The organism is Paenibacillus nitricinens, from assembly GCF_052056485.1.
Taxonomy (GTDB): Bacteria; Bacillota; Bacilli; order Paenibacillales; family Paenibacillaceae; genus Paenibacillus_AQ; species Paenibacillus_AQ nitricinens.
On the sequence record NZ_CP183948.1, the window covers coordinates 288357 to 346027 of the forward strand.

Below are 57671 nucleotides of genomic sequence, written 5' to 3' on the forward strand. Positions count from 1 at the left end.
GTCATACGTAGATTCAGTAAAGACACCATCTAGGGTGTCTTTTTTTTCGTGGATTCAATAGTTTTAGTTCGTAATCATTGAAGCTTGAGTAGCTATTTATGCGTCAAGAAAGGAATTTCAGTGCATACAATCTAAATCTTTAATAGTAGCAAAGGTTTAAATTTACATTGAACTGTTATAGTTCTCATTGATCAATACTTTACTAATAGGGGGAAGGATAAGCGCTATGAATACATTACGTAAGACAATAGTGATTGCATCAGCAATAACGTTGCTAGTAGGAGGGTTGAATACAGGTTTTAGTCAAAATAATTATGCCTACGCAGCAGATGATGCTAAGCCATCCGTCGTGGTCGAAGATTTTGAAGATGGAATCAATGATGTGAAATTTAATCCTAAACGTATGTATAACGCTACGCTGCACTTAGAAGATAACAAGAAGCTTGTAAGAAATGGACAATATTCGGCTAGAATTGATTACGATATGATCGGCATAGTAGATAATCCCTCTCAAATTGAAGTCGGGTATAAAACGGGGAATATCCCAGTAACAGGTTACCCTACTAAAGTAGGCATGTGGGTTTATGCAAACAATGAAGGACATTTGCTGACGACAAAATTTAGAGATATAGGCGGATCTTCTTTCCAAGCAGAATTTTATGATGTAAATCAAGTGGGTATCAACTGGTCCGGCTGGAAATATATCGAGGCAGATGTTCCGCAAGGTAAACCGGGCCCGATTGTTCTTGAATTGTTTTTCCAATTGAAACAATCGGATATGAGCAAGAAAAACAAGGGCTCTATTTGGGTAGATGATATTACCTTTATCTATGATGAGGTTGAAGAGGATAAGGATGTTCCTGCCATTAAACCTATAGCCCCTGTTGAAAATGAAGTATTAAATACTCCACTTGATGAAGTGAAGGTTGAGCTGACCGATAACGGATCAGGCCTGGATCTGAGTACCTTATCTGTTCAGTTAGATGGTACGGATATTACGGATGAAGTGCAATATTCTCCAGATACAAATGTATTAACTTACCCGGGAGAATATGTAGATGGTGGTTATCATGAGCTTGCTATTGAAGTGAAGGACAAGAAAGGTAACCCGGCAGCAAAAACATTCACCTTCACAATAAATGCAGGAGAGCGTTTGTTCATGGCTGCGGACGAAGAAGCAGTAAGTAATGAAATCTATCCTGTTCATATTAATATCAAAGACTACTTGAAAGCAGAACAGGCAAAATTCACCTTAAATTATGATGCAAGCACCCTTCAAGTTGAAAGCATTACTCAGGCGTCTGGAGTTTCCCTAACCTCAGATATTGATAATGAGCACGGTATGGTTCAAGTAGCACTTGATAATGTAATAGCGGCAGCTCATGATGCCGTTACTGTTAACTTCAGAGTGAGCTCTCATGCCGTCTTAGAGCGTGGCGAAGCGTATAAAACCATAACAATGAGCAATGCGAGTCTTACTGCTGGCGGCGTTCAGACGAGTACACCCTTAGCCGCGCCTATTCATTATACAATCGGTTTCCCCTATCAGCTGAAAATGACGGGAGTTGGTTTGGGTACACCTTCTACATTTACAGTGTTAGACCATGGAGGCAAGCCGTATGAAGGTGCGGGTATTATTTTTACTGGATTATTAAAACAAAGCTCAGTCGTGACAGTTAACACTGTTACGTCTAGTGTATATGAGGATGATGATACATCTTCTAATGTAATCATGGTTGCAAATGCTGGTGAACGTTACTATGCTTCAACGGCAGCTAAGAATGGATTTTACGAGGTTATTCTCGCAGACGGACAAACAACAGGTTATATCTCGGAAGCTGATGTTAGTAGCCGGTTATTGAACAGCAGCCTAGGCAAAACAGATGCTAAAGGACAGTTAACAACAGATCTCACTACATTGGCACTTGGTACCTATCAAGTTCAAGCTGTCATCGGTGATCAGAACAGTAAGGTTGTCAATTATGAAGTTGTGGAGCAGTATGGTACGAATGAAGCGCAATATATTCAAACCTATGTGACAGAGGATATGTCTTCACAACTAAGTGCTGCCTGGCAAACAAAACCAGATCAAACCTCTACTTATATTCAATACATTGAAGCTGGTGAATGGGAAGCAGGAGTAAGCCCAGACGTTAATATGGTAAGGCAACAGCAAGCCGAGAGTGAGCTGCAGGTGCTTAGCATGAAGGAAAATGGAACGAAAGGCGAAATCCGGTTTCATAATGTCCTGGTTAAGGGCTTGAAAGCAGATACTACTTACAAATATCGTGTAGGCTATGAGGACCATTGGTCAGAATGGAATGAATATTCTACTGTTGATCAGGATAAAAAAACACCGACCTCATTCTTATTCATTACGGATTCCCATACGAATCAATTACAAGGATTAGAAACCTATCAAGCGCTAATGACTAACGCATTGACACAATATCCATCAACACAGTTTATTATGCACGGTGGAGATATGGTTGATGTAGGCGGCGCATTCGAAGAATGGCAAAAGTTCTGGCTAGCATCTTCTATTTATGCAACAAAACTTCCGACTGCACTAGCACTGGGCAACCATGATGTGAAGAGTGAAGGAAAAGATGTGTTCACCAAAGGTGCGAATTTCCCAGAGAACGGACCAGAATCCCAACTGCAATATGCTTACTCTTATGAAGTCGATGATACTCATTTTGTCGTATTGAACTCAGAAGGCGTAGAGGAACAGATGATTGCTCAAGCAGCATGGTTAAAAGAAGATTTGGATCAGAATGATAAAAAGTGGACTGTCGTTATGTTCCATCGTCCAGCTTATCATACAGAGAATGGTCGGGAATCCCTTGTTGAGTATACCCAAACCTACTTTGCACCCATATTAGAAAAGAAAAAAGTCGATTTGGTTCTGGTTGGTCATGATCATGTATATGCACGGACCTATCCAATGAAGGATGGAAAGCCAAATAAAGCTACCAATGAGGGGACTGTATACCTTGATGGTGGTGCTTCAGGCTGGAAATTCTATGATGGCACGCAATATAATTATTTGAATTATATTTTTGATGAAGACGTTCCTGTGTACTCCGCTATTGAAATTACAGAAGATGCGATTCATGTGAAGGCACGTACAATTGCGGGTACATTGATCGATGAGTTTTCTGTCAAGAAAACAACGGAAACTGAGACACCAACACCAACACCAACACCAACACCAACACCAACACCAACACCAACACCAACACCAACACCAACACCAACACCAACACCAACACCGACACCAACACCGACACCGACACCGACACCACCAGTATCGACACCAAATTCAACAGCAACGCTACCAGTATCGCCAACGCCACCAACATCAACACCGAAGCCAACAGTAACGCCAACAGCGCCAACAGCGTCAAAGCTGGTGTTCAACGACAAGGTAAATGTAGAGGCAGTTAAGGCTATCGTGGAAAAAGAGAAGTCTGCTCCCGCTATACACTTTACGGATGTTCAGGCATCTTCGTGGAGTGCCTCCGTAGTGGAGCGTGCAGCTAAGATGGGGATTGTAACGGGTTATAGTGATGGTTCTTACCATCCGAATCAAAAGGTAACTCGCGCCGAGTTCGCCACAATGGTAGCAAAAGCTTTTGGTCTACCGAATTCAAGCGGTTCATTCTTCTCTGATACACAAGGACATTGGGCTTCAAAATCGATTGCAGCATTACAAGCTAAAGGGGTAATCACGGGATATAGTGATGGTTCTTTCCATCCTAATCAAGAAATTTCCCGCGCTGAGATCGTTGCAATGCTTGCTCGTCTGACAAACTATGTTCCTAACGCATCCAATCTATTTTTGGATGTAGCTACGAACTGGGCTTCTGAACAAATTAATGCTTTTGCAACTGCTGGCATAGTAACTGGTAAAGGCAACGAATTGTTCAAACCGAATGATACTGCATCCCGTGCGGAGTCGGTTGCGATGATCATTCGCTTGTTGGATAAATTGCTTGCACAATAAGTGAAATATTTCGGATAGTTAACCGGGTTCGCTTCCACCAATAAGTAGAAGAAGGGGCTGTCCCTGAGTCATTTATGACTTATGGGACAACCCCTTTGCTGCGTCTTATAGCCTAAAGCTCAATAAAGTCACTGCGGAATTTCTCGAAATCAGATTTTCTGCATTCCAGTTCAAGCCTTGTGCCTGTTTCTTCATAGCTAGTCGATTGGACATGGGCATGCTCGTTAAAATAGGAGACCACATTGCCGCGATCAAATGGAATCAGAATTTCACACTGTACATAATCCGTAAAAACATGGCTGCGAATCAGATCTGTAAGTTCAGCTATCCCGCTAATTTGTTTGGCGGAAAGATAGACATTGTCACCCTCAAGGTGAGGGTAAGGTAGGTCCGTTAGGTCAGCTTTGTTGTAGGCATAAACTGTTGGAATTTGGTCCGCACCGAGCGCTTTCAAAGTCTCATCGGTGACAGCCATATGCTGCTGATGCTGGGGATCGGAAATATCGACTACATGAATCAATAAGTCGGCTTCGGTCACCTCTTCGAGCGTGGAGCGGAAGGCTTTGACCAGATGATGGGGAAGCTGGCTGACGAATCCAACGGTATCTGTTAATAAAAAGGTTTTGTGATCCGGTAGCTCAATGCTCCGAACGGATGTCTCCAGCGTAGCGAATAACATATCCTTGGCGAACACTTGCTTATTAGAGCCTGGATGATACGTCTCCACGATTACATTCATTAAGCTGGACTTGCCGGTATTCGTATAGCCGACGAGACAGACGACAGGAACCTCATTCTTATGCCGCTGCTTCCGCTGAATTTGGCGCCTTGCTACTTGCTGTTGAAGCTCAACCTGTAATGCTGAAATCCGTTCTTCAATTCTTCTGCGATCCAGCTCCAGCTTTGTTTCACCAGCGCCTCTGTTCTTCAGCCCAGCACCACCACCTTGTCTGCCGAGAGATTCTCGGAGACCTGTTAATCGGGGGAGCATATATTGCAGCTTAGCTACTTCCACTTGCAGCTGAGCTTCTTTGGTCTTCGCTCGTTCTGCGAAAATATTCAGGATCAGAATCGTCCGGTCAATGACCTGACGGCCTAGAGAGGACTCCAAATTGCGAATCTGTGAAGGAGACAGCTCATCATTAAAAATAACAATAGGAGCATCATGCGCTTCTAAGAGAGCAGATAATTCTTGGATTTTGCCTGTGCCGATATAGTGGGAAGGGTTGATCCGACTTGCCTTCTGACTAAGCTCTCCTACAACTTCTAGGTCACAGGCAGCTGCCAGATTAGTGAGTTCTTCCATCGAATAAGCGAAGTTTGTTTCGTTTTGTAGCTGGACACCGACTATAATAGCTTTTTCTCGTAGTTGTTCCATATATTTATTCATCCTCCAGTAGTAAATAGTAAACGCAAAAAAACACAGGTCATCTGCCTGTGCTTATGGTTCGTTAGAGGACGTCAGAACAAATGTGTAAGGGGAAATCTCCGTTACAACATTAGGGTCTTCCATAGATATATCAAATTAAACAACGGCTGGGGCGTAGGGAAATGATAACTTAATCCCTTACGAGCAGCAGTTGGTTTAAATTATAAGAAAGTATAAGTTTCACGATATACTTTATCCTTATAATTCTCACATAAACGCTACCGTCCTTATAAGGACGCCGAAGGCGTTTTAGTTTGTTGGCTTCTATGGAGTTAAATGGGTAGACCTATCCTGAGTCCTCTGCACATGGGCAGAGCTTTAGCGCTATTCAATTAGCCGCGCAAAGTTCTAACTCGGATAAAATCTATCACACGTAACCCTCCGTTCATAAAAAGTTAAGTCGAGTTTACCACATCCTTTATTTGGTGGCAAATCTGTATTTTATATCTGTTTAGCACTTCTCTATTTTAATATCATCCAAGAATTCTAAAAATTGATTGCATAGCATATAGATATAATTTGATATGAATAGGAGGTGTGAAGACATTGCCTGTCCTCTCTACAAGCACAATCATTAATTTACCTGTCGACGGTACCCGTCCAATAGATCAAGTTGTGATCGAAGTAGTTAACAATGGATCAGCTGGAGCGGCTTGTTATTTAACGGGTTTAGCCAATAGTGCAAGTCCTCAGACAGTCTTTATTGAAGAATTATTTGAGCTGCAATATCGGGAAACGTTAAGTAAGACCTACCCTATTGTAGAGGATTTATTTCAATTTAATTTTGTGTATTCACAGGAGCAATTAAAGATTCAGGTTTTTCTTGTGGATGTGAACGGTGTCTGGACGGCCGTTAATCTGGAAGTGTTTCAAGTAAGCCGTATAACCTCGGAAATACGTGATAACGTATCGGTTACATCGACTGACTTCGCAGCGATCAGCTTTATGAGGAGTCCTGCCTTTACTATTCCACAAGGTCTTGCGGCTGAAATTAGACCGGCTGCTTTAGATATTCTATCCAAAAGACCTGTGCGTTATATGGTCGTTGCAGGTGGAACTCTGGATGGGACATTTGAAAATTTCCCTACACCAACTACGGATATTCCTGTCACGGACACAGCACTGCTTGTCAATTACACCTGCACTACGGTCACGGGTGGAAAGGTGATTATGCAAGGTACAGGATCAGGGATCTCTGGTGCGTATGCGAATTTGGCCGTTAACTTGCTTAACGAGCGGCTCTCTTACGAGCTTCAGGATGAGCCGGTTACTTTGGTAGTTAACTCACTCTCAGGTGATGATGATCTCGCCGTCACTTTTAAGATGTCCGAGCAATGGTGAGCGTTCTACACTTAGATACCGCGATAGGGATACCCAAGGAACGAAAATCATATTGTAAAAAGTTTACTTATGATATAAGTTATAGGAAGTTGAATCGCAATAAACGGGTGCTTGATGAAGTCAGGCTGAGATAGCGGCCTTATGCCGCTGACCGTCAATCTGATCTGGGTAATGCCAGCGTAGAGACGTTATTGTCGAGCATCCTTTTTTTGATGCCATGCGCAAGCCTACCCATTAATGGGTAGGCTTTTTAAAATTACTCACATCATGCGAGCAACGAATCCAAGAACCTAGAAGGGAAGTTGTTGAAGCATGGAACAAGCTAAGCAAGGACAAAGGCAAGGACAACAAGACAAAGGGACGAGGTCACGGGGATTGAAGCTGACTGATATTCTGGTAACCATCGTGATCGCGGTCGTATTCGGTATTATCTATAAAATCTGGGGACCGATGTACGACGTGGTCAAACCGCTGGGTACCCATGCGGAGCAAACGATATACGGCATGTGGTTCATTGCCGGGACGTTCGCGTTTCTCATCATCCGCAAGCCGGGAGTGGCGCTTCTGGCTGAGATTGCGGCGGCTTCCGTTAGTGCGCTATTGGGCAGTGAATGGGGGCTTTCGACCTTGTATTACGGCGCGTTGCAGGGATTGGGCGCGGAGTTAGTCTTCGCGATTTTCCTCTATCGCAACGCGAACGTCTGGGTCACGTCGCTGGCCGCGCTCGCGGCGGCGGCGGGTTCGTTGGTGCTGGATTTCGGCTACGGTTACATTGAATCGTTGTCCGCTTGGAACTATACGCTGCTGATCGGACTGAGGGGACTCGGAAGTATCGTCATCGCCGGTATCTTCGCCTTCGGACTGTCCAAAGCGCTTGAGCTCACAGGCGTAACCAAAGTGTTGAGACCGGCGTCCAAGGCGGACTATGACGCATTGACACGACTATGACGGCTGGAGTCTCCATAGCTGCGAGAGTTAAGAACCTAAAGCTTAAGTTTGCCGGAGAGGACTCCTTGTTGTTCAAGGGCATTTCCCTTTCTTTCCACCAGGGGGAGAAGACGCTGCTGCTCGGCCCGAGCGGATGCGGGAAGTCGACGCTGCTGCAGGTGTTGAGCGGTTTGATTCCCGGTTCGATCGAAGTTCCGATGATCGCTGAAGAGACATTTGTTCCCGAGCGATGGGGATACGTATTCCAAGATCCGGATACGCAGTTCTGTATGCCATATGTGGACGAGGAGATGGCTTTCGTTCTCGAGAACATGCGCGTCCCCCGCGAAGAAATGGCAGGTCTGATCCGCCTTTATCTCGCTCAAGTCGGCTTGAATATTCCTGATATCCATATCGCAATCCAATCGTTATCGCAAGGGATGAAACAGCGATTAGCCATAGCTTCCGTTCTGGCTATGGAGCCAGAAGTGATTTTCCTGGACGAACCGACAGCGCTGTTGGATAGCGAGGGTACGGAGCTGGTATGGTCTGCGATCAGAAGCCTGTCCGGAGGCATTACCTTGATCGTCATTGAACATAAGATCGAAGGCGTAATCGACTTTTTCGATCGGATCGTCGTGTTATCCCGTGAAGGAGTAATTATCGCTGACGGATCGCCGACGGAAATCTTTTCAGCTAAAAGGAGAGAGCTACAAGAATACGGAATTTGGTATCCGGGCGTCTGGGAGGACTATATCGAGAATAAATCCCGGAGGTCAGACTGCATTACTCGTTATTCAAACGCAAACGATCGGGAAGATGTCTATCTGGAAATGGACAGGTTTCGTGGGAAACGAGGGAACAGGGCGGTCATCGAAGTAGGGAGGGCAATCGTCACCCCTGGTCAATGGATCGGGATCATCGGCCATAACGGAGCGGGTAAGAGCTCCTTGCTGCTCTCGATCATGCGACTGATTAAGACCGAAGGGATATGCAAGATAGCAGGCCGGGAAGCGGAGCATGTTGCGCAAGCGGCCGAGCATATCGCATTCGTTTTTCAAAACCCCGAATTTCAATTTGTAACACATTCGGTACGGGAAGAGATCGAGTATTCGTTGTTGCTGGATGGCGTTCATTGCGAAATTCGGCGTGCGACGGCGTATAAGCTAATGGAAGAACTTTATTTAGAGGACGTTGCGTCGCGGCATCCGTATCAGCTGTCGATGGGGCAGAAGAGACGATTAAGCGTCGCGACGGCGATCGTAAAAGGGCAACACATATTGCTGCTAGACGAGCCGACCTTTGGGCTGGACGCACGGAATACGTTCTCTTTGCTCGAGAAGCTTGAGCGGCTGCTTTCGGCGGGAGCCTCGATTATTATGGTCACGCATGATGCGCGGATCGTAGAAAATTTCTGCACAGCGTCATGGAGAATCGAAGACGGGAGACTTACTGATGTTATTGACCTTTCCCCACCGGGAAACCTGGCTACACCGCGTCAATCCTACGCTTAAGATCGTTCTGTTCTCTCTCTGGTTCGCGGCAATTATTCTCATCCACGACTTTAACGTCATGGTGAACGTAGCCATCGGCTCGATGCTGCTGCTTCCGTGGTCCGGGCACCCATTACGCAGATTGCTGTTATACACCTCCCCTTTCTTGCTGATGTTCGTGTCTACATCTACGGGGATGATGTTCTTCGGCAAGGGAGAGACGGAGTGGGTCCGATGGGGATTAGTGAACATTACGGAAGAAAGCTTCTACAGAGGGCTGCATCTGGGGTTCAGGGCACTGAGCATGGCGTCGGTCGGGCTTCTGTTCGGTCTGACGACGAGGCCGGTAAACCTCTTCTACTCCTTAATGCAGCAGGGGAGATTACCGGCTAAGTATGCTTACAGCTTCTTGGCCGCGATGCGGCTGGTGCCTATTCTCGCAGAAGAATTCCAGACCTTGCACCACGCATTGAAAGTCAGGGGAATACGCAAACGAGGGAGGATATTTAACTTCTACCAGCTGTTGCAACGATACGCGATCCCTTTGCTTGCCCAAAGCATACGACGCGCCCATAGAATCGCGGTGGCTATGGAGGCGAAGCGGTTTTCTGGGCAGGCCAAGAGAACTTATTATTATGTTATTGGCTTTACGTACCGCGACGTCCTATTCACCGCATATGCGGTCGGCGTATTCTGGTTGGCATTCCTGGCCGGAATCGAATGGCCTTACGCGGACATTACCGATGTTCGTTAAGCCGTAAAGGATGACATGCACAGATTCGTTGGTGGTTAGAGAATGATTCTGATCTTATGCCATCGTTCAGTAACAAAAAAAGCAGAAACTCGGATATAAAGAGTTTCTGCCTTTTTATTGGATTAAACAAATCTTTCGCTACACTATCCAGCATCTTCTTGAGTATCTAAAAGCGGCAGGATTAGTCTGTTAAGCCTCGCCGCAATGTAAATAGGTCTGTCAAAGCCTCAGTAGACAGCTCGGTAATCCAGCCTTCGGAGCTGGAGATGACATTATCGCTTAGCTGCTGCTTACTCTCCAGCATCTCATCAATTTTTTCTTCGAGCGTCCCGAGGGCGATGAATTTATGCACCTGTACATCACGCGTCTGGCCCATCCGATAGGCGCGGTCCGTCGCCTGGTTCTCAACGGCCGGATTCCACCAGCGATCGAAGTGGAATACGTGGTTGGCTGCGGTTAGATTCAGACCGACACCTCCAGCTTTAAGTGAAAGGATGAACACATTCGGCTGATCAGTCGGTGGTGCATCTGGAAGACTGGATCCTTCGTCCACAGAAGGTATAGGCGTCTGGAATCGCTCAATCATTCGGTCACGCGCCTGTTTGGAGGTGCTGCCGTTCAAATAAAGGACGGGCTCTCCCAGCTCCTGCTGTAGAACAGCCTGAAGCATTTTTCCCATCCCGACATATTGCGTAAAAATGAGACAGCGCTCATCCTCTGCACGAAGTTCCTTCACCATATCCAGCAGTCTTTCAAGTTTAGAGGAACGGTTAATGAGTGGACTGGTATCCAGTTTATTGTCCGAATCGGTTTCAGGGAGGGCCTCCTTGGTCACAAGCATCGGGTGATCACATAGCTGCTTAAGTCCGGTCAAAGCTCCAAGAATGGCGCCCTTACGCTCAATACCTTCCAACTTCTGCATACGTTCGAGCAGTCCGTTTACGGTCTGGTCATAGAGCGCAGCTTGTTCAGCTGTGAGATGAACGTAGGTCTTCATCTCATTTTTATCTGGAAGATCGAGCTGGATGTTAGGATCCTTCTTCTTACGGCGTAGCATGAACGGCTTCACGAGATTTTGTAGGTCCGCTGTACGTTTCTCGTCACGTTCCTTCTCAATGGCATTACTGAATCGATCGTTAAAGGCTTTGGCACTACCCAGATAACCTGGGGTTATAAAATCATAAATGGACCACAGCTCAGATAATCTGTTCTCTATAGGTGTTCCTGTCAGCGCAATCCGGTGTAAAGCCGGGAAGCTACGTACAGCTACCGACTGCTTCGTTTGAGCATTCTTGATATTCTGTGCTTCGTCCAGGCAAATTGCCGCCCAAGTGAATTCCTTCAGCAACTCCTGATCAAGCGCTGCAGTCGCATAAGAGGTGAGTACCACGTCAGCTTGCGAAGCAGCGCCATAGAAGAAGCCTGCGTCCAAACGGCGGCTTCCGTAGTGCAGCATCACATTCAAAGAAGGCGCGAAGCGCTGCAATTCCTTCTGCCAGTTGCCCAACACGGAGGTAGGGCAGATGATCAGAGCAGGCCAACCCGGTGGGTCGGTCTGGCGGCGGGATGAGCTAGGATCGGTATTTTCTTTGATATGAAGTAAATATGCGATGAGTTGGACGGTTTTACCAAGCCCCATATCATCGGCTAGACAAGCCCCCAAACCAAATTGACGCAGGAAAGTCAGCCAAGCATATCCCTCATGCTGATAGGTGCGTAGCTCTGCCTGGAGTCCTGCGGGTACTGGGGGCTTCGGCCACTGTGAGCGCTGGCCGAGCTGACCAATGAGGCTGATTAAATGCTCGTTTAGTTCTACCTCGAGCCGCAGGCGCGCCGCATCCTCTTGAAGCTGCTCTTCTGTAGCCTCAGCATCTGCATCCTCACTCGCTTGTAGCAAATGAAGCTGAAGCACATCTTGGAAAGACAAGCCTTGCGACTTGTCCATACCTGCCATGGCTCTTTGAATTTGCGCCAGCAGTGCGGGATCGAGCGAGACCCATTTGCCCTTGAAGCGGACGAGCCGTTCTCCTCTTGCGACCAGCTCGGCAAATTCAGCTTCGGTGAGGTCGACGTCGCCGATGGAGATTCGCCAATCGAAATCGATGATCGAATCCAGACCGAAGAGCGACTCGCCGCCGCTGCGTTTGTCCTCGCCGGAGCTGATCTTGGCGCGCAGGCGCGGTTTTTTCCGGCTGGCGGCTTCCCACCACGCCGGCAGCAGCACTTGCCAGCCTGCTTCCAGCAGCCGCTGGCTCTCGGCGGTTAAGAACCGCCAAGCGATGGCATCGCTGAGCGGTTCAGCCAGCACGTCGCCGCCCGCCGCGAAGCGCTCGGGCGGCAGACTGCCGCGGAGGCGCTCCAGCCATCCCGCGGCGCGTTCATGCACGTGGGCCGACCATGCTGTCGGCCACAAGCCGTGCGGCTCGCCATCATCGGCGAGCCTGATGGGAACAAGCGCGGATTCATCGCGCTTGTCCTGAAGGATCAGCTGCAGCCGCCAAGGGGATTCATCCCCTTCCGGATCCAGCAGCTGAAGTGCAGGCCGGAAAGGCGCGGTATCCGCCTTCCAGCCAATGGCGATAAGCCATGCAGCGGTATCCATGCCCGCTGCAAGGGCCCCGCTTCTATCGAATAGAAGCGGGAATTCGCTCCGGAGGTCGCCTGCCTCGGCCTCCGTGCTGTAAAACCTCTGCGATACGGCGGCGGAGAACGCCGCGCGTAATCCGCGGCTAAACTCGCTGCCGTCATTTAGCGCCTCAAGGGCCCCTTTGGCAGTGTCATTCTCCACTGCCACCTGCGCAAAAGCGTCCTCATCCCAGGTCCATTGCAACCTCCCGGCGCGATAAGCGGAGATATCGGGAATATACTGTTTATTCTCCAGACATATAGCCAGAAGTGGGGCCAGTTCAGTGAGATGGGCGGCATCGCCCTCCCAGTTCCATTCGATATGCGCCAGCAGCTTCTGCTCTGCAAAGAAAGGGAGGACCTGCTCCGCAGGTAGAATCACTAGCTCCATACCTTCGCCAGTTGGTTGAACCGTTAACTCCGTACCATAAAAAGATGCCTCATGCCAGGCGAATAACCGCTGCTTAAGCTGCAAGCCGGGCACGAGATCTTCTCTTTCATTCATTCCATATATTAAAGCATCGCCATACTGGCTTAATGCAAGCCGGATGGTCAGCGTGCGCAAATGCATGTTCATGGTATTAGCTTTCCTTTCCGAAGCTCCTCTTGCAACGCACGGAGTCTGCTATGCTTTGTGGTGAAGGCAATGAGGAACTCTTCCCACCGTTCTTCTTGTTTCATTTTTTTATACAGCTTGGATAATCGCTTCAATAGTTTCACAGCCGCTTTGTAGCTATGTCTATTCTTATCCAGCACAAATCTTTCGACGGCCTGGTGGTAGAAGGGAAGCAGAACTCCGGGTGCGTTTTTCTCCATAGGCTGGAGGTCTGTAACACGAAATTCGGAAGGCAGCTTACCGATGGACAGTTGATAATCCATCCATGTCTGCCATTTTTCATAGGTAATTAACTTTTCTTCGTATACTTCTCCAGAGATAGGTAACATGGCGGCTAATGTATTCCACATCTGAGGCTCAGCTTCAGGAAGATGGCGAACGGCCTCTTCCCATCTGTTCGAATAGGTATTCAGATTATAGAGTCTGCTGCTCAGCAGTGGACCGGTCTGAACAAGCCAGCCCACCAATCGTGACCATTCCCCTGCATCCAGAAGCGGGGAGGTGAAGCTCATCAGCTCATCAGGATGGAGACCTGGGCGCTCGGCAGCTGTATTCAATAATTCCCAAGCCTTCGGGTCATCCTTCAGATAAAAATACATGCGGCTCTGGGCTAACAGCCAAGCATGGCGTGACAGGGAAGCTCCTAACTCACTCTCTGCCTGCTGAAGCTGTTTGATTTCATCAAGGTAAAGCTTAGTTCCACCTGTATTCGGATAAATCCAGTTTCTCCACAGCAGGTCATAGCATAGTGAAAAAGAGGGCTGATCCCGCAAGCGATCGCGCGACTCCGTCAACATCTCGCGCCGCAAGTAGGTGAGGGTCTCGACAATATGCGGCCACAGATCATATTCCTGCTCCTGCTCGGAAGACAGCGGGAGTGTGCTTTTTAACAGACGTGTAATTGCTTCCTGTAGCTCTGATACCGCTACTTGCGTGTAATACCCGAGTGATGAGGTGAAGGCGACCTGACCGGGTAGATTAGCGGAAGGCTTAGCCAGCTTTTCTAGAAGAAAAAGATGGGCATGCAGAGTAAATAGCTTGTCCTTTTCCGGTGATAACTTCGGCTTAAATTTAGTAATGGAGGATAATGCTCGATCCACATATTCAGGATTCCGAGTGGTATGTGCCAGAGGCGTGATGCAGGATGCAAAATACTCGCGCCACTCCGTGATGCCTCCGTCAGCGATGCGGCTGGCATGTTCTTTTAGCTGCTGCTGGTGCTTTCCATCGGCTCCGGCAGGTGAACTACTTGATGTTTTTGGAAGAAAAGCTTCGGCCTTGGCGTTAGCTAGAACTTGTACAGACCTATTCTGTTGTTCAGCATAATGGAGCAGCACGGCTGCCATATGCTTACAATGACCTGAAACAGGGCAGTTACAATGACATCGAGTGAAGCTGTCCAGATCAATCGTAACGCGGTAATCCTCTCTACCCTCAACAAGGGCGCTGATCTTAGATGGCTCCATCATAGTGAACGAACGAATACGGCTTTGCTTATAATATTGGAACCCTCGTTTGAGGGTGAGGTCATCGAAATAATAGGCGACATTCTGGATGAGTTTAGTCCACTGCGTATCATCCATAGTATAAGTTGGTTGCATACAATTGGTCTCCTGTAAGAAAAATGGTCGTTATTTGACTTTCATTATATCATTTCTTTTTGAGTAGGATGTTTTGGGGTTGTAATGAATGCGAATTTGCGGGCTTGTATGGAATGTGGGGCCTAAACATATACTAATCGTGCTGTATTGTGAAGTATAGATCGAACAAAGGTCAAAAATGGTCAAATAAATAAAAAGAACTGATTTAGTCGTCTTAAATCAGCTAATTTACCTGAATTTGAGCAATAATCGCCTTAAATCGGTTTTGTTATTCCTCTGATAGGGGACTATAATAAGGTCATAGGTCAAATAAAGTCAAAGTCAATGAGAGGAGAATGGATAATGTTTGATTTGGTTCCTTTTGGTAAACGTAGAGAGGATGCTTTTGGTATGCTGGCTAAGTCTTTAAATGATGTTTTTAATGATGATTTTTTTGCGCCGATCAAGAGCTCCACGATGTCCTTCAGAACGGATATTCGCGAGAGTGAGCAGGCTTACCTGATTGAAGCTGAACTTCCTGGCTTTAAAAAAGAAGAAATCGACATTGATTATGCCAGTCCTTACTTGACGATTAAAGCGGTGCGGAAGGAAGAGAATGCGGAGGAGAACAAGGAGCATCAAATTGTACGTAGAGAACGTCGATATGGTGAATATGTTCGCAGATTCTATGTTCAGGATATTGCAGTGGAAGAGATTCGCGCGTCTTTAAAAGACGGATTACTGAAGCTGGAGGTTCCAAAACAGCAAAAACCGCAAGGGAAACGCATTGAGATTCAAGATGGAGATTCTAGCGCTTCGCAGTATGAATAAGCATAATTTAGACGGAATTAGTTTCCGTTCAGCATCTTAGAGATAGGCAGCGAGCTTTTAATATAAGGTTATGTATAGAAGGCGCATTGTAGTGGAGGATTCCGGCTATGGTGCGTCTTTTCTCGGAATCATACGATGAGTTGTATTTAATAAAGCGTTGAAAGGAGGAATCCGAGTGGCTAACAACAGCTATTATGATGCTTTGGGCGTGAGCAAAACAGCAACTAAACAGGAAATTAAAAAGGCTTATCAAAAGCTGGCCAAGAAGTGGCATCCCGATGTGAACAAAGCCCCTGAGGCAGAGGCGAAATTCAAAGAAGCAGCTGAAGCCTATGAAGTGCTGAGCAATGAGGAGAAACGCAAGCTTTACGATGAGGAGCTGCTTTATGGGGCTCAGCGTGGCAGAGGTGGTGGAGGTGCGTCGAGCGGAGCCTCTTCGTGGGATTCAAACTTTGGTGGAAGCTGGGGCGGCGGAACTTATTCTGCAGGAGGTTCTGGTATTTCGGAGGAAGATTTGTTCGGAATGTTTTTTGGGAATCGGGGATCGGCGGATCACGCTGGCTTTGATTTCTTTTCTAGTAGTGGTAGTGGGCATTCGAACGGCAATCCATGGGGTGAGGCGCGCAGTAGGGCGCAGGCGCAGCTGGATATTACATTGGAGCAGGCCTATAAGGGAGCAACTGTAAGAGTGCAGATCGGTGATAAAACTGTGGACGTTCAAGTTCCGGCGGGATCTAGTGAAGGCACAATTTTAAAAATCGCAGGTAACACTCAGAATGGCATAGCTTCCGGTGGCGATATACTGCTGGCACTTCATATTCTTTCTCATGATATATACGAGCTTCGAGCTGGCGACTTATACGGCACGGTTGAAGTTGCTCCATGGCACGCGGTATTAGGTGGAGAGGTGAAGGTTCCATTACCGGGTGGCGGTGCCGTGAAATTGAAGATTCCTGCAGGAATTCAAAGTGGTAAAACGCTGCGCATCCCGAGTAAAGGTTTGAAGCGAGAAAATGGTACAAACGGTGATATTTTATTTGGAATTGAGATTGTTGTCCCTGAGCCAATCAGCGAAGCGGAGAAGAACTTGTACCGTAAACTAGCCGAATCGAGCCTTTTCGAGGCCAGAGCTAAACGTCAAAGCGCTAGCGCGCAGCGCGAGAAGGCTAAAGTGGGTAATTAATTAGGTAGGTAGAGAGGTAGAAGTAAAGGTGATTTCGCGTGTTCGAGGTCAACTCTGGCTGGTGAATAGTGGAAATGGAATGCTAGTTGTAGAAAAGTAACTTGATTAGAAACTAACTATAGAAGAGACTTATGCTGAAACGAGTAGTGAAGGCACGTCGGGTAAAACAAAGGTAAAAATACCTTGGATCGCGTGGATTTCGGCTCGGTGAGCGAAAAGAAGAGCAAAAATGCCACGGATTGCAACGAATGTGACTTAATGAGCGAAAAGAAAGGCAAAAAAGCCTCGGATTGCACCGAATGTGGCTCAATGAGCGAAAAGAAGAGCAAAAATGCCACGGATTGCAACGAATGTGACTTAATGAGCGAAAAGAAAGGCAAAAAAGCCTCGGATTGCACCGAATGTGGCTCAATGAGCGAAAAGAAGAGCAAAAAAGCCACGGATTGCACCGAATGTGGCTCAATGAGCGAAAAGAAGAGCAAAAAAGCCACGGATTGCACCGAATGTGACTTAATGAGCGAAAAGAAAGGCAAAAAAGCCACGGATTGCACCGAATGTGGCTCAATGTGCAAAAAGAAGAGCAAAAAAGCCACGGATTGCGCCAAATGCGGCCGATTCGCCCAAATGTACGGGATTAATCCCGCTAATCTAACCGATCCCGGTCCAAACGGCCGATCCCATATATCATTCTTAAATAGAAAGGTGAGAGAGCTATGGATTTCAATAAACTTACTCAAAAGCTGCAGGAAGCAGTGGCTGCGGCGCAGTCGCTTGCTTCAGACAGCGGTCATCAGGAGATCGATAATCTCCATCTGTTAAAAGCGTTACTCCAGCAGCAAGAAGGCTTACTGCCAAGACTGCTGCAAAAGATGAATGTACCCGTAGCTGAGATGCTGCGAAGCACGGATGAACTGCTTCAGCGTAAGCCAAGCATAAGCGGATCAGGGGCAAGCACGGTACGGCGTTATGCCTCGCAATCGCTGATTCATCTGCTGGAACAGGCGGAGAAAGAAGCAGCGAAAATGCAAGATGAGTTTGTTTCGGTAGAGCATGCAGTGCTGGCCATGGTGTCGGATTCGAGCAGGGAGAATCGAGAGCTGCGTGATCTTTTTGTCAGTTGTGGATTAACACGCGAGAAGCTGATGTCTATCCTTGCTGAGATTCGTGGGCATCAGCGTGTGACGAGTCGGGAGCCGGAGGCTACTTATGAGGTACTTGAGAAATACGGGCGTGATCTTGTAGCAGAGGTTCGCGCGGGCAAGATCGATCCCGTTATCGGACGAGACGCAGAGATACGCCGTGTGATCCGTATTCTGTCCCGTAAAACGAAGAATAACCCTGTCCTCATCGGTGAGCCAGGTGTAGGGAAAACTGCGATTGTAGAAGGCTTGGCTCACCGGATTGTACGCAAGGACGTGCCAGAGGGACTGAAGGATAAGACGATTTTCTCACTGGATATGAGTTCCCTTGTAGCAGGCGCGAAGTTCCGTGGTGAATTTGAAGAACGTCTGCAGGCGGTACTGAGGGAAGTTCGTGAAAGTAACGGCCGTATTATTCTGTTTATTGATGAGCTGCACACGATAGTAGGCGCAGGTAAAACCGAAGGCTCGATGGACGCGGGCAATATGCTGAAGCCGATGCTGGCCCGGGGTGAACTGCACTGTATCGGTGCCACAACGCTCGATGAATACCGCAAGTATATAGAGAAGGACCCTGCGCTGGAACGCCGTTTCCAACAGGTGCTGGTCAGCGAACCGGATGTTGAGGATACGATCTCGATTCTGCGTGGGTTAAAGGAACGTTTCGAAGTCCATCATGGAGTCAAAATCCATGACAGCGCCCTTGTCGCTGCTGGCGTTCTGTCTAACCGCTACATTACGGATCGTTTTTTGCCGGACAAAGCGATCGACTTAGTGGATGAAGCCTGCGCCATGATCCGGACGGAGATTGACTCCATGCCAGGTGAGATGGATGAAGTGACCCGCCGTCTGATGCAGATGGAGATTGAAGAAGCAGCGCTCAAAAAAGAAACGGATGACGCCAGCAAACGCCGTCTGGAAATCTTACAACGTGAACTCGCTGATCTCAAGGAGAAGCAGCTTGGGATGACTGCACGTTGGGAGAAGGAAAAATCAGCGATTCAAGGCATCCGGGACCTCAAAAAACGGTTGGAGCAAGCCCGCAAGGATTTGGTCGATGCACAGGAGGAATACGATCTGAATAAATCGGCGGAACTTAGCTATGGCATCATTCCTGATCTGGAGCGGCAATTGAAAGCAGCAGAAGAAGCGGCACAGCAGGATCAGGATACAAGATTATTGCGTGAAGCTGTAACCGAGGAGGAGATTGCAGATATTGCATCGCGCTGGACGGGTGTGCCGGTCAGCCGACTGGTTGAAGGCGAACGGGATAAGCTATTGCGTCTGGAAGATACGCTGCATGAACGAGTTGTGGGCCAAGATGAAGCGGTCAGCTTAGTGGCCGATGCTGTGCTCCGGGCTAGAGCAGGGATCAAAGATCCGAATCGACCAATCGGTTCCTTCCTGTTCCTCGGCCCGACTGGCGTAGGGAAGACGGAGCTGGCTAAATCGCTTGCAGTCTCTCTGTTTGATCGCGAAGATGGCATGATTCGTATTGATATGTCGGAGTATATGGAGAAGCACAGTGTTTCTCGCTTGGTCGGTGCACCTCCGGGATATGTCGGGTATGAGGAAGGTGGACAGCTCACAGAAGCCGTGCGGCGTCAGCCTTATACGGTTGTTCTGCTCGATGAAGTGGAGAAGGCGCACCCCGATGTATTTAATATTCTACTGCAGCTGCTTGATGATGGACGGCTGACCGATTCACAGGGCCGGATGGTCGACTTCAAGAACACGATCATTATCATGACCTCAAATATCGGTTCACCACATCTGATTCAAGGCACCGATGAGAAGGGTCAGCTTACGGAGGCTGCTAAGGACAGAGTGATGAAGGAACTGAGTGGTCAATTCCGTCCGGAGTTTCTGAACCGGGTTGACGATATTGTGATGTTCAAGCCGTTGACCCTGGGCGAGATCGAGAAAATCGTGGACAAACTGGTAGATGGATTACGTTTGCGCCTTGCTGAACGGGAGATTGGTCTTGAGTTAACTGAGCCGGCGGTACGTTTTATCGCTAAGGAAGGTTTTGATCCAGTGTATGGGGCGAGACCGCTGAAACGCTTCATCCAGCGTAGTCTGGAGACCCGTGTGGCACGTGCGATCATTGCTGGTGAAGCCGCAGAAGGTACAGTGATTCAAGTAGACGAATCCGGCGGCGAGCTGACGGTGAGCATAATCAAACCAGATGTCGATGAACCACAGCGTACTGAATAAGAGGAAGTTAGCAAAACGGATTGTACTATGTGAAAATAAAAGACGTCCACAAAGCCATTAAGGTTTTGTGGACGTCTTTTTTATGATTACACTCACTCCACCCAAGGTATTAAATGAGGGTGTTCATCCAGAATGGACAGGTATTGCTCCTTCCAGCCGTATTGGCCATCGGGATCAAGGAGCATGTAACGCAGATATTTTTCTAAGCGGAACTCTGCCTTCGACCAACCGAGATGCTTGAGTCGCAAGTTGCTTAGCTGGTGGGGAAGCTCGAAGACATTCTCCGGGAATCGCCCACAGTGCTGTGGAGATTCGTTCCATACATAGTTGAAGTCTTCTTTATAACGAAGCAGAAAAGGACGATAGTTCATATGAGAGCGCCAGTAAATATCTTCTCTGTAATGAGTGGCGTTCCATAAATCGTAGAGACGGAAACAGAATAGATCGACCTCGTCAGCGTACAGCAAGGGTTCGATATTTGCCGCGAAACTTGCTTCAAAGATTTCGTCTGCATCCAGACTTAGAATCCACTCGGGCTTCGTCTTCAGAACCTCTTCCCATTGCTGCTTTCGCAGCTCGATTTCATTGCTGAATTTGGATATGGTATTGTGCACCAGATGAACGGGGATGCCTTCAAGTACCTCCAGGCAGATCGCTGCTGAATTATCGGTGCTGCCATCATCGATAATGACGGCCTCGTCGATGTATTTGCGATGCTCCTCCAGAACCTGTCGCAGAAAACGTCCACTTTCATTTTTCACAACCATGGTCAGGGTTAGCTTGGGCCGCTTTCTGGCTGGGGGGATTGTCTCTTTGGAGCTTTCGTTGTTTGGATTGTTTGTGGTGGGTGTCTGCATTACTGATTCAGGTACTTCGTCCGTAGATGAATTGTTCCCAGTATCAGTGGCTTCAGCTTTGGGCTCCGTAGTTTCTTTGATGAAAGCCTCAACTTTACTCAAATCACTGTCTCTATACAAGTGTAGCGCCGGATAATGGGTATCGACGAACAAGGGGATGCCAAGGGCTGCGGCACGAATGCAGAAATGACGGTCTTCCCCCCAGTATGAAATGTTGCGAATTTGATTATAGCTAACGCCGGCTTTTATCGCATGCTGACTAATCAATGTACAAGCCCCGAGTCCGCCTACCTCATAGATTCCTGGAATCCGCATCTTTGCTATGAATTCATGAAATCTGCGATTAATCTCCTCTGGTTGCAGTTTTTCACCGGGCAGTAGCTCCCATTGATTGTATTCGTCGTGCATCCATACCTGCGGCTGAAACATAGTCTCTGGCTGCCACTGCGTCCAGAACACCTCTGAAATAATATCCTTGTTCGTACCTATTAGATGTCTGAGGGTATCAGGATGGAGAATGAGATCAGAGTCAATAAGGAATAAATAATCATAGTTCAAGGTTTGGGCGCGGTTGATCATGAGATTCTTAAAATTGGCTACTTTCCAGACTAAATCGGTATTCCAGAAGTGAGTAGTATCATTGCGAATATACGCATCGTGAAAGCCGGAGCTCTGAAGATAAATATGATCACCCTTACTTTTGAATTCCTGGAGCAGCCGACTAGATTCCTGATCATCATTATCATCAATTAGATGGAAATCCAGCTCGATATTGGCTACGTTCAGACGAAGCAGGGAATTCAGGAATTCTTTTAAAACCGTAGGCTTCTGGTGAATTGGACTGCCGATCAATACGCGAATCTTGTTTTCCGTCATTGCCGCCTCCTTGGGGAACGCCCCTCTTTCCTTGGATGATCCTTACGTTCTCAATATATTTACAGGAGAGCGGCAATAATCCTTATTTTTCAAAGTTCTGTAAAGTAAATGAGTGTTAGATATATTAATTCGTAACGATCTGCTGTACAATAACCGAATAATTAGATACAGATGACCAAATGAACAGCAAAGGATGAGCGCTATGGATAAATCACCGATCGATTCCCTCAATATTACATTAATGTGAAATGCTATCCATTGTAATTCCTAGTATTCCGATATACAATATAAAAAACACAAGCCACACAGAACATAGAATACGGGGGAGAAACTTATGCGTAAAGGATTATCTGGAGTTATTACTTTGGTTTTGTTAACATTTTTGATTAGCGCGTGCTCCGGAGGGAATAACGCTGCTTCCACAAATACAAATCAGACGCCTACGGCTACTGAAGGAACGACGGCAAGCACTGAACCTAAAGATGGCGGTAACTTGATTATTGGAGTCGCTGCTGATCCTGTTATTCTAAATCCGAACTATGCGGGTGACCGTGTCAGCCTTACAATTGACCAAGCGCTCTATGCTCCACTGTTCCAAGTAAATGATGGTAAGAAGACCTTCTACTTGGCAGACAGCCTGACACTGTCAGAAGATAACCTGACTTATACTTTGAAGCTTAAAGATGGTCTTACATGGCATGACGGAGAAAAGCTTACTGCTGACGATGTCGTGTTCACGATTGATAGCATCCTCGATGAGAAGCAAAACAGCATGTTGAGAGCAAACTTATTCATCGGTGATAAACCCGTTAAGGCAGTTAAGGTGGATGATCTGACTGTAGAGTTCAAGCTTCCGCAGGTCAGCCCAGCTTTTGAAGCTACACTAGTGCAAGTATTTCCGATTCCAAAGCATATCTTTGAGAATGAGACGGATCTAGAGAAAAGCACCAAGAATGCTAATCCTGTTGGATCTGGACCATTTAAATTTAAAGAATATAAAGCGGGCGAATATGTTACACTCGAGAGATTTGATAACTACTTCGGCGGCAAGCCACATCTTGATTCTGTAACGTACCGGATTGCTAAAGATACGAATGCTGCGAATCTCGCACTTCAGAGTGGTGAGATCAACATTAAATATCTAGATCCGCAGGATGTTGGAACGATTGAAGCTTCGAACAATTTCGAGATCCTTCCTTATAGTGAAGGCCGATTGTCCTACCTGTTGTTTAATGCGAACAGCGATAGAGGCGCTCTTGCGAAAAAAGAAGTTCGTCAAGCCTTGTCTCTAGCACTAAACCGTGATGAAATCATTCAGGCTGCTTATACCTCTAGCGAATATGCTGACCCGGCGAAGTCATTCTTGACTCCGGATGCATTGTTCTATACTAATGACGTACCTTCTTTCGATAATGATGTGGAAAAAGCGAAGGAGCTTCTGAAGTCAGCTGGAGTTAGCGATCTGAAATTGAGATTGATTGTATCGAGCGGAAATAAAGCTCAGGAAGCCATTTCACTATACGTGCAGCAAAAGCTAAAGGCCATTGGCGCTGAAGTTGAACTGCAAAATATGGATGCCTCGGCATATGGTCAGAAGTTCAGTGATATGAATTCAACAGATTTTGAACTTGCAATTGCAGGTTATATTATGGGTTACGATCCTGACGCTTACAGAATTTTGTATACTTCTACTGCTGATTCCAACTACTCGCATTATAATAATGCTGAGGTTGATAAGTTGTTCAATGAAGGTGCAGGAGAAGCAGATGTGACTAAACGTGGTGAGATCTATAAGAAGATCCAAGAAATCATTGCAGACGATGCACCGATTTATCCAATCGCTAATACTAAGACTATTGTAGCTGTCTCCAAGAACTACGGCGGTCTTGAAGAAGCAGTCTTGAAGCCTGTCGTTATTTTTGAAGATTTATCGAAAATCTACCTTAAATAAAAACGGGAAAAAGTAAGCTGGGTTATCCAGCTTACTTTTTTACCGATATAGAACTGGGAGAATAAACGTATGAGACAACTTATCGTCCGAAGATTACTGCAAACCCTGCCGATGTTGTTTTTTGTTTCGGTTGTGTGCTTTGCGATGATTAAGCTGGCTCCGGGGGATCCGGTATTATCCTTCGTTACGCCGAATATGCACGCGGATGATATTGAACGCATCCGGCATAACCTTGGGCTGGATAAGCCAGCCTACATTCAATATTTTATATGGATCAAAGAAGTACTGCAGGGGAATTTCGGTTATTCCCTTGTGAATCATCAGCCCGTATTAGATCAAATTCTAGAACGTCTTCCTGCAACAGCAGGTTTGATGGGTTCGGCAATTGCGCTTGCTGTCTTGCTGGCGATCCCGATGGGACTGCTTGCTGGAGCAAATCGGAATCGTTGGGTGGATAAGCTGATTAATTTTATTTCCTATATCGGAATTTCTGTGCCTTTGTTCTGGCTCGCGATTTTATTGATGTATTTATTCGCAATTAAGCTGCACTTGCTGCCCATTATGGGGATGCGTACGATTGGTGTAGAATCGGCGGTTGATGTGTTAAAGCATGGGATTTTGCCTTGTACGGTCCTTGCCTTTGGATTCTTGGCTAGCTATGTACGATATATCCGTTCCAGTACGATTGGACAGCTTAAAGAGGAATATGTACAAATTCAGTATGCCTTTGGATCGAACAAAATCACCATCTTGTTCCGTCATGTAATGAAGCATGTGCTGCTTCCGGTGATTACATTGCTCGGGATGTCTATGGGCGATCTAGTAGCGGGTGCAATCGTGACGGAGACCGTATTTTCTTGGCCGGGAATTGGGTCCTTGGGGATGACTGCGGTTAAAGGGATGGATTACCCGGTAATTATGGGGATTACGCTGTTCTCTTCTTTAATGCTGATCATCGGCAACTTGGTCGCAGATATTCTATATAGCTTCGTGGACCCACGAATTAAATTAACGAGGTGACCTCATGAATCGCAGTAAATGGAAAAGTGTTGGAGATGAGCTATTTACGAACAAATTAGGCGCCCTTGCCCTCATTACTTTAATCATCTTCACACTAGGCTCTATATTCGCTTTTTTATCTGGACATGATCCGAATGCGATGGATGTTCTGGCACGTCTGAAAGCACCGGGAGCCGATCACTGGTTCGGGACGGATGACTATGGCCGGGATTATTTTGCCCGCGCATTGTATGGTGGCCGGGTATCTCTATTAGTTGGTTTTGCTTCAATGATCATTGCCACTGGCATTGGTGTGACGGTGGGGGTAATCAGTGGATATTTTGGCGGGTGGATTGATAATCTATTGATGCGGATGCTTGATGTAGTAATGTCCATTCCGTCTTTCCTGGTTCTGCTGCTGCTCAGCGTATTTCTGAAGCCAAGTGTAGGAAACATCATTATCATCATTGCACTATTAATGTGGATGAACATTTCCCGTGTGATTCGAGCGGAGACGATGACGATTAAAGAACGGGAATATGTACTTTATGCAAAAGCCTCCGGCCAGAGCAATTTTGGAATTATCTGGCGTCATATTCTTCCGGGGCTAGTGCCGGTTGTGATTGTAGGGGCGACGAATAGCATCGCTTCGGCGATTATGATGGAGTCCTCCTTAAGTTTCCTTGGGTTTGGGGTGCAGCCACCGAATGCTACATGGGGCAGTATGCTAAATAACGCGCAGGGCTATATTGCTCAAGCGCCTTATCTGGCTTTATTCCCTGGGTTATTGATTCTATTAACGGTATTGAGCTTTAATGTTCTGGGCGATATTTTGCGGGTTGGCTTTGAACCAAAGCTGATCCGAAGATAGGAGTGTGAAGACATCATGACAGAACGGCTATTGTCTGTTGAGGATTTGAAGGTTTCCTTCCAAACCCGAGACGGAGAGAATCAAGCAGTTCGTGGCGTTAGCTTTCATATAAATGCTGGAGAAACCGTAGGGATTGTTGGTGAATCCGGAAGCGGGAAGAGTGTAACTGCGAAGGCGATTATGTCGTTAATTACACCTCCAGGTAAAATTATCGGTGGAAATATTCAATTTCGTGGTGAGAATTTATCTAATCTTTCGGAAAAAGAGTGGAGAAAGCTGCGCGGTAACCGCATAGCAATGGTGTTTCAGGACCCTATGACCTCTCTTAATCCTGTAAAAAAAATCGGCCAGCAGCTTACGGAAGTCATCCGTCGGCATCGGGGTTTAAATAAGCAAGAAGCGCTTAAAGAGGCGGCAAGCATCCTGCGTCAGGTAGGGATTAATAATCCTGAACAGCGTCTACAGCAATATCCGCATGAATTCAGCGGCGGGATGCGCCAGCGGGTCATGATCGCCATGGCTCTTTCTTGTAAGCCAGAGCTATTGATTGCGGATGAGCCGACGACTGCGCTCGATGTAACGATACAGGCGCAAATTCTCGATCTTTTTAAAGAGTTGAAAAATAATACTAGTACAGCCGTAGCGCTGATTACCCATGACTTGGGTGTGGTCGCTCAGGTATGTACACGGGTTATCGTAATGTATGGTGGACTCGTGATGGAGGAAGGTACGGTAGAGGATATCTTTTATCGCCCACAGCATCCTTACACGAAAGGTCTGCTACGTTCGATTCCAAAACGCGAAGGCAAATCGCGGGAACGTCTGATTCCTATCGAAGGTACACCTCCGGATTTGTTGAATCCTCCTTCGGGCTGCCCATTTATGGAACGTTGCCCTAATGCTTTTGCCCGTTGCAGTGAACGTCCTCCGGTTATCGAATTATCGCCCGGTCACCGTTCAATGTGCTGGCTAGCAGACGGTATGCAGGAGACTCCAGCCGTAGCTGGTGTTGAAGGGAGCGGTTCGGTTGAGTGAGAATAAGATTCTAGTGGACGTAAATAATCTGAAAAAACATTTCTCCAAAGGCAAGGATATGTGGGGACGCGATACCTCTGTGCTTAAGGCGGTAGATGGCGTAAGCTTTCAGATACGCCAAGGTGAAACCTTTGGGCTGGTTGGAGAGTCAGGAAGCGGAAAGTCCACAGTTGGGCGCTGCTTGCTGCGATTATATGATTATACAGATGGTGAAGTGTCTTTTGACGGGCAGCCGCTCAGCAAGCTTGGAGAGAAGCAGCTAAAGCCTTTTCGCAGACGCATTCAGTCGATCTTTCAAGATCCCTATTCATCACTCAATCCAAGTCTGAATGTACTTGATCTGATCAGTGAGCCTATGAAGATCCACGGCATCCACGAAGGTGACGAACGAAAAGAGGCTGTTGCGGCACTGCTGGAGAAGGTGGGTTTGAAAAGAGAACATCTGTACCGTTTCCCGCATGAATTCAGCGGCGGGCAACGCCAGCGGATTTCGATTGCCAGAGCCTTGTCTGTAAAACCGGAATTTGTCGTATGTGATGAACCGATTTCAGCACTGGACGTATCTGTTCAGGCTCAGGTAGTGAATATGCTGGAGGATTTGCAGTCCGAATTCGGGTTGACCTATCTTTTTGTCGCACATGATCTATCGATGGTACGGCATATTTCAGACCGGATCGGTGTGATGTATGGCGGCCGTCTAGTAGAGGTAGCTGAAAGTGATGAACTGTACGAGAATCCTATTCATCCTTATACGAAGGCACTGCTGTCTTCGATTTTGGAGACGGACCCTAGACGCGCTAATCAAAGAATTATTCTAGATGGATATTCGCAAGAGTACGGCAGGGCTGAGACTTCTACACTTCAGGAAATAAGTCCGGGCCATTATGTTGCTTATGATTTCATGGAATAAGTAGACTCTATATACAGGTAGGGGAGGAATCAGGATGTCAGACAATTTGAACACAGTAAAGTTATCCCAGTGGGATGCTTTATTAATAGAATCACTTCGCGCCTTGGGCTGGTCCAATGAGGATATTATTCGTAAAGTAGCGGAGGGCGACTTGCCCGTTGACGAGAGTGAATACGAGTTTGATTATAAACAGCTGAGCACATTGCAGTCGGAGCAGCCGGAGCTGTTCGAGCAAGCGGTGAAGACAGGCTACCAGATCAAATACAACACGATTCGTGGCATTCGCAGCTGGATTTGGGTAGCTCTGGGCAAAGAGGCAGTTCTGGAGCTTGAAGAGGGCAAGGAAGCGGTTGAGGTGACTTTGACCGTAGCTGAAAAGGGACGTTTGGCATCGGTGTTATCCTTTGGTTGGCAGATTGAAGGCGAGACGAATGCTGCAGATGAAGATATAGCGGTTTACCGGGTTGCCCCGATTGGACGCTAAGCTAAATAACTACAGCAAAAAAACGATTGATGCGTGGGAGGACTCCTTGTGCACAATCGTTTTTTTTATTGAAAATTATATTACGTTTACCGCTGGATAAGCTACCTCATATTGTGCAGCTTCAATCCAGGTTCCTGTTTTGAAATCTCTGCCCCGGACAAGCACTTTATCTCTATACACTTCCACATAAAAGCCTTGGCTGCCTGTCTTATGCTTATCTTCATTCGTCCAAAGGTAGGCGACAGAAGCAGCATTAAACATCGTGGCGATTTCTCCTTGGCCAGGGAACATAGTGTTGTCCACCTCCAGCTCCCAATGGGTATGTCCAGTGAATAACAGGGCCTGAGGGTATCTTGAAAGAATCGCTTTTAATTCCTTATCTTGTGTAACGCCGTACCAATCTTGTGATTCCAGCGATCCAGCTACGGTGTCTTTGAGTGGTTGGTGCAGGAATAGAAAGATCGGTTGATCAGGCGAAGATTGCTCTTCGAGCTTATGACCCAGCCAATCCAGCTGTGCAGAGGAAAGATCACAGAATTTGAGCAAGCCTTGTTCTGTCCCTAGAAAAATAAAGTGATAACCATTGATCCAGTGATCATGATAAGGCCCAGACATGCCAGTCTGCGAAGTATACATCCCTAAGCGTGACTCCCAATTTCCAAGGGCTACATCATGGTTCCCTAAGGTAAAGGTAATATTGGGCAAGTCAGCTTTGTACGGATGGAGAATACGAAGCATTTCTTCGTATTCCGCAGGGAATCCGTGGTCTGTGACATCACCGATATGCATAATCCCGCTACTGCCCTCTCCATGCGCTGCTATATCACGGAGTGCCAGCTCAAAGTTAAGATTGTACTCATGATTTCGGTCAGCGGTGACATGGGTATCCGTGATGATTTGAAAGGTGACAACAGGTTTTTCCTCAGGTGTGATGTTCGTACTCATGTTTAGGCATCCTCCTTGATCTATGAACCTATGAAATATTGTTGCTGTTCGCTAATGTGTCTTGCCGCTAATGTTCAGCCCTATGATCCCGGTAATGATAACGGCTATCCATAGCAGGGAGGATAGGGTTAGCTTTTCATCGAAAAAGAGGGCCCCTATGAAGGATATCAGGATAATTCCCGCCCCTGACCATATCGCATAAGCAACGCCTACCTTAATAGAGGTAAGGGCATAATTCAGAGAGGTGAAGCTGGCTCCATAGAACAGGAACATGAGCACGGAAGGCCAGAGCTGCGTGAACCCTTGAGATATTTTCATCGAGATGGTCCCTGAGAGCTCGAACACAATAGCTAGCGTCAGAAACATCCATGCCCATATTCCTTCTATTTTCACTAGGGAGTAACCTCGATTCTAAGCTCGGCATAAGATCTCACAATGAGATCTGCATCCGGGAGAATATGCGACGAAGCAATAATGTCTTCATTTTCAGAGATTCCTATGGCTAACTGTACGCCCGCTACTTTAGCCATTCGCATATCCCCATTAGTATCACCGATAACTGCTGTGTGCGCAGGTTCTACGGCCAACCTTTCGCAGGCCAGTCGCACCATGTCAGGGAAAGGTTTACCCTGATCCACGAGGTCTGTTCCAATGACCTCAGAGAAATAGTGCCTTATACCGAGCCATTGAAGATGTTTCTCTGCGGCATCTGTTTCATCAGCGGTCACCACAGCGAGAGGGAGGCCTGCACTCACACACTCATCAAGAAAACGATGAAGTCCGGGAATCGAGTGAACAGGGCGTTTCTCTTCCAGCATAACATCCGCTTCCAGACGGCACTGATGAACAAGCTCCATGGACTCCGCCCAAGATAAACCTTGCAGATAACCTTGCCAAGACAGGATGGCATAGAGATCACTCATAGTTCCCATAGCCAGCGGTCCGTTGCGATCATAATCGGTAATGCTCCCCTGGGTATTGTGTACCGTTCCCATTAGTGCAGGGAGCTGTTCTTCGGTAATCTTTAGTCCTTTTTGCTTCATATACGCTGTGAATCTCTCTAAAAAATATTCGCCCCAGCTGCCCCAGAGGGATACGAACTGGAGCAGCGTACCATCCTTATCGAATAGAATAGCGGCTACAGCGTATCTGCCTTGTGGAGTGATGAGCTCAGACATAAAGTCCACCGCCCTTTATTTTAATTTATCAAGTGCTGCTTGCGCCGTTTCTTGCGCTTCCTTTAGTGCTTGTGCGGCAGGGATATTCTCAATTTGTACCTTATCTGCGGCGATTTTCAGTGCATCGTTGATTTTGCCGCCAGTTGGGTCTTGGAAGGGTGCAGAACCATGAGACGCTTGCATCAACGGAACCTTAATCTGTGGATTGCTTTCGCTGAACGACACAAACGCCGGGTCTTGCAAAGCGGATTGGCGTACCGAAATATAACCCGTATTAATCGACCAGAAGGCAGTATTCTCAGCACCCGTGAAATAGGTTAGCCATTTCATAGCAGCTTCCTTCTCGCTGTCGCTAGCTTTGGATAAAATTCCGGCCATCAATGCTTGGGCTACCGGTTTTCCCTCGCCAACCCCTGCCCAGCCTGGCTGCTCCATAGCTGATACAATGCTGAAGTCCAAGTCGCCCTGATCGCCACTGGAGCCGGTGTAACCTGCGGATTGACCCTTCATAACATCGTCAATTGTCTTGTACCAATACTCCCAGCCTTGGCCCCCAGAATGAATCCGCATGATCTTATCCTCGTGAATCCACTTGCGGAACAAATCCCAGGTTTCGATCCACTCTTTGGAGTCGATCATGACCTGTTTCCCATCTTCACTAAGGATAGTGCCTCCTTTGCTGAGCACAGCATCAATCATGTTCTCTGGACCCCACATCGGCTCCCAACCGTAGAAAGTGGTTTTACCGCCGTCCTTCACGGTCATTTTCTCAGCTGCAGCAGCTAGGTCTTCCCAAGTCTTTAGAGTGCTCGCATCAATGCCATTCTTCTCAAAAGTATCTTTACGATAGTACATAACCTGCGTCGTTCCATACATCGGCAGGAAATATTGCTTGCCATCGATTTGGCCCTGATTTAGAAAGGTTTGGACAAAATCCTCTTTATTAAAATCTGGCTGCAATGCCATAAGCTCATCTATCGGAGCGAAATATCCTTTGCGGGCCCAATCTACATTGGAGGAGAGAGCAGCAGCGGGCACTTTTCCTGTAGCAATCGCCGCTTGCAGCTTCTGCTCGGTTTCAGTGTAGTCTGCCTGCGCGATACCTTTGACAATGACCTCTTGCTGAGAGGCGTTGAATTTCTGAATCAGTGCCTCCATATTCTCACCAAGCTTGCCGCCGAGACCATACCAGAATTCAATTGTTACCGGTGCCTTTTGTGTGGGCGAAGCCTCTGAGGAGGGGACGGAAAAAGCTCCATTCGCCGCTGTAACATTGCCCGTATTCGTATTCCCTCCGCAAGCTGTTAACATTGTAAATCCGGCAACCAAAGATAGGGCGGACAGTCTCTTCAATACGTTCATCATCATTCTCCTCTTATAAAATAGAATTGTTAACTTATCCTTTGCTGGAACCAGCGGTCATGTTGACGCTTTGCATGATCGTTTTCTGAGCTAATAGAAATACAAGCAGCAACGGGGCGATGGTGAATGCACTAGCGGCCATGATCAGCGGCCATTTCAATCCGTAAGCACCTCCTTGAGTGAAGAAACTACGCAGACCGGCCGAGACCAGCTGTAGATTAGGATCTTTGGTGATGAGCATTGGCCAGAAATAGTTATTGTACTGATCAATGAAGGTGATCAGGGCTAGCACTGCAAAGGAAGAACGTGTAATGGGGACAAGAATGGTCCAGAGAATCCGCATATGCGAGGAACCATCTACTTCTCCAGCCTCCACCAGCTCATGGGGAACCTGAAGGAAGGCTTGCCGAATTAGAAAGATGGAGAAGACACTTACACAGTTAGATAGAATCAACCCGGCATATGAATCCAGTAAGTGAAGCTGGGATAATACCAAATATCCGGGAAGATAAACGGCGGTGGCAGGAACCATATAGCCGAAAAGGATAACCCCAGCGAACAGCCCTCTGAAGCGGAATTTCATATGCGTAAGCGCATAAGCCATCATCCCGGAATTTATCACCTGCAAAATAACAATCGACACGGCAACAAATACGCTATTGCCCATATATCTGAAGAAAGGGGCTTCGTGCCAGGCGGCTGAAAAGTTACTCCACAGCGGCTCTTTCGGCCAGATCGTGGGTGGAGACTGCCAGATTTCATCATTGGTTTTTAAGGCGCTGGTGACCATCCAATAGAAGGGGAAGGCCATGATCAGTGCAATAGCTGCAAAAAATAGATGGCGGGCCAGTGTGCCCACGCGTACGATCGTTGCATTCATCAGTCGTTCTCCTTTCAGCAGTTGTTATTGATAATGGGTTGTCCGTTTACTAACCTCTAGTGAGACTACGGAGAGCAGCATGCATATAAATACCAGAACCATTGCGACACTTGAGGCTTCTCCAATCTGAAAAGCTTCAAAGGCAGACTGATAATACATATAGAGCAAAGTGCGTGTTGAACCCGACGGTCCGCCTTGTGTGAGTACGTTAATCTGGTCGTAAGCCTGTAATGCCCCGATGATCTGTACGATGAACAGAAACAGTGTCGTTGGCGAGATTAGCGGTAAAATAATGCGAATGAATTTCTGAACAACATTTGCTCCATCCAGTTCAGCAGCTTCCAGCAGATCAGAAGGAACATTACGGAGTGCCACCAAGTAAAAAATCATTGCCCAACCGACCGATTTCCATATGGTCACGAGCAGAACGCCGAGCAGCGCCCATTTCGGGTCTTGAAGCCAACCGATTTTTTCTAGACCTAAGAAATCAAGTACGGTATTGGCCAAGCCAATTTCCGGTTCATAAATCCAGGACCAAACAATCGATACCGCCACTGTCGGCGTGACCCAAGGGGAGAAAAGCAGCACCTGATAGAGAGTGGAGCCTTTCAGTTTCCCATTCATCAGGAGTGCTAGTCCTAGTCCGATCAGAATAACGGGCAGTACACTTCCCGCACAGAATAACAGGGTTACTCTTAGTGCTTTATAGAAGGCAGGGTTGCTGAACAGATCCAGGTAGTTGGTTAGTCCGACAAAGGTTTTCTCAGGGCTCATGAAGTCCCATTCATTAAAGCTGAGATAAAATACATAAAGTAATGGCGCAAGCCAAAATACAACGAATGGAATCATTGCCGGCAAGGTAAAGAGCACCGGTTTCAACTCACCTATAAATCTTGAGCGTTTCATATTTCTGTCGATACCCCATTCCATCTTCTGTTTTTTGCGGTATAATTCTGAGGAAAGCTCCTCCGTTCAAAAAAAATTGTACACTCATATGGCGGCTACGTGGTCAAGCGGGCGTAAAGATCGATGCGAGATTATGTAAAAATTTAAGAGATTAGCGAAAGTACTTGCTATTTTGTGTAAAATAAAAGGACAGATTCTAAGTGGAATGAAGGTGCAGCTATGAAACAGGTAGCCTATGGTGAAGAGAATAGAGACTTATCTCCACGTGAGCAGCTACTGCGTCCGATGATCGATGCGATTGCTCAGACGATGGACTTATATGGTGCCAATTACTCATTTGGGCAGCTTTATGGGATTATGTTCTTTGAAGACCGGCCGATGACGCTTGAAGAAATGAAGAAAGTGATGAATATGAGCAAGAGTAATATGAGCTATGGAGTTCGTTCTTTGATGGCTTCCAAGATGGTCACCAAGCTGGAGGAGAAGCAGGATCGAAAGGATCTATATGCAGTGGAAACGGATTTCTTTCAGACTTTTAAGAACTTTTTCGGGATGAAGCTTCAGCGGGAGATTGATGTCATGAGGCATGCTTTGGATATGGTTATTCCTGAGCTGGAGGGATTGGTTCAAGCTGTGGATACATCGGAGGAAGAGCGGCAATTCTGTCTGAAGGATCTGGAAAAGCTGGAGCATGCCGTTCAGTATTATCATTGGCTGCAGCAGTTTGTGGACGAGCTTGGCGAAGAGAATTACTTTGCAGATAAGAATAGGCCTTAGACTGTCTATAATTACATATAGATGTATATAATTATTTATAGATCTCCATTTGCAGGAGGTGTTCCTCAAGCCAGTTCGGGCTTAAGGTTCGCCTCCTATTTTTATTGTATGAACCCAAATAAAAAGAAAATGTAACCAAAAGTAGGTGGAACTGTCACCGAATATGTAGTTACATAGTGAATAAGAAATCATTTTAAGGAGATTCAAAGAGTGCATACGAAAAAATATATGATTCTTTTAGTCATCGTTCTGCTAATAAGCCTCGCTGCTATTATCAACAATCAACGTGAGTCTTCTGCAGTTACTATAAATGTGAACGGTCAAATCATTAAGACGATAGCTACATACCCGGCCTCGCCTGATGAGCTTATGATTCCCAAGGCTGTTGCCGAACAGGCGCTTAATATGCGTATCGACTGGCAGAAGCAGGGACCACTTCCGAAAGGCATTTACTACAGAGACAATGTAGTTGTGCTGATGTACCATCATCTTTCAGAGAAGCCGATGCCACAGTTTCCCTGGATATTATCGGTTGATCGGTTTGAGGATCAAATGAAGCTGCTGAAGGAAGAAGGCTTTCATGTGATTACGATGGAACAATATCGAGCATTTATGCTGAATAATGGCTCGGTTCCAGATAATGCGGTGCTGCTGACTTTTGATGATGGATATGAGAGCTTCTATGAGTTTGCCTTTCCCATCTTAAAAAAATATGGTTATACGGCAGTTAATTTCGTTATCGTGTCTACGATCGATCACCCCAATCCGAACAGTGTGCCGAAGCTTACCTGGGAACAGATGCGGGAAATGAAGCGGGACGGGATGGGATTCTATAGTCACACGTATGACTTACACCATTATGGTATCGTGGATGCTGAAGGTGGGGAGCGGCCAGCGGCCAGTGCCTTATTATATATCGACGATGAGAACAGAAACGAAATGAATACGGAGTACTACAGCAGAGTTACTCGTGATTTGGCCAAGGCAGAGCAAAGGCTGAAGGAAGAGCTGGGGAATACCGATTCAGCGATTGCCTTTCCTTATGGATCTTACAATGACCGATTGCTATCCGCCTGTGACTCACTCGGAATTACGCTGACTTTTAAAATTCAGGATGGGATCAATGCGAGAACAGACCGGAACGCCTCTCGAATCAACGGGGGAAGTCAGAATCTAACCGCGATCCAAACCCTTGAGCAGATCAAACATGTAGATTCGCCCATGGAATTAACCCTGAATAACCAAAGAGTAGCTCTGATAGGAAGTGCGCCCGAAATGAGGAAAGGGACCTTGATGGTTCCATTTATACAATTATGCAAAGATCTACATATTGATCTCAACTATGATCAGAAGAGTCGGATCGTTAATTTATTACACACCACTGGGGGAATATAAAAGGCTGAGGAACTGTATGGAATGGATGTCATCTACCCTTATGTTCCTTAGGAGTTTACAAAAAGTGAGAAATTTCGCCAATTTAGGCGAATCACTAGTTGCTATAAGTGAATTCCTTACTGTAGACTATAAAAGAGTACTAATTGGTAGGCGAATGGAGAGAACTGATGGAAGTATTTAAGCGTTATTACGCGAATTTAACGGTCCGGCGTTTTTTTATTTTGGGTCTTGTTGCCCTGCTGCTATTCAGTATTAGAGATATGCTCAATTTAGTACTGTTAACATTTTTGATTGCTTATGTAATGAATAGCTTTCAAGTGCTGCTTACGAAGCGGATCAATAAATATGTGGCAGTCAACAGTAAGGTCATTATTGTTATTCTGTATTTAGCTCTGATTGCGCTGATCGTAGTGACCTTAGTGAATTATTTACCGAAGGTCTTTACGCAGATTAAGCAGTTAACAAATTTTCTAACCAGTTTAACCCCTGCAAACATTCCGCAGAACGATATTGTGCAGTATTTATTTGCCCAGCTTAAGGATTTGAACTACCAGTCTTATGTGAAAGATGGTCTTGAATACGTCCTGAAAATAAGTAATTGGGGCACCAGCTTCGTATTATCTACTATTCTGAGCTTTGTCTTTATTCTTGAGAAGAACAGAATTGTCAATTTTACTACACGTCTTAAAGATAGCAAGATCTCCTGGTTCTATGTTGAGCTTGAGTATTTCGGTAGAAAATTCATCTCATCTTTTGGTAAAGTGATCGAAGCGCAAATACTGATCGCGCTGTTTAATACATGCTTTACGGTGATTGGACTCTGGATCTTAGGTTTTCCTTATCTATTCGCCTTGTCGATCATGATCTTCCTGCTTAGTCTGATACCGGTGGTAGGCTTTGTAATTTCACTAATTCCGCTGTGTATTATTGGCTACAATATTGGTGGTCTGGCTATGACGATCTATGTACTCGTTATGATTGCTGTATTACATTTTGTTGAAGGCTACTTCTTGAATCCTAAGCTGATGTCATCCAAAATGAACCTGCCGATGTTCTACACCTTTATCGTTCTGTTATTCTCTGAGCATTATTTGGGTGTATGGGGTCTAATTCTCGGTATTCCAATTTTTGTGTTCTTCCTGGATATACTGGAGATCAATAGAGACAGCAAGATAGAAATTAAGAATTCAATTAAATAGCTCTGAATATAAGAAGAGGGTGATCCGATAGCCATTTAATGGCTATCGGATCACCCTCTTTATGGTTGGCGCGGAGCAATGTTGTACGGCCACTGTATGTATCTTTGTTAGCCGAAAGAAGTGAGAACGCTCTCCGTAACGATGTCCCTCAGCTCGGCTGTATGTGCTGCATACTGCTCGGCTGTAATGCTTCCGGAAGCTAGCCTTGAATCTAGCTGTTCTGTTAGCTGTGCTACCTGTAGATTGATCACATCTTCAATATCTGTGTTTTGCTCTGAGGCAATATCTTGAAGTGACTTGCCATCATATAAGGCATCGTACAGATCTTCATCTGTAGGTTGGTTAAGGGCTTTCAATAATAATTCGTCTGGATCTGCAGCTTTTACAGTGGACCATTGGGCAGGCGAACTCGCGCTTGCAGTAAGGCTACTCCAAGCATTTCCGAAAGACATCACTATAACTACGGTTCCTACTATAATCACTCTTTTTATATCCATTAGAGTCCTCTTTTCTTATTTTACAAATAACGTTTTATGGTTTTCTGTTGAATGTGTTTGTGATGGTTGTGATTTAACCTATTTCTATTGTAACCCGCAAACCTGAGTCCAAGCTTAAGCAATATTTAAGATAACCTAAAGATTTAACATTGAAATGATATAGCGATAATATATCCTTAGTATACTTTCCAGATGATCTTCAATGCATATTTATGCACTGGGTCACAACTAAACAAATGGGGAGTGTTCGGAGTTTTGAGAATAACAGCAAAAGCTAAACGTTTTCTATCCAGCGTAATTGCAAGTAGTCTGATGTTGGGGATAATGGTTCCAGCAGGATATGCTGAAGAACAGCAGCTGGACACAGAGCAGACCTCTTCCGAATTAGGAGCACATTTTGACGAGCAGGTTGAGCTCGATATGCTTTTAAATCAACCGACAGTAGTGGCAGTTGTGTATGCGACACCTGCTCATCCAGGAGCATTACTTATTACAGAGGTTGTTCCAGATACTAAAAATGTCAAAGGTGCGGATGGATCCTCTGTTGATGGTTATGAATTTGTTGAGGTCTATAATAATACGGATGAGCCAGTAAACTTTAAGGATTATTATTTTTACTATTATAACAGAGATAAATGGATAACCAACGGCGATGCTGTAATCCCGGCGCATGGAAATATCGTCTTCTGGATTATGAACGGCAATAATCTGAATGTTCCTGCCGAGGATTTCATCAAAAATTTTAATCCTTCAGCATCCTTGAAAGAAGGCGTAAACCTGTTCCGTATCAACGGTGGCGGTGGTATGGCTAACACTGATACGCGTAGCTTACAAATTAAAAGCAAAGCAGGAGATGCCCTAATTATCTCTTCTTCTTATGGAAAAGAACAGGTGAAGGAAAACAACGGGATTTTCTATCAATTTTCACAAGCTGACAGCTCTACGATGAGTCTCATGGCGATTTCGGGAAAGGCTGCGGCGACACCTGGAACCGTAGAACCCGAACAACTTCCTAAACCAGTGCCTGGAGACAAACAGCCGTTGATTGAACACCATACGCAGAGCAGTGTAGATCCAGCTGATCTTCCTATCACCGCGAGGATTACGAACCTAGAGATTGGCCCAGATGGAGCATTGCCGGTAGTGAAGCTGCAATACGGCTCTCCTTCCCAGGCAAAAGATACGGTAATCACTATGACATCAAAGGGGGATAATCAGTTCACTGCGTTGATTCCTGCGGCTGCGCTGGAAGAGCCGGAACTGCACTACAGCATCCGTGTAAACAATGTTACGGAGCATTATTCTGTTCAAGTGAACCTGCCTGCGTTTGATTCGAACAATGTGCCGCCGCTGTTAGTTACTGAGCTGCTGCCGAATTCGACGAATGTAAAAGGAACGAGCACCGATGCTTTTGAATTCATTGAGGTGTATAACAATACGGATGCACCAGTTGATTTTAAGAACTATAAGATCTATTATCGCTATCCTGATAAAGGCAACGCTTCTGATGTGAAGTGGCCCTCTACGAAAGAGAGTTTCGTCATTCCTGCACAGCAGTCTGTGGTGTTCTGGATTATGAATAGTGCTAACAGTACATACACTGCTGATGATTTTAATACAGAATTCAATACGAATCTGATCGATGGCACGAACCTCTTTTTAATTAAAAGTGATGGGATGGCGAACTCTGGCCGCCGGGCAGTCGTAATCAAGAGCAACACGGAGAAAGAAATTTCCTCTGCGTATTATGATGCTGACCTCACCTATGAGGGTGGAGCTAAAGGTGACGACACCAAAGAAAATAAAGCGCTTCTATACAAGTATCCTGTGAATGGGCAAAGTATAATGCTTAAGATTAGCACAGGATCAGCCGTTCCGTCACCAGGGCAAGTGGATGCAGGATTGGTTCCTAGTACACCGATCCATGTAGAGCCGGATACTGAAAATCCGACGGTGAATGATCTGACTGCTGTGACGGAGATTGATCAGTCGATGAGTTTGGATTTGAAAGCTTTCGCTGATGACAATAAAGCCATTACATCTGTAGAAGTAAGGGTAGCGTCGGACAAGCAGCCTGATTTTGTCAGCCATAATCTATCCCAAGACTTCAACGATAGCTTGTATCATTATAAGTTATCATCGGCTGATTTGATTGGCAGAAATCAAATACAGTATTATTTCGTCGTTTCCGATGGCACCAATGAGGTCGAATCTCCGGTAATGAAAGTGAAAATTACGGGAGGGCCTGATCAATCAGCGCTTCGTTTGAATGTGAAGGATGGGCAGTTCATCCATGGTTCTATGACGGTAAAAGGAACCTCTGCCACCGCAAAGGCTGATGCAGTGGACCTGAGCATCGATAATAAGGTACTCGGCAATCATGAGGCATATGCCGCGCTTGAGAATGATGCTTACTTTGTATTTGAAGCTAAAAATGTGGATTATTATTTCAAAAATGGCATCACAATGGGACCAGAAGAATTAGGGGATGCGAGCATTCTATACACCTTTATGGACCCGATTACTTCATATACGACATTGACCTTCCCGATCTCCTCTGCCGCTTTACAGGTGGGCACGGATAATGTGATCTACATTCGGGCGGGCTCTAAATCATCACCTTTTGACCCACGTCCCGAGGAGAATAAAGATGATTTCGAAGTGAAAAATGTACGCCTACTACTTGCAGACGGCACTGAGATTTGGGACCCTGCTTATGCAGAACGTGATAAAGAAATTAAGATGGGGGACAGCGCAGGTAAGCATGAATCTATCGGTTTCCGGTTCGATTTGAAATCGGATTTGTTCCGTTCGAAAGCGTATGACTGGAATACTAAAGAAGCCGCTGATGGAGAACATAAAGTAACACTGACTGAAGGTGGATCTAAGGTATCGTCAAGTGTAATTGTAGACAACACGCCGCCATCCATCAAAGCATCGATTGAAGATGGAAAGACTTATCGTGGTAATTTCGAAATTGCTGCTCAGATTACGGATACTTACGCAGGTGTAGACAAGGTCAGCGTGAAGCTCGATGGCAAAGGTATTGAACTTCCATATGCTACTTCCTCCGGAAAGCTAACGGCTGGAGAGCATACGCTTTCTATCACTGCCTTGGACAAGATCGGCAATCAGGCAGAGAAAGTAGTTATCTTCCATGTGCCGAATGAGAATCCATTTGCACCCCAGCTTATTTCTCCTACGAACTGGGAGACAGGTGTAGGTACTAATCCGACTTTGAAGGTTAAGGTTGAAGATCCTAACCATGATAAGATGAATGTTACTTTCTTTAGAGGATTTAAGTATGATGCTAACCATCCTGAGCAAGGTTTCGCTGGGTTTATAAATGCATCCGATACAGAGCCGCCGAAACAGTCCGTACCTGCGGGTGAAACAGCACTTAGCGGTGATGATTACAGTAAAATAAGCGCGGTGGACGGACAGTATTTAATCAACGATGCTGTAGAGCAATTCCCGTATCAGCGTTATGAAATTAAGCTTGATGATTCCGTTAAGGCGACAGATCGTGTGGATATTGAATGGAAGGGGAATTCACTTCCAGGTCGTAAAGTAAGTCTCTATGCTTGGAGTCCTGCTGAAGAGAAGTGGGTGCAGCTGGATCATTTGATCGCCGGTACAGAGGATTTTGAGCTGAAATCGACGGTGACCGTAGGACAATTTGCTAATGCACATAGCATTGCTGTTATGGTTCAGGATGAGATTGCGTCTGTGGCTAAGACTGCACCGACAGTAACGCAAGACACCTATGATTTCTCTTTTGTATGGATGTCGGATACACAATATTATTCCCAAAGCTACCCTTACATTTATCAGAAAAATGTGAAGTGGATTGCCGACAACAAAGAGAGCCTGAAGCTGAAATATGTTATTCATACAGGTGATATCGTAGATAAATCCTATCAGGAGTATGAGTGGGAGGAAGCTGACCGGGACATGAAGGTTCTGGAAAATGCAGGTATTCCTTATGGTGTGCTTGCGGGCAACCATGACGTAGGTCATCAAACCGGGGATTATACGAAGTTCTGGGAGTATTTTGGAGTGTGGAGATTCAAGAATATGCCGACCTTCGGTGGCTCTTATGATAACAACCGGGGCCATTATGATTTGGTTTCTGCAAATGGAAATGATTTTATTATCGTATATATGGGCTGGGGACTAGCTGAAGAAGAGATTCAATGGATGAATGAGATCGTTGCCCGTTATCCAGAGCGCAAAGCGATTCTTTGCCTCCATGAATACTTGCTGGTTTCTAATAACCGCGCACCTATTGCGGATAAGATTTTTGAGATGGTTGTAAAACCTAACAAGAACGTAATCGCAGCATTATCCGGTCATTATCATGATGCTGAGCTGAAGATCGACGAGCTGGATGATAACGGTGACGGTATTCCGGATCGCAGTGTGTATCAAATGCTGGCAGACTATCAAGGTGCTGAAGAGGGTGGACTTGGTTATATTCGTCTGCTTCAGTTCGATATTGCTAACAATAAGCTGCGTGTGAAGACTTATTCGCCTTATTTAGATGATTATAATTATTATGATGAAAATGAATTCCCAGGCAAAGATGAGTTCGTATTAGATCTGGATCTACAGCCTGTGACAAAACGTGTAGCTACCGATTATATCGGCGTTAAGGTCTACAGCGATCAGAAAGTCGCAGCCAATCAGCAAGTAGAGAGCGGTGCGGAGACTCAGGTTACTTGGAGCAAACGGAATCCGGATAGTTACTACCAATGGTATACAAAAGTCGAGGATGATCACTCCGGCAGTGTGCTTTCAGACATTTGGGGCTTTTACACTGGAAAAGAGGATGTGACACCGACGCCACCATCAGTGATTTCACCAGTGCCTACAGTGTCTCCGAGTCCTACAGCTACACCTGTAGCGGAAAAAGGAAGCATTGAACTGACACTCGGAAGTGACGGTATGTATACCGCTGATTCTGCAGCATTGAAGAAGCTGATAGAGGAAGCTGCGACAGGTGGAAATATCAAGATTAGCTTAGGCAAAGGCGCTTTAACCCAAGATCAGATTAAACTTGCACTTGACGCAGCGAGCATCCAACAGGCTGCCGACAAGAAGCTGAGTCTGAATATTGTATCTTCCAGCATTACATTAAGCGTACCAACAAGCTCTTTGCCGGCGATCCCAGCCGGAAGCGATATGCTGCTGCTGAGTGTTGATACAAGTACGATATCTGTACCAACCAATGTCGCTGGAATGAGTCCATCCAGAGCTGCCGTTACGCTGAACCTTAGTATCACAGCAGGCGGCAAAGAAACGGCTATTCACCAGTTTAAAGGTGCTGTTACCATTACATTGACGCTGACGAAGGAACAGCTTGCTAAGATCGATACTGATTTTGCAGGCGTCTATTATGTAAATGGCAGTACCTTGACATATTTGGGTGGCGTTTTTAAAGGTAATGCCGTTACCTTTACAACAGATCATTTCTCTTCCTTCGCGGTACTGGAATACCAGAAGCAATTTAGTGATACCGCTGGTCACTGGGCAGAGTCGTACATTTCCAAGCTGACGGCTAAGCATGTGATTATGGGTATCGACGATACACATTATGGTCCACAAGCTAATGTAACCCGTGCGGATTTTGTTACACTAGCCATTCGTTCACTTGGATTGGATGAGGCTAGTGGAACTATCGCACAAAGTACTTTTGCAGATGTATCTGAGGATGCATATTATGCCTCATCGATAGACAAGGCGGTCCAGCTTGGGCTCATTCAAGGCAGTGATGGCAAGTTCCGGCCTAAAGATGCGATAACTCGTGAAGAAGCGGCTGTAGTCCTCCAGAAATTGATACAGTACAAAGCTGGTTCAGACTCTTCTGGTGCTGCTACTGCAAGCTTTAAGGATATGAACAGCGTATCGGACTGGGCGAAGCAAGCGGTAAGTGAATTGAAAGCCAAGGGAATCCTTGACGGCAAGGGTGACAATAACTTTGATCCTCGTGGCAAAGTAACCCGGGCTGAAATTGCAAAACTGTTATATGGAATAATCCATTTATAAGGATAGTTTGGCAAAGGCAGACAGAGGGAACTCTGGTCTGCTTTTGTCATTTTTTATCCCTTTTCTTCTATGAAAGTAGGAAATTCTTACTATTTATATGATTTTTCATATATAATATTTTTGAATTAATTTTTAATAGATAATCTAACTTCCTGCTGACAGTCCTAATGATTTCTTTCGTAATTACACTTGTCATTCGCGATGATTCGGCAGTTATTCTCCTGGTTAAAGCACTTCTTCTAATTGGCACAGGAATGGGTATTCAACCATGGGTACTTGTATTCCTTATTGTTTTATCCACTGATCCCATCTTCTTTGCTTATCAATTACCAACGTATTTAACCGCTTATTATAGTGCTGGCTCGGACTCATCCCATAATACATAGATTGGAGAAACGAACCTTGATAGTAAAGCTAGCACATATTTTACTTCTGCTAACTGTAATTTTTGCGATTCTACTGTATAGAGGGAGTCTCGACTCCATTGATCATCTGTTACAAGATCGCGTGATGCAGCACGAGCGCACAGTGGACACTACCATTGCGATTATCGGGATAGACGATCAGAGCTTGGAGGACTTCGGCAGCTGGCCGTGGAGCAGAAATGTTCATGCACAGCTGCTAGATACACTTTCCGAGGGACATCCAGCCGTAATTGGGTTTGACCTGACGTTCCCGGTGGGTTCGGAGGATCCCGAGGCGGATGCCGAGTTCGCTGCGGCTGTCGCTCGGGCGGGAAATGTTATTCTGCCCATATATGGTACCTTTGCACCTAATACCGAGCAAGGAAAGATTGAAGCACTGGAGCTGTCTGAGCCGTTTGAGGCCTTGAGGGAGGCTGCCGCTGCAACCGCCCATATTAATACCATTACCGACACCGACCGTGTGGTACGTAAGGTGCTTTATTCTTTTGACTATAAAGGAAAGCCAATTCATAGTTTGTCATGGACAGTCTTTCAGAAATATCAAGAGGTGATGGGGGGCACTGCTGATCCACAGAAGCTCCCGCTAGATGACTTTGGACGTTTCTATATCCCCTATTCAGGCAGTAAAGGAGCCTTTGAGGAGATTCCTTATTCGGCAGTGCTTAACGGAGAGGTACCGCCATCTTATTTCGAGAATAGAATTGTACTTATTGGGCCATATGCTACAGGATTCAAGGATGACTTCCTAACACCAATTAGCGGGAAAAACACATTATATGGTGTGGAAATTCATGCGAATATCATTCAATCTTTGCTGGACGATAATTATAAACGGGTGCTGGACTGGAAGTGGAATGAGGCAGTATTGCTTTTTGTTGCGCTCCTAGCCTATCTACTATTCCGTAAGGTGAAGATGTTATATTCCTATGTGGTCATTGTGGTCATCATTGCCCTACTTATCTTTGCGGGTCGTTATTTTTATGACCATGGAACGGTAATTTCACTAGGTTACGTGATTCCTTTTCTAATCGTTAGCTGCATTATCGTGATAGCCTTTCAATATTTAGAAGAATTGATGGAGAAGCGTAGAGTTACGGATATTTTTGGCCGATATGTTGCCCCGCAGGTAGTGGATCAAATTCTCAAGAACGGTCAGGAAGGGCTGAAGCTTGGAGGAAGCCGCAGAGAGTTGAGCTTGCTATTCGTCGATATTCGCGGATTCACCCTGTTGTCGGAGGCTGCTGAACCGGAGGAGATTGTTGAGATTCTGAATGAGTATCTGGATTTGACCGCGAGTTGTATTTTTAAGTATGATGGCACGCTGGATAAGTTCATCGGGGATGCCACGATGGCGATTTTTAATGCTCCATTGCTGTTGGAGGATCATCCGATGCAAGCAGTAAAGGCTGCGTGGGCGATGAAGCAAGGTTCGGCGGCGGTGGAACAAAAGCTGTTCGAACGGTTTGGACTGGTCGTTAAATTTGGTATTGGGGTACATACTGGCCCTGCTGTATTTGGGAATATCGGCTCCAAGACACGGATGGATTATACAGCGATTGGAGACACCGTCAACACAGCAGCCCGATTGGAAAGCAATGCCAAGCCTGGGCAAATCCTCATCAGTGAGGCTACCTACGCTTTTGTAAAAGATAGAGTATCTGCTGTTTCATTAGGAGAGATCAAGGTAAAGGGCAGGGAGCAAGGAATCCATGTCTATGAATTGGAGGGATTGCGATGAAGGTGAAGTCGTTAAAGCTTACATTGTCGTTTATGCTGATATTCAGCATTCTTTGGCCAGCGGTTGTCACAGAGGCGAAGGACAGCGTTAAGGTGGGGAAAATAACCGCAGTCTCAGGAAAGTCTGAGGTGAAAAAGAGCGGGGGGACGAAGAAATTCAACGCTTTTAAAGGGATGGCGATTACGCAAGGCGATACGATTATAACGGGTTCTGATGGACAAGTTAATCTCGATCTCGACGCTAACAAAGAAGTTACGATTGGAGCAGGGACGACACTTACCATTAGCCAATTAGTCGAAAGCGCAAAGGCATTGGGTGGAAAAACAAGCCTGAAGCTACAAAACGGGCAAGTTTTGATTAAGGTGAAAAAGAAGCTGGATGGCGACTCCAGGTTCGAGATTGAGACACCGACGGCTATCATGGGCGTTATGGGCACAGAGTTTTTTGTTAGCGTTAATCCTAATCAAGGGAATCCAGCTCTGATTGGAGGGCTAGGAAATAATGGATATCTGGGGGTTTTGGAAGGAACCGTTCGCGTGGCTTCGCCTTTAAATCCGAATGCTAATGCGTTTTCGATAACTGCTTCCCAGCAGCTTTTAATGAATGGTCAACAATGGAATAGGGAGCCGCTATCCTTGGAAGGATTGCCGCCTTTTGCTCTGGAACAGCATATGAAATACTTACAGGAAGAACAGAAGTTAACCGAAGTTATGAAGAATCAGCTCGAACGTTTAATACAACAAAAGAAAGACGCTATGGCAGCGCTTAAACCAACACCTACGCCTGCGCCTCAGATTATCTATCCTGTATCTCCTTCTGCTAGTCCTGGCAAAGGGGTTGTGCCGACATCAGCTCCGACATTGACGCCGGAACCGACGGCATCACCGACGCCGGAACCAACGGCATCACCAACGCCGACGCCGGAACCAACGGCATCACCAACGCCGACGCCGGAACCAACGGCATCACCAACGCCGATGCCGGAACCTGCCGAGACTCCCGTGCCAACGGAAACACCAGCTCCTATCAGTGTACCAGAGCTGGATCAGCAGGAATTTAGAGACCATATCTATGATTATCTCATCCGTGATAATAAGATTGTTGTGCCGTTTACAGCTCCACTGGCTTTTAATATAGCAGATGACTCTAATCCTAATGAGATCAGGAATATGGTGAAAGTTATGTTGGGTGAGAGTGAGAGCATGTTCGAAATAGGTGAGGTAATCATTGAAGAGAACAAGCTCGTTCTTTATCTAATGGACCGAATTTCTTATGGGTCTGTAGTTCAAATTAAAGTTAGTGGCGGTTTGTTAAAGAATGCTCTTTCCGGGGAGGTTCAGGAAGAAGATCAACAGCTATTCAATGAGGGCTTTTATTTCGAAGGACAAGTTGCTCCAAGTCATTTTAACTATACCGAGGTTGTAGGTGAAGGCGATGCTCCAGAGTTTACGATTCACTCACTGGGTTATGATACGGGGCAGATTGGATATCGGCCGGGATTGTCTGGGGGAGAACTTCATCCTCTGGAAAGCAAGGATTACACGCTGGTTCGAAACGATGAGAATACCTTTGTACTCAAACTTTTGCCAGAATTCTTGAACGCAATGGGTTCTGAGCCTTATATCGTGATCATTCCCATAGTGAAAAATATAGTAGCAGATGAAGGTTCTATGCAAATTGTAATAGACGAGCTCAGGCTCTATGTAAATATGCAATTCTAAGGGTGCGGTAACCCTTGAGAGGAGAAAATAACGCAATGAACAAGAAACTTATCTCCATCGCTTGCGGATTTATGCTTATAAGCGCAACATTTTCCAATATCGTAGCGGCGGAAACAGCACAAAACACGAAGGACGGCATTCAAGGGAGTATCGTCAAGAATGGTTCGTCGAATGCTGTATCCTCTCTTAAGCAGCCGTTGGGCGTGGTTACCGTACCTGGTAGCAATGATCTCATTATCGTGCAATCTGGAAGTGGTACTATCAGCAAGTGGAGTAATGGCGATCTACAGACGGTAGCTGGACATGATGCTGAAGGGTATACCGATGGTAAGAGCGAAGAGGCCTTGTTTAATCATCCGACATACACTGCCGCTGATAGTAAAGGCAATATCTATATCAGTGATACCGATAACCATGTAATCCGTAAAATAGAGAACGGAAAAGTGTACACCCTCGCAGGAACGGGAATCGCTGGCTATAAAGATGGACAACCCAATGTGGCGCAATTTAACGCCCCAGGCGGATTAGCGATAGATAGCAATAACAATGTATTCGTAGCCGATACGCTGAATCATCTGATTCGCAAAGTTACACCGGAAGGTGTTGTGAGTACTTTTGCGGGTCAGCAGAGCAACGATGGTGCTTATTTGGACGGTGCGGTGACTTCGGCCAAGTTTAATGAGCCTGTGGGTCTTGTGTTCGATGAAACCGGTAATCTCTATGTGGCAGACAGTGGAAATCAGATGATCCGATGGATTAAAGGCGATAAGGTTGAGACCTTTGCAGGCAAAGCAACCCCTATTGATCCAGTGACTGGTTATATGGCTGGAGGGTTCCAGAATGGCGATCGCCAGACGGCATTGTTCAATCGTCCTCGTGGTCTGGCTTATGCCGATGGAGTGTTGCTGATTGCTGATAGTCTAAATCATCGGGTTCGGGCCATTCAGAAGGATGGAAGAGTCATCACAGTTGCAGGACAGGGCATCTCGGGAGATCAGGTTGGAGCATTGGATCAAGTGATGTTTAATCAGCCTTCCGGTGTTGCGCTTGGCTCCGGGAAATTGTATGTGACAGATACGCTGAATAATAAGTTAAAGGTATTAGAACTCGACTTGCAAGCCCTTAAGCCACTTCGTAGCGAAGCTGATCTGCTTGATGCAGTCTCGCTAATGCCAGCAGGTAAGGACATCCAAGTATGGTTGGACGGAGTGCAGGTGAAGTTAAACACTGCCACTCTACCAATTAAGGAGTCGGGTAAAATATATTTACCGGTTAGAGCGTTATTTAGCTCATGGGGAGCGGATATTCGTTGGGATGCGGGAAGTAAAGAGACGATGATTAGCAAAGGGGAGTGGACACTTTCCCTAAAGCCAAACGGGGGGCTTAATGTGCAAAACATAAAGGGTACTTTGTATGTAGCAGCCGATTACTTGCCGACCGTTTCATCTTTTATGCAGGTTTATGATGAGGATAGTCAGGCAATTGTAATCGAAACTGGACGATAATTATCCGCTATGTCCTTTACAGGAGTTAAGGCTGTCGAGAAAATTCTCGACAGCCTTTTTTATGACGCTAATCCTTCAATGACTTTATCAATATTCCATTTAATCATTTTAAGGTATGTGTCGCCCTCTTCGCCTTTCTTCGCTAAAGAATCGGTAAAAATCTTGGAATGAATCGGCACTCCCGTTTCATTGGAGATCGTTTCCATTGTTTTCGGATTCACGCTCGTTTCCAGAAACAAAGCGGGCACTTGATTCTCCTCAATAATGTTAATGATGTTTCTCATTTGTTCTGGCGTACCTTGACTATCCGTATTGATCTCCCAGATAAATGCGGATTTAAATCCGTAGGCTTTTGAAAAATATTTAAATGCCCCTTCGCTTGTAACCAAAATACGTTTCTCTTGAGGGATTTTTTCTACCGCTTCTTTTGCATATTGATCCAATTCATTAAGCTTCTTAACATACCCCGATTGGTTATTCAGATAAAAATCTTTGTTGTCCGGATCTTTTTCGATGACATGTTTAGTGATGATATCTACATATTTAATCGCATTCTGAATATCGAGCCAGGCATGAGGATCTTCTTGAGTTTCTTTGCCTTTTTCTGTTAGGAACATTGGGGTTACTTCATCTGAAATAGCAAAGGCAACCTCTTTTTTGTTGGTTACCTCTAATAGATCCTTAAACCATCCCTTACCCGTTTCCAGGTTTAATCCGTTATAAAAAACTAAATCTGCGTTAGATACTTTACTTGTATCCTTCGGTAATGGATCGTACATATGCGGGTCTGTTCCGATGGGAACCATGCTGTATACCTCAGCTTTTTCCCCTACAATGTTTTCAGTCATATCCGCGATAATGGAGTATGTGGCAACAATTTTTAATTTGTCGTTGTTTCCTTCTCCCTCACTAACGTTTGAACATGCGGTAAATAGTAAGATGAACATTGTCAAAGAGAGCATCTTTATTGTTTTTTTCATCCTTGTTTAACCCCTTTTCTTAGAAAATTATTTTTGGGCGAGATAATAAATGATATAGCAAACAAACTTACGCCTACCAGAACAATGGTGGCACTTGTAGGTAAATTGAATCTAAAGCTTAGGATCACACCTATAATTCCAGATACAGCACCGATGGTAGAAGCAACGAGAATCATGTGGAACAGCTTATTTGTCCAAAGATACGATGTAGCTGCTGGAATAACCAGCATTGCAATCACAAGCACAATACCTACTTGAGATAGCGAGGACACGGTAACCACGGATAGCAGCATCATCAATAGATAATGATAGAACCCTGTTTTCAAACCGAAGGCCTTAGAGACGACAGGATCAAACGAACTAATCAAAAGCTCTTTGTATAACAATGAAATGATGGCTATAACAACAAGCATGATAATAAAGGATTGCGTTAACTCGGACTGTGGGACGGCCAAGATATTACCAAATAAAATATGAGTTAAATCAAGTCCACTTTTGGCGAAAGTGATGAGGACAATTCCTAGAGCGAAAAATGAGCTGAGAATAATCCCGATCGAGGTATCACTTTTAATATTGCTGCGACTTGTAATAAATTGAATGAGAATTGCCGCTAACAGTCCAAACAATGAAGCGCCCACAAGAATGTTGATCCCTAGAATATAAGATAGCGCCACACCTGGTAATACAGCATGAGATAAAGCATCGCCCATTAATGACATCTTTCTGAGTACAATAAAGCTTCCTAGAACGCCTGAGACAATGCCAAGAATGATAGCAGACAATCCCGCATTAAGTGCATAGATTGGAATGTTTAATAACTCTGACAAATAATTAATCATTCGCTGTTCCTCCCATCCCTTTGATCACCAGATTACCTAAGGAGGCCCCGTATGCGTTGAGGATATTGTCGGCTGTAAAGGTATCTTTCACATCACCAAAGGCAATGAGTTTTTTATTAAGAATGATTACTTTATCAAAATATTCTTCCACCTCATGCAGATCGTGATGAACGATAAGTATAGTTTTTCCTTCTTTGCGGAGCTGTTTAAGCAGCTTTACAATAATTTTCTCACTGACTAGATCTATGCCGACAAAAGGTTCATCTAAAAAAAATACATCTGCCCGTTGTGCAAGCGCTCTGGCAATAAAAACCCTTTGTAGTTGTCCCCCAGACAAATTGCTGATTTGTTTATTCGCAAGATCACTGATATCGACCATGGCCATACATTCCTCAACGGTTTGCCGCTCTTTTTTGCCTGGGCGCTGGAAGATTCTCAAATTTGGGTAGGTTCCAGTTAGTACGCTATCTTTTACTGTGATTGGAAAAGTAAGATCAATATCATTCTTTTGTGGCACATATGCGATCTTCCGTTTGTACTCAGAAATATCTCTACCTTCCACCATAACGGATCCTGTTCTCTTTTTTATCACCTCTAACAACGACTTAATAAATGTAGATTTCCCTGCACCATTGGGCCCGATAATTCCGATCGTATACCCAAAAGGAATATCTATGTTTACATCTTCTAGCGCTGAATTACCGAAATAATCCACGTTTAGGTTTCTGATTTGGATCATAAAAAAACTCCTCGTCTTATATTCAATGATTTGTTTCCTGTTGGAAACATTTATTTTAAATATCTAATTTGTTTCCCTAGGTAAACATTTATTCTTAGGAACAATATATTTAACAATGGGCAAAATGTCAATGAAAAAGCTTGAATTTTATTTGATTTTGGATTGGAACAAGCTTTTGATCTGCTTCACTATAGGGTCTTTTTTTCTATATTTTAAAATACATACTTGACAGGTAGGAATAAAGGGGTATATGATATCACCAATCCTTAAACACTAATTAAATGAACAGTGAAATAATTTATCCGAGCCGATTGGACCGCCAAAGGCTCCCGCACTTTTCCCTTGACAGGGGTATGTGCTGGGAGTCTTTTTTTGTTGAAATATTACCGTCCTATAAAGGACGGCAAAATCGTTTCCACTTGGCCGATAGGGAGAAAGATGAGGTAGGGATGAGCGATACGTATTGGAGTCAGCTGGAGGAGACAGATTGGATATTTCGTAAGGTAGTCCGCAGATTTGTAAAGGAGCGGGATAAGGTCACTGTGGAAGGGATCTCCTTGCCAGGTATGCTGATTCTGCAAAAAATCATTCGCGAAGGCGAACAGCGGCTTGGTGATTTAGCGGATGAACTGGACTTTACGTCAGGTGCGATCACTGCATTGAGCGATAAGCTTGAGGCAGGTGGATTTACTGTACGCAAACGTAAGGAAGGGGACCGCAGGACGGTGATGCTGGACATCACAGACAAAGGCCGGGAAATGGCGGAGCTTAACAGCAATATTGGGGAACGATGTATCTCGCTTCTGTTTGAGGGGTTTACGGAAGAGGAATTGACGCAGCAAAGTCACTTTTATCAGCGAATCATCAGCAATCTTGAAGGATTCTCAGATACCTTGCTGAAGCTGGCGAAGGAGAATGCGGAGGCCGAGTCCTCACCGAGCCTTGAACAGAAGCCACGGGCAGTCACCAAGAAAAGCAATTATCTTAGCTATTAAAATAAATCAAATGTAGGAGAGATGAATTATGGGACATTCAACGATATATCCAACTGGAGCAACCGTATATAATCCGGGCAAAGCATGGAGTGGTTATACCGTATTTCAAGCGGGTGAAGAGGGCGTTGTTCTGATTGATATGAACGGTAAAGAAGTGCATCTGTGGAAGGGGCTGCTCGGGTTTCCGGCTAAAATCTTCCCTGGTGGTTATGTGCTAGGCAGCACTGGCAGAAGAGATCCGAAATTTGGTATTCAGGATAATGTAGATCTGGTGCAGGTCGATTGGGATGGTAACATCGTGTGGAAATACAACAGCTACGAGCATATAGAAGATCCGGGTTATGAAGCGCTCTGGTATGCCCGTCAGCATCATGACTATCAGCGTGAAGGTAATCCAGTCGGTTATTTTGCACCAGGGCTGGAGCCAAAGGTAGATGGCGGCAATACCCTAATCCTCGCTCACAAAAATATTTACAACCACCAAATTTCCGACAAGCAATTGCTGGATGACACGATTATCGAGGTGGATTGGGAAGGGAATATCGTTTGGGAGTGGGCTCCAAATGAACATTTTGCAGAGTTAGGCTTTGATGAAGCGGCAAAAAATGTCCTATTCCGTGATCCTAATTCACGTTCCTTCGGGAATTTGGGGGGCGGTGTGGGTGACTGGTTGCATATTAATTCAGCGTCCTATGTAGGACCTAATAAGTTTTATGATGCAGGTGATGAGCGTTTCCATCCAGATAACGTGATCTGGGATGCGCGGGAAGCGAATATTATCGCAATTACAGATAAGCGTACCGGGGCCATCGTGTGGAGAATTGGTCCAGACTACTCAATACCAGAATTGAAGTCTATCGATTGGATCATTGGCCAGCATCACGCCCACATCATTCCGAAGGGCTTGCCCGGAGAAGGAAACTTACTCGTATTTGATAACGGAGGTTGGGGCGGTTACGGTCTTCCCAATCCATCCTCACCCTTTGGGCAAAAGAATGCACTACGCGACTACTCTCGAATTCTGGAGATTAATCCAGTGACACTCGAAATTGAATGGCAGTATACCGCGGCAGAGGCAGGCTTCTCCGTTCCGACGGATTCTTATAAATTCTACAGTCCCTATATCAGCTCAGCCCAGCGGCTGCTGAATGGCAACACCTTAATTACAGAAGGATCTAACGGTAGACTTTTCGAGGTTACGCCAGAACATGAACTGGTGTGGGAATATATCTCACCTTTTATTGACTCCAGAAATACGAACATGGTTTATCGTTCCTATCGTGTGCCATATTCGTGGGTACCACAGCTGGAGAAGCCGGAAGAACAAGCGATTGAGCCGATAGATGTAACACAGTTCAGAGTACCGGGGGCCGCACCTAAAGGTTCGGATTCCGTAGTGAGTGTGGCGACAACCCTGCCGTTTGTTGAGGGGGCTGCTTGTGTGGCGACGACAGATGAAGGTAGTAGCCGCAAAGCCAATTCATAAATTTGAGGGGGATGTCGTTTTGAAAAAATCATGGATCAACTCTAGCTTTCTGCTCTTATCCTTATCCGTTGTTATCCTTTTATCAGGCTGCAGCTCCAAAGGTGATGCGTCGCCCGCTAAAGATGGAGCAGCAAGCGGCAAAGAAGAGACATTGAAGATTAAAATCGCCGACATCAATACGAATCCAACTTTTCGTGTGGCGTTAGATAAAGGTATCTTTGCCAAACACGGGATAGATGCTGAACTAGTTAACTTTGGTTCTCCGGCAGAAGGTGTGAATGCACTCTTCATTAAACAGGTGGATGTGGCTTTCGGGGCGGATTTCCCCTTGCTGAACGCAGTGTCGAAAGGGGATTACTCTATCATCGCCTCGGCAGGTCTAGCGACAGATGAAGCTTCAACAGAATGGAAGCTGTTCGTACAGGATGACATCAAGACAGCTGAGGAATTGAAGGGTAAGAAGCTAAGCTTTATTCGCGGAACCTTTATTCCATACCTTTGGGATGAATATTTGAAAGAACATGAGCTTGCTCTAAGTGATGTGGAATTGATAGGACAGGGAGCCTTTGATGAATCTTATATTGCTTTGAAGCAGGGGGCTGTGGATGGGGCATGGTTCTATGGTTCTGTTCTTAATGATAAGCTGGGTGCCCTTGCTGGCGTACATGAGCTGACGGATATGTCCAAAACAACCGTACGGTTAGGTATGGGCATTGTAGCAGGTAATGATTTTGTAACCAACAATCCAGAGGGGATCGCGAACTTTCTCGCAGCAGTGGATGAAGCAGGGAGTTATGCACAGGCTCATCCGGATGAGGTGGCTGATCTGATGTACGAGGAAGTGAAGCAGCCTAAGGAATCCACGATCAAAGATCTTCCAAATAATCCTTGGGCCCTTGGGTTCACGCAGGAAGCATATGACAGTCTGACTAAACAGAAGAAATATATGGTCGACACTGGAATCATCGAAAAGGACTTCGATCTGGATAGCAAGCTTAATCTTGAACCGCTGACCAAAGCTTTGCCGGATGAAGTCACGTATAAGAAATAGGAGGGTTCAGCATGTCATTACCTGCTAAGCAGCACACCATTCATATTGAGCAGCTTCGCAAGAGCTACAGTGAGCCAGCCGCCGGAGATGTTCATTATATTATTAAAGACGTGGATCTCGTAATCAAAGGTGGGGAGTTCTTCGTTCTACTCGGCCCAAGTGGCTGCGGAAAATCGACGCTGCTGAATATGATCGCCGGATTTGTTTCCAAATCTGGCGGTAACCTTCGGGTGGATGACGAAGAGGTGAATAAGCCGGGCAGAGATCGGGCAGTAGTGTTCCAGCAAGCAGATTCCTCTTTATTTCCTTGGCTAACGGTTCGAGAGAATGTGGAGTTCGGACTGAGAATGAAGAAAATCGCGAAGGCAGAACGACATACAATATCGGATAGGTTCATCGGGCTTGTTGGGCTAAACGGGCATGAGCAGAAATTCCCTAAGGAGCTGTCAGGTGGTATGAAGCAGCGTGTCCAGCTGGCACGAGTGCTCGCCAATGATCCGGCGATCCTGCTGATGGATGAGCCATTTGGTGCGCTGGATGCGATGACTCGGAGGACGATGCAGAAGGAGCTGGTCAATATCTGGCAACAGACGCATAAGACGGTGATTTTTGTAACCCATGATATTCAGGAAGCTTTGCTGCTGGGGGAACGGATCGGCATTATGTCTGTGGGGCCTTCCTCTAACATCACGAACATTTATGACAACACGCTCCCTTATCCGCGGGATATAAGCTCACCGGAATTTTACTCGCTATACAATCAAATTCAGGGCCATTTCGAAGAATAGGATAAGGTGGAACAGATGATGAAATGGGTGGAAAAGAAATGGGTCTCCGTATCCATACTATGGATTGCCGCACTCTGCATCTGGCAGCTTGGAGCGGTGATCTACGGTCCTGATGTGATCCCTGGGCCATGGAGTACGTTCAAGGGTGGACGGGAACTGCTGGAAGATGGCACCTTGATGCAATATATCGGCATTAGCTTTTACCGGGTGCTCATTGGCTGGGTACTCGGCAGTTTAATAGCGATTCCCGTAGGATTGGTAATTGGAAAGGTGAATGTGATTCGTATCTTTGCAGAGCCTTTTCTGAACTTCATCCGGTTTATCCCGCCGATTGCGTTTATCACATTGTTTCTAGTGTGGTTTGGGATTGGGGAGGAGTCGAAGATTGCGTTGATTATGTACGCTACCTTTTTTATTGTGGTGCTGAATACCTTGACCGGTGTCATGTCTGTGGAGGAGGATAAAATCCGCTCAGCCCGCAGTATGGGCGCTAGTGAGTGGCAAATCCTGATTCATGTGATCGTTCCGGCGACGATACCGTACATTTTTACAGGCATCCGGCTAGCGATGGGAACTTCGTATATGGCGATTATCGGGGCGGAAATGATTGCTTCGAACGAAGGTGTAGGTTATCTGATTTGGAATTCACGGTTATTTTTTCGTACCGATTGGATATTTGTTGGTTTGTTCTGCCTTGGTTTTATGGGCTTTTTCACGGATCGGCTATTTGGTTGGTTCGGTAAGAAAGTGCTCTATAGATACGGTGTGGTTAGTATGGCGGCACGTAGAAGGTAAGATGGCTTTAATAAAATAACGTAAACACCAAAGCTGCCTGAGTGGATCAGGTGGCTTTTTGGCATGTCTTCCTTTTTATTTACAAATATTCCTATCTTCCTTAATGTCACGAAAATAGTACACGCCTATACTGCAATTGGGTGCCTAACAGTTTGAGCATAAAGAAGCCCGCAAATAAGAAATAGGAGTGAAGGGGAAATCATGAAAAAAGGGATCAAAAATCAATTGTCGATGGGTCTAATGTTATCCTTGCTCGTCCTGTTGCTTGCTGCTTGTGGAAATTCGGCTAAGGCTGACGAATCAACGAATGGAAATGCTGGCATCAAAGAATTAAGTCTGACCGAGATTGAGAGTAAAGCTAAAGAAGAGGGCAGTGTTATCAGTGTGGGAATGCCGGATTCCTGGGCGAACTGGAAAGATACATGGAGTGATATGAGTAGTAAGTATGGTCTTACACATTCAGATACCGATATGTCGAGCGCGGAGGAAATTGCCAAGTTTGATGCGGAAAAAGACAAGCCAACGGCTGACATTGGAGATGTAGGGATCGCTTTTGGATCGGTTGCTGTAGATAAAGGGGTAACGCAGCCTTATAAAACGACCTATTGGGATGAGATCCCCGATTGGGCTAAGGATAAGGACGGAAATTGGATTGTCGGCTATCAAGGGACGATTTCGTTTCTGACGAACACCAAGCTCGTGGCTAATCCACCGAAGAGCTGGGAAGATCTGAAGAACGGCAATTACAAAATCATCGTTGGCGATGTAACCAAAGCTGCTCAAGCGCAGATGGCTGTATTGGCCGCAGCGATTGCTTTTGGTGGCGATGAGTCGAACATTGAGCCGGGGATTGCTTTTTTCGAGGATTTGGCTAAAAAAGGACGTCTCTCCAATGCAGAAGCTTCCCTTGCTAACATTGAAAAAGGGGAAGTAGAAGTTACCCTGCTGTGGGATTTCAACGCTTTGAACTATAGAGACCAGATCAACAAAGATGGCTTCGCGGTAGCCATTCCAAAGGAAGGCAGTGTAGTGAGCGGCTATGCAACGATCATTAACAAATATGCGCCGCATCCTAACGCTGCGAAGCTGACACGTCAATATATCCTTAGTGATGAAGGACAGGTTAACCTTGCCAAAGGGTACGCTCGTCCGATCCGTGACAGTGTAAAGCTGCCTGATGATGTTGCGGCTAAGCTGCTATCCAAAGAAGAGTATGTCAACGCTAAACCTGTAGGTGATTACAAGGTTTGGGAAGAGACGGCGAAGACTATTCCGCAGCTATGGCAGGAACGTGT

At 45.8% G+C, this 57671-nt stretch carries 43 protein-coding genes and 1 riboswitch (1 of these 44 only partly in view); of the genes, 29 read left to right on the forward strand and 14 right to left on the reverse strand.

Annotation, left to right across the window (positions count from 1 at the left end):
- Positions 1-226 precede the first annotated feature (226 nt).
- Positions 227-4009 carry an S-layer homology domain-containing protein gene (locus tag ACN6KS_RS01355; RefSeq protein WP_440961166.1) on the forward strand — a complete coding sequence of 1261 codons (3783 nt, stop codon included), beginning with the start codon at positions 227-229 and terminating at the stop codon, positions 4007-4009.
- Between the two features lie 112 nt (positions 4010-4121).
- Here the strand turns inward: ACN6KS_RS01355 and hflX are convergent, their stop codons facing one another.
- Positions 4122-5387, reverse strand: coding sequence for a GTPase HflX (gene hflX, locus ACN6KS_RS01360; RefSeq protein WP_341133560.1), 1266 nt, complete (start codon positions 5385-5387; stop codon positions 4122-4124).
- Positions 5388-5975: 588 nt separating this feature from the next.
- Between hflX and ACN6KS_RS01365 the strand changes: the two genes are divergently transcribed.
- From ACN6KS_RS01365 to ACN6KS_RS01380, 4 genes are all read left to right on the forward strand, one after another.
- The gene (locus ACN6KS_RS01365) at positions 5976-6779 is read left to right on the forward strand and encodes a hypothetical protein (RefSeq protein ID WP_440961167.1); all 804 of its coding nucleotides are present in this window, start codon (positions 5976-5978) and stop codon (positions 6777-6779) included.
- A gap of 93 nt (positions 6780-6872) precedes the next feature.
- A riboswitch (TPP riboswitch) is annotated at positions 6873-6984 on the forward strand.
- A gap of 107 nt (positions 6985-7091) precedes the next feature.
- On the forward strand, positions 7092-7727 hold the full coding sequence (locus tag ACN6KS_RS01370) for an ECF transporter S component (protein ID WP_094877237.1): 636 nt from the start codon (positions 7092-7094) through the stop codon (positions 7725-7727).
- Positions 7724-9220, forward strand: coding sequence for an ABC transporter ATP-binding protein (locus tag ACN6KS_RS01375; protein ID WP_440961168.1), 1497 nt, complete (start codon positions 7724-7726; stop codon positions 9218-9220). Before ACN6KS_RS01370 ends, ACN6KS_RS01375 begins: the two co-directional genes overlap by 4 nt.
- Positions 9162-9953 carry an energy-coupling factor transporter transmembrane component T family protein gene (locus ACN6KS_RS01380; protein WP_094877239.1) on the forward strand — a complete coding sequence of 264 codons (792 nt, stop codon included), beginning with the start codon at positions 9162-9164 and terminating at the stop codon, positions 9951-9953. Before ACN6KS_RS01375 ends, ACN6KS_RS01380 begins: the two co-directional genes overlap by 59 nt.
- A 181-nt stretch (positions 9954-10134) precedes the next feature.
- On the opposite strand, the gene ACN6KS_RS01385 is transcribed toward ACN6KS_RS01380, so the two are convergent.
- Positions 10135-13155 carry a DEAD/DEAH box helicase gene (locus ACN6KS_RS01385; RefSeq protein ID WP_440961169.1) on the reverse strand — a complete coding sequence of 1007 codons (3021 nt, stop codon included), beginning with the start codon at positions 13153-13155 and terminating at the stop codon, positions 10135-10137.
- Positions 13152-14795: an SWIM zinc finger family protein gene (locus ACN6KS_RS01390; RefSeq protein WP_440961170.1), complete on the reverse strand. Its 1644-nt coding sequence runs from the start codon at positions 14793-14795 to the stop codon at positions 13152-13154. The genes ACN6KS_RS01385 and ACN6KS_RS01390 overlap by 4 nt, the downstream gene beginning before the upstream one ends.
- Positions 14796-15137: 342 nt before the next feature.
- Here ACN6KS_RS01390 and ACN6KS_RS01395 point away from each other — a divergent pair, with 342 nt between their 5' ends.
- From ACN6KS_RS01395 to clpB, 4 genes are all read left to right on the forward strand, one after another.
- Complete coding sequence (locus tag ACN6KS_RS01395) at positions 15138-15605, forward strand: Hsp20/alpha crystallin family protein (RefSeq protein ID WP_440961171.1); 468 nt, start codon at positions 15138-15140, stop codon at positions 15603-15605.
- A gap of 175 nt (positions 15606-15780) precedes the next feature.
- Positions 15781-16788, forward strand: coding sequence for a DnaJ C-terminal domain-containing protein (locus ACN6KS_RS01400; protein WP_440961172.1), 1008 nt, complete (start codon positions 15781-15783; stop codon positions 16786-16788).
- Between the two features lie 183 nt (positions 16789-16971).
- On the forward strand, positions 16972-17607 hold the full coding sequence (locus tag ACN6KS_RS01405) for a hypothetical protein (RefSeq protein ID WP_440961173.1): 636 nt from the start codon (positions 16972-16974) through the stop codon (positions 17605-17607).
- Positions 17502-20144 (forward strand): ATP-dependent chaperone ClpB, encoded by a 2643-nt coding sequence (clpB, locus tag ACN6KS_RS01410; protein ID WP_440961174.1) that lies wholly within the window; start codon positions 17502-17504, stop codon positions 20142-20144. The genes ACN6KS_RS01405 and clpB overlap by 106 nt, the downstream gene beginning before the upstream one ends.
- Positions 20145-20236: 92 nt before the next feature.
- Here the strand turns inward: clpB and ACN6KS_RS01415 are convergent, their stop codons facing one another.
- Positions 20237-21877 carry a glycosyltransferase family 2 protein gene (locus ACN6KS_RS01415; RefSeq protein WP_440961175.1) on the reverse strand — a complete coding sequence of 547 codons (1641 nt, stop codon included), beginning with the start codon at positions 21875-21877 and terminating at the stop codon, positions 20237-20239.
- A gap of 334 nt (positions 21878-22211) precedes the next feature.
- On the opposite strand from ACN6KS_RS01415, the gene ACN6KS_RS01420 reads away from it, so the two are divergent.
- The 6 genes from ACN6KS_RS01420 (at position 22212) to ACN6KS_RS01445 (ending at position 28127) form a co-directional block, all read left to right on the forward strand.
- Positions 22212-23828 carry an ABC transporter substrate-binding protein gene (locus tag ACN6KS_RS01420; RefSeq protein ID WP_094874207.1) on the forward strand — a complete coding sequence of 539 codons (1617 nt, stop codon included), beginning with the start codon at positions 22212-22214 and terminating at the stop codon, positions 23826-23828.
- Positions 23829-23897: 69 nt separating this feature from the next.
- Positions 23898-24848: an ABC transporter permease gene (locus ACN6KS_RS01425; protein ID WP_094877245.1), complete on the forward strand. Its 951-nt coding sequence runs from the start codon at positions 23898-23900 to the stop codon at positions 24846-24848.
- A gap of 4 nt (positions 24849-24852) precedes the next feature.
- On the forward strand, positions 24853-25698 hold the full coding sequence (locus ACN6KS_RS01430) for an ABC transporter permease (RefSeq protein WP_094874209.1): 846 nt from the start codon (positions 24853-24855) through the stop codon (positions 25696-25698).
- A 15-nt stretch (positions 25699-25713) separates the two neighbouring features.
- Complete coding sequence (locus ACN6KS_RS01435) at positions 25714-26733, forward strand: ABC transporter ATP-binding protein (protein ID WP_341133567.1); 1020 nt, start codon at positions 25714-25716, stop codon at positions 26731-26733.
- Positions 26726-27643 carry an ABC transporter ATP-binding protein gene (locus ACN6KS_RS01440; RefSeq protein ID WP_306440471.1) on the forward strand — a complete coding sequence of 306 codons (918 nt, stop codon included), beginning with the start codon at positions 26726-26728 and terminating at the stop codon, positions 27641-27643. Before ACN6KS_RS01435 ends, ACN6KS_RS01440 begins: the two co-directional genes overlap by 8 nt.
- A 34-nt stretch (positions 27644-27677) precedes the next feature.
- Positions 27678-28127 (forward strand): hypothetical protein, encoded by a 450-nt coding sequence (locus ACN6KS_RS01445; RefSeq protein ID WP_440961176.1) that lies wholly within the window; start codon positions 27678-27680, stop codon positions 28125-28127.
- Between the two features lie 75 nt (positions 28128-28202).
- Here the strand turns inward: ACN6KS_RS01445 and ACN6KS_RS01450 are convergent, their stop codons facing one another.
- Genes ACN6KS_RS01450 through ACN6KS_RS01475 form a run of 6 tightly spaced genes read right to left on the reverse strand, consistent with a single transcriptional unit; the run spans position 28203 to position 33398 of the window.
- Positions 28203-29072 (reverse strand): metallophosphoesterase family protein, encoded by an 870-nt coding sequence (locus tag ACN6KS_RS01450; RefSeq protein WP_094874212.1) that lies wholly within the window; start codon positions 29070-29072, stop codon positions 28203-28205.
- A gap of 51 nt (positions 29073-29123) precedes the next feature.
- A complete protein-coding gene (locus ACN6KS_RS01455) occupies positions 29124-29465 on the reverse strand; it encodes a DMT family transporter (RefSeq protein ID WP_373455835.1) in 342 nt (113 codons plus the stop codon).
- Positions 29465-30250, reverse strand: a complete 786-nt coding sequence (locus ACN6KS_RS01460; RefSeq protein ID WP_440961177.1) for an HAD family hydrolase — start codon at positions 30248-30250, stop codon at positions 29465-29467. Before ACN6KS_RS01460 ends, ACN6KS_RS01455 begins: the two co-directional genes overlap by 1 nt.
- A 15-nt stretch (positions 30251-30265) precedes the next feature.
- Positions 30266-31612 carry an ABC transporter substrate-binding protein gene (locus ACN6KS_RS01465; protein ID WP_440962359.1) on the reverse strand — a complete coding sequence of 449 codons (1347 nt, stop codon included), beginning with the start codon at positions 31610-31612 and terminating at the stop codon, positions 30266-30268.
- Positions 31613-31646: 34 nt separating this feature from the next.
- Positions 31647-32492 (reverse strand): carbohydrate ABC transporter permease, encoded by an 846-nt coding sequence (locus tag ACN6KS_RS01470; protein WP_094877251.1) that lies wholly within the window; start codon positions 32490-32492, stop codon positions 31647-31649.
- A 24-nt stretch (positions 32493-32516) separates the two neighbouring features.
- Positions 32517-33398 carry a carbohydrate ABC transporter permease gene (locus ACN6KS_RS01475; protein ID WP_094877270.1) on the reverse strand — a complete coding sequence of 294 codons (882 nt, stop codon included), beginning with the start codon at positions 33396-33398 and terminating at the stop codon, positions 32517-32519.
- Positions 33399-33617: 219 nt separating this feature from the next.
- Here ACN6KS_RS01475 and ACN6KS_RS01480 point away from each other — a divergent pair, with 219 nt between their 5' ends.
- From ACN6KS_RS01480 to ACN6KS_RS01490, 3 genes are all read left to right on the forward strand, one after another.
- Positions 33618-34175: a GbsR/MarR family transcriptional regulator gene (locus ACN6KS_RS01480; protein WP_094874216.1), complete on the forward strand. Its 558-nt coding sequence runs from the start codon at positions 33618-33620 to the stop codon at positions 34173-34175.
- A 210-nt stretch (positions 34176-34385) separates the two neighbouring features.
- Positions 34386-35570, forward strand: coding sequence for a polysaccharide deacetylase family protein (locus ACN6KS_RS01485; RefSeq protein ID WP_440961178.1), 1185 nt, complete (start codon positions 34386-34388; stop codon positions 35568-35570).
- 167 nt (positions 35571-35737) lie between these two features.
- Positions 35738-36769 carry an AI-2E family transporter gene (locus ACN6KS_RS01490; protein ID WP_094874218.1) on the forward strand — a complete coding sequence of 344 codons (1032 nt, stop codon included), beginning with the start codon at positions 35738-35740 and terminating at the stop codon, positions 36767-36769.
- Between the two features lie 107 nt (positions 36770-36876).
- On the opposite strand, the gene ACN6KS_RS01495 is transcribed toward ACN6KS_RS01490, so the two are convergent.
- Complete coding sequence (locus ACN6KS_RS01495; protein ID WP_094874219.1) at positions 36877-37266, reverse strand: hypothetical protein; 390 nt, start codon at positions 37264-37266, stop codon at positions 36877-36879.
- A 255-nt stretch (positions 37267-37521) separates the two neighbouring features.
- Here ACN6KS_RS01495 and ACN6KS_RS01500 point away from each other — a divergent pair, with 255 nt between their 5' ends.
- The 5 genes from ACN6KS_RS01500 (at position 37522) to ACN6KS_RS01520 (ending at position 48703) form a co-directional block, all read left to right on the forward strand.
- Complete coding sequence (locus tag ACN6KS_RS01500; protein WP_440961179.1) at positions 37522-43314, forward strand: S-layer homology domain-containing protein; 5793 nt, start codon at positions 37522-37524, stop codon at positions 43312-43314.
- A gap of 167 nt (positions 43315-43481) precedes the next feature.
- On the forward strand, positions 43482-43700 hold the full coding sequence (locus ACN6KS_RS01505) for a hypothetical protein (protein ID WP_440961180.1): 219 nt from the start codon (positions 43482-43484) through the stop codon (positions 43698-43700).
- Positions 43701-43716: 16 nt separating this feature from the next.
- Entirely contained in the window at positions 43717-45477 is a 1761-nt protein-coding gene (locus ACN6KS_RS01510) for a CHASE2 domain-containing protein (RefSeq protein ID WP_440961181.1), read from the forward strand.
- On the forward strand, positions 45474-47198 hold the full coding sequence (locus ACN6KS_RS01515) for a FecR domain-containing protein (RefSeq protein WP_440961182.1): 1725 nt from the start codon (positions 45474-45476) through the stop codon (positions 47196-47198). The genes ACN6KS_RS01510 and ACN6KS_RS01515 overlap by 4 nt, the downstream gene beginning before the upstream one ends.
- Positions 47199-47233: 35 nt before the next feature.
- On the forward strand, positions 47234-48703 hold the full coding sequence (locus ACN6KS_RS01520; RefSeq protein ID WP_094873827.1) for a stalk domain-containing protein: 1470 nt from the start codon (positions 47234-47236) through the stop codon (positions 48701-48703).
- Between the two features lie 59 nt (positions 48704-48762).
- Here the strand turns inward: ACN6KS_RS01520 and ACN6KS_RS01525 are convergent, their stop codons facing one another.
- Genes ACN6KS_RS01525 through ACN6KS_RS01535 form a run of 3 tightly spaced genes read right to left on the reverse strand, consistent with a single transcriptional unit; the run spans position 48763 to position 51258 of the window.
- The gene (locus tag ACN6KS_RS01525; protein ID WP_440961183.1) at positions 48763-49683 is read right to left on the reverse strand and encodes a metal ABC transporter substrate-binding protein; all 921 of its coding nucleotides are present in this window, start codon (positions 49681-49683) and stop codon (positions 48763-48765) included.
- Positions 49680-50522 (reverse strand): metal ABC transporter permease, encoded by an 843-nt coding sequence (locus ACN6KS_RS01530; RefSeq protein WP_094873831.1) that lies wholly within the window; start codon positions 50520-50522, stop codon positions 49680-49682. The genes ACN6KS_RS01525 and ACN6KS_RS01530 overlap by 4 nt, the downstream gene beginning before the upstream one ends.
- The gene (locus tag ACN6KS_RS01535) at positions 50515-51258 is read right to left on the reverse strand and encodes a metal ABC transporter ATP-binding protein (RefSeq protein ID WP_440962360.1); all 744 of its coding nucleotides are present in this window, start codon (positions 51256-51258) and stop codon (positions 50515-50517) included. Before ACN6KS_RS01535 ends, ACN6KS_RS01530 begins: the two co-directional genes overlap by 8 nt.
- Before the next feature lie 452 nt (positions 51259-51710).
- On the opposite strand from ACN6KS_RS01535, the gene ACN6KS_RS01540 reads away from it, so the two are divergent.
- The 6 genes from ACN6KS_RS01540 to ACN6KS_RS01565 all read left to right on the forward strand — a co-directional run.
- On the forward strand, positions 51711-52256 hold the full coding sequence (locus tag ACN6KS_RS01540; protein WP_094873880.1) for a MarR family winged helix-turn-helix transcriptional regulator: 546 nt from the start codon (positions 51711-51713) through the stop codon (positions 52254-52256).
- A 28-nt stretch (positions 52257-52284) separates the two neighbouring features.
- Positions 52285-53742, forward strand: a complete 1458-nt coding sequence (locus tag ACN6KS_RS01545) for an aryl-sulfate sulfotransferase (RefSeq protein WP_094873835.1) — start codon at positions 52285-52287, stop codon at positions 53740-53742.
- Between the two features lie 19 nt (positions 53743-53761).
- Positions 53762-54793 (forward strand): ABC transporter substrate-binding protein, encoded by a 1032-nt coding sequence (locus ACN6KS_RS01550; RefSeq protein WP_256990006.1) that lies wholly within the window; start codon positions 53762-53764, stop codon positions 54791-54793.
- A gap of 11 nt (positions 54794-54804) precedes the next feature.
- On the forward strand, positions 54805-55581 hold the full coding sequence (locus ACN6KS_RS01555; protein WP_341133575.1) for an ABC transporter ATP-binding protein: 777 nt from the start codon (positions 54805-54807) through the stop codon (positions 55579-55581).
- An 18-nt stretch (positions 55582-55599) separates the two neighbouring features.
- On the forward strand, positions 55600-56376 hold the full coding sequence (locus tag ACN6KS_RS01560; RefSeq protein WP_440962361.1) for an ABC transporter permease: 777 nt from the start codon (positions 55600-55602) through the stop codon (positions 56374-56376).
- 201 nt (positions 56377-56577) lie between these two features.
- Positions 56578-57671 carry the 5' portion of an ABC transporter substrate-binding protein gene (locus ACN6KS_RS01565; RefSeq protein WP_440961184.1) on the forward strand. The gene runs 19 nt beyond the window's last position, so 1094 of the gene's 1113 nt are visible here — the first part of the coding sequence; its start codon is at positions 56578-56580; its stop codon lies beyond the right edge, outside the window.

Bases quoted from the DNA above. Each gene is read 5' to 3' on its own strand.
- ACN6KS_RS01445 (WP_440961176.1), top strand. From the start codon at position 27,678: ATGTCAGACAATTTGAACACAGTAAAGTTATCCCAGTGGGATGCTTTA.
- ACN6KS_RS01540 (WP_094873880.1), top strand. From the start codon at position 51,711: ATGAGCGATACGTATTGGAGTCAGCTGGAGGAGACAGATTGGATATTT.
- ACN6KS_RS01390 (WP_440961170.1), bottom strand. From the start codon at position 14,795: ATGCAACCAACTTATACTATGGATGATACGCAGTGGACTAAACTCATC.
- ACN6KS_RS01370 (WP_094877237.1), top strand. From the start codon at position 7,092: ATGGAACAAGCTAAGCAAGGACAAAGGCAAGGACAACAAGACAAAGGG.
- ACN6KS_RS01515 (WP_440961182.1), top strand. From the start codon at position 45,474: ATGAAGGTGAAGTCGTTAAAGCTTACATTGTCGTTTATGCTGATATTC.
- ACN6KS_RS01415 (WP_440961175.1), bottom strand. From the start codon at position 21,877: ATGACGGAAAACAAGATTCGCGTATTGATCGGCAGTCCAATTCACCAG.
- ACN6KS_RS01505 (WP_440961180.1), top strand. From the start codon at position 43,482: ATGATTTCTTTCGTAATTACACTTGTCATTCGCGATGATTCGGCAGTT.
- ACN6KS_RS01495 (WP_094874219.1), bottom strand. From the start codon at position 37,266: ATGGATATAAAAAGAGTGATTATAGTAGGAACCGTAGTTATAGTGATG.
- ACN6KS_RS01555 (WP_341133575.1), top strand. From the start codon at position 54,805: ATGTCATTACCTGCTAAGCAGCACACCATTCATATTGAGCAGCTTCGC.
- clpB (WP_440961174.1), top strand. From the start codon at position 17,502: ATGGATTTCAATAAACTTACTCAAAAGCTGCAGGAAGCAGTGGCTGCG.
- ACN6KS_RS01450 (WP_094874212.1), bottom strand. From the start codon at position 29,072: ATGAGTACGAACATCACACCTGAGGAAAAACCTGTTGTCACCTTTCAA.
- ACN6KS_RS01380 (WP_094877239.1), top strand. From the start codon at position 9,162: ATGTTATTGACCTTTCCCCACCGGGAAACCTGGCTACACCGCGTCAAT.
- ACN6KS_RS01480 (WP_094874216.1), top strand. From the start codon at position 33,618: ATGAAACAGGTAGCCTATGGTGAAGAGAATAGAGACTTATCTCCACGT.
- ACN6KS_RS01420 (WP_094874207.1), top strand. From the start codon at position 22,212: ATGCGTAAAGGATTATCTGGAGTTATTACTTTGGTTTTGTTAACATTT.
- ACN6KS_RS01545 (WP_094873835.1), top strand. From the start codon at position 52,285: ATGGGACATTCAACGATATATCCAACTGGAGCAACCGTATATAATCCG.
- ACN6KS_RS01460 (WP_440961177.1), bottom strand. From the start codon at position 30,250: ATGTCTGAGCTCATCACTCCACAAGGCAGATACGCTGTAGCCGCTATT.
- ACN6KS_RS01375 (WP_440961168.1), top strand. From the start codon at position 7,724: ATGACGGCTGGAGTCTCCATAGCTGCGAGAGTTAAGAACCTAAAGCTT.
- ACN6KS_RS01385 (WP_440961169.1), bottom strand. From the start codon at position 13,155: ATGAACATGCATTTGCGCACGCTGACCATCCGGCTTGCATTAAGCCAG.
- ACN6KS_RS01520 (WP_094873827.1), top strand. From the start codon at position 47,234: ATGAACAAGAAACTTATCTCCATCGCTTGCGGATTTATGCTTATAAGC.
- ACN6KS_RS01525 (WP_440961183.1), bottom strand. From the start codon at position 49,683: ATGAAAAAAACAATAAAGATGCTCTCTTTGACAATGTTCATCTTACTA.
- ACN6KS_RS01435 (WP_341133567.1), top strand. From the start codon at position 25,714: ATGACAGAACGGCTATTGTCTGTTGAGGATTTGAAGGTTTCCTTCCAA.
- ACN6KS_RS01425 (WP_094877245.1), top strand. From the start codon at position 23,898: ATGAGACAACTTATCGTCCGAAGATTACTGCAAACCCTGCCGATGTTG.
- ACN6KS_RS01430 (WP_094874209.1), top strand. From the start codon at position 24,853: ATGAATCGCAGTAAATGGAAAAGTGTTGGAGATGAGCTATTTACGAAC.
- ACN6KS_RS01355 (WP_440961166.1), top strand. From the start codon at position 227: ATGAATACATTACGTAAGACAATAGTGATTGCATCAGCAATAACGTTG.
- hflX (WP_341133560.1), bottom strand. From the start codon at position 5,387: ATGGAACAACTACGAGAAAAAGCTATTATAGTCGGTGTCCAGCTACAA.
- ACN6KS_RS01475 (WP_094877270.1), bottom strand. From the start codon at position 33,398: ATGAAACGCTCAAGATTTATAGGTGAGTTGAAACCGGTGCTCTTTACC.
- ACN6KS_RS01465 (WP_440962359.1), bottom strand. From the start codon at position 31,612: ATGAACGTATTGAAGAGACTGTCCGCCCTATCTTTGGTTGCCGGATTT.
- ACN6KS_RS01490 (WP_094874218.1), top strand. From the start codon at position 35,738: ATGGAAGTATTTAAGCGTTATTACGCGAATTTAACGGTCCGGCGTTTT.
- ACN6KS_RS01560 (WP_440962361.1), top strand. From the start codon at position 55,600: ATGAAATGGGTGGAAAAGAAATGGGTCTCCGTATCCATACTATGGATT.
- ACN6KS_RS01470 (WP_094877251.1), bottom strand. From the start codon at position 32,492: ATGAATGCAACGATCGTACGCGTGGGCACACTGGCCCGCCATCTATTT.
- ACN6KS_RS01395 (WP_440961171.1), top strand. From the start codon at position 15,138: ATGTTTGATTTGGTTCCTTTTGGTAAACGTAGAGAGGATGCTTTTGGT.
- ACN6KS_RS01530 (WP_094873831.1), bottom strand. From the start codon at position 50,522: ATGATTAATTATTTGTCAGAGTTATTAAACATTCCAATCTATGCACTT.